The organism is Pseudomonas sp. D1-36 (assembly GCF_051132205.1).
GTDB lineage: Bacteria > Pseudomonadota > Gammaproteobacteria > Pseudomonadales > Pseudomonadaceae > Aquipseudomonas.
The window spans coordinates 1712721-1767795 of sequence record NZ_CP071674.1; the positions used below are offsets into that span (position 1 = coordinate 1712721).

Sequence of the window (55075 nt, forward strand, 5' to 3'; positions counted from 1 at the left end):
CTTTGCCACCATGGTCGAGGCCAAGCCGGTCACCGGGCGTACCCACCAGATCCGCGTGCACACCCTGCATGCCGGGCACTGCATCGCCGGCGACAGCAAATACGGCGATGACGATTTCACCAAGGAAATCCGTGACTTGGGCGGCAAGCGCCTGTTTCTCCATGCCTATATGTTGACGGTGCCGTTGCCTGACGGCGGCGAGCTGAAGCTGCAGGCTCCCGTGGATGACATGTGGGCCAAGACCGTGGAGCGGTTGAGTGCATCCTGACTACAAGCTGCTCATATTCGATTGGGATGGCACTCTGGCGAACTCCATCGGTCGGATCGTGGATGCGATGCACGTTGCGTCGGATCGCACGGGGTTTCCCCGGCGGGATGATTTCGCGGTAAAAGGCATCATCGGTCTCGGCTTGCCGGAGGCGATTCGAAGCCTGTACCCGGAAATCGATGATCAAGAGCTGATCGTTTTTCGCCAGCACTACGCCGATCACTACATTGCCCTGGAAGCCGAGCCTTCGCCGCTGTTTGACGGCGTGGTGCAAACCCTCGGGGCCTTGCGGGAGGAGGGGTATCGGCTGGCGGTTGCGACCGGCAAGGCCAGGCGTGGGCTGGATCGGGTATTGAAGGCGCATGGTTGGGAAGATTATTTCGATATCACTCGTGCCGCGGATGAAACGGCGAGCAAGCCACATCCTCTGATGCTTGAGCAGATCCTGGCTCATTGCAATGTGTCCGCTGGCCAGGCGCTGATGGTCGGCGACTCATCGTTCGACCTGCAAATGGCCCGTAACGCAGGCATGGGGTCGGTGGCTGTCAGCTATGGCGCGCAGACGATCGAGGCGCTCAAGGCCTTCGAGCCGTGCCTGGCGATCGACCATTTTGCGCGATTGCACGCTTGGTTGAGCCAGCGTGCCGATTAAGTTCTGATGGAGATGCATGCATGACGGATGAATGGAAGGCACCGGCCAAGGCGAGCGCCGAGAGCGGTGACGATAAAAGCTGGAAGCTGCTGGAGAAGACGTTGCTGGCTAGCGTCCAGGAGCAGCGCCGGTCCCGTCGCTGGGGGATTTTCTTCAAGCTGCTGACGTTCATCTATCTCTTTGTCGCGCTAATGCTGTTTACGCCGCTGATGAGCATAGAGAAGGGGGCCGTGAGCGGCTCGGCTTATACGGCGCTGATCGACATCGAAGGCATGATCGCCGACAAGGAACCTGCAAGCGCGGACAATATTGTCGGCAGCCTGCGGGCGGCGTTCGAGGATCCAAAGGTCAAGGGTGTGGTGTTGCGCATCAACAGCCCGGGCGGTAGCCCGGTTCAGTCGGGTTACGTCTATGACGAAATCGTTCGGTTGCGCGGGTTGCATCCAGACATCAAGGTCTACGCGGTGATCGCCGATCTCGGTGCGTCCGGGGCCTACTACATCGCCAGTGCGGCGGACCAGATCTACGCCGACAAGGCCAGCCTGGTAGGCTCCATTGGTGTAACGGCGGCCGGCTACGGGTTTGTCGGCACCATGGAGAAGCTGGGCGTGGAGCGGCGGGTCTACACCTCAGGCGAGCATAAATCGTTTCTTGATCCGTTCCAGCCGCAAAAGCCGGAGGAAACCGCATTCTGGCAAGGCGTGCTGGACACCACTCACAAGCAATTCATCGCCAGCGTCAAGAAGGGTCGGGGCGAGCGTTTGAAAGACAAGGAGCATCCGGAGCTTTTTTCCGGGCTGGTCTGGTCTGGCGAGCAGGCTCTGCCGCTGGGCTTGATCGATGGCCTGGGCAGTGCCAGCTCCGTGGCTCGGGATGTAATCGGCCAGAAAGACCTGGTGGATTTCACTATCGAAGAATCGCCGTTCGATCGCTTCTCCAAGAAGTTGGGGGCGAGCATCGCTGAGCACTTGGCGATGTGGATGGGCTTCCAGGGGCCGGCGTTGCGCTAGGCTCTGGCGGGGCCCCTCGCCACAAATGGGTTGTCTGGGGTTTCAGGGAACCTGCACGCCCTCAGCCAGCAACATATCCACAAGGCGAATCAGCGGTAGGCCGATCAGGCTTGTGGCGTCCGGGCCTTCGGTGCTCTGGAACAGGCTCACGCCCAGGCCCTCGGCCTTGAAGCTGCCGGCGCAGTCGTACGGCTGCTCGGCGCGCAGATAGCGCTCTACGCGAGCTTGATCCAATGCCCGCATATTCACGGTGAAGGGTACGCAGTCGACCTGGCATCTGCCGGTCTGGCTGTTAAGCAGGGCCAGGCCGGTCAGGAATGTCACTCTGGCGCCGCTGGCGGCCATCAGTTGCTCGCGGGCATTTTCGAATGTGTGAGGCTTGCCCAGAATGCGGTCGCCGAGCACGGCGACCTGATCCGAGCCGATGATCAGGTGGCCTGGGTGGCTATCGGCGAGTGCCAGGGCTTTCTCCCGGGCCAGGCGCTTTACCAGTTGGGCCGCAGGTTCGTCGGCGTGACGGTTTTCGTCGATGTCCGGCGAACTGCAGACGAATGGCAGCCCCAGGCGGGCCAGCAGTTCCCGGCGGTAAACCGAGCTTGAAGCGAGTAATAAGGGCAGCATGGCTATCTCCGATGGGCAGGGAAGGATTCTAGCCAGGCACGCAAGTGACGGACAGGGCTGAATTTCCTTTGACATGGCCCGGTGCATCCCTATAATGCTGCGCCTATGTTGAATGACCCGATTCCACCTCACGTTGACCCGCGCAAATTGGCTGATCGTGGCACCACCCTCCAAGGTGAACTGCTGCTGGCCGATTTGAAGAGACTCTGCGACCCGCTTTCCGACGATGTCGGTACGGTCCAGGCCAAATTCGTTTTTGAACGAGATGAACGTAAATCTGTGGTAATCCACAGCTTTATCGACACTGAAGTCAAAATGGTTTGCCAGCGTTGTCTTGAGCTGGTCACCCTGCCGATCCACAGCGAATGCAGTTACGCGGTGGTGAAGGAGGGTGCGAATACCCAGTCGTTGCCGAAAGGTTATGACGTGCTGGAACTGGGCGAAGATCCTTTGGATCTGCAGTCACTGATCGAGGAGGAGCTTTTGCTCGCCTTGCCCATTGTGCCTGCTCATCATCCGGAAGAATGCCAGCAGCCGGCGGGAGCAGATGAGCCCGAACCGAGCGAGGACGAGGTAACGCGGTCCAACCCGTTCAGTGTATTGGCGCAGTTAAAGCGTGACCCAAACGTTTAGGAGTTAATCAATTATGGCTGTTCAGCAGAACAAAAAATCCCGCTCTGCCCGTGACATGCGCCGTTCGCACGACGCTCTCGAGGCTAGCACCCTGTCTGTAGAAAAAACCACTGGTGAAGTTCACCTGCGTCACCACGTATCGCCAGAAGGCGTATACCGTGGCCGTAAAGTGATCGACAAGGGCGCTGACGAGTAATCACTTGTCCGCTCAAGTCATCGCGATTGACGCAATGGGCGGGGACTTCGGTCCCCGCAGCATTGTCCAGGCCAGCCTTGCTTGCCTGCGTGCCACGCCCTCGCTGCACCTGACCCTCGTCGGTCAACCCTCCCTTCTAGAAGAACTGCTCGGCGGCCAATCGGCTGCGGATCGCGCGCGCCTGTCGATCATGCCCGCGTCCGAAGTCATCGCCATGGACGAAAAGCCAGCCCAGGCCCTGCGCGGCAAGCCTGACGCGTCGATGCGGGTGGCCCTGGAGTTGTTGCGCGATGGCATGGTCCAGGCGTGCGTCAGTGCAGGCAATACCGGGGCGCTGATGGCGCTGTCGCGCTACGTGCTCAAAACGTTGCCGGGCATCGATCGTCCGGCAATGGTGGCGGCGATCCCGACCCAGCGCGGGTTCTGCCAATTGCTTGATCTGGGCGCGAACGTCGATTGCAGCGCCGAGCACCTGCTGCAATTCGCCGTGATGGGTTCGGTTGCGGCGCAGACCCTTGGCATTGCGCGTCCTCGCGTGGCGCTGCTGAACATTGGCACCGAAGAGATCAAGGGCAACCAGCAGGTCAAGCTGGCGGCGACTTTGTTACAAAATGCACCGGGCATCAATTACATCGGATTCGTCGAAGGCGATGGCTTGTATCGCGGCGAGGCCGATGTGGTGGTGTGTGACGGCTTTGTTGGCAATATTCTGCTCAAGTCCAGCGAGGGATTGGCCACCATGATCGGGCAGCGCATCGAGGCGTTGTTCAAGCAGAGTTTGGCCTCGCGGGTGGTGGGTGCGCTCGCGCTGCCGTTGATGCGCCGGTTGCAGGCGGACCTGGCGCCGGCGCGGCACAACGGTGCAAGTTTCCTGGGGCTGCAAGGTATCGTGATCAAGAGCCATGGTTCGGCCGGGGTGCAGGGGTTCCAAAGCGCCATCAACCGGGCGGTGATCGAGATCCAGGAAAACCTGCCGGAACGCCTTCATGGGCGCCTCGAGGATTTGTTAACTTAGGCGTTTTCGTCCGACAATGCTTAAATGTGACCGGTCGGTTCAAGCCGTCATCCAACTGTCAGTTTCCTAGCGCCCCCAGGGGCGTCAATTTTTGACGACAAGATCATTAGGGGCTTTGTTTTCATGTCTGCTTCCCTCGCATTCGTCTTTCCAGGACAGGGCTCGCAGTCCCTCGGCATGCTGGCCGAGCTGGGCGCGCAATACCCGCTGATCCTCGAAACATTCAAAGAAGCATCCGATGCACTCGGCTACGACTTGTGGGCACTGACCCAGCAAGGGCCGGAAGAGCAACTCAATCAAACCGATAAAACCCAGCCGGCAATCCTGACGGCCTCCGTTGCGCTGTGGCGCCTATGGTTGGCCGAGGGCGGCGCGCGCCCGGCGTTTGTCGCCGGCCACAGCCTGGGCGAATACAGCGCCCTGGTGGCTGCGGGTAGCCTGAGTCTCGGCGACGCGGTGAAGCTGGTGGAACGTCGTGGCCAATTGATGCAGGAAGCCGTTCCGGCCGGGCAGGGCGGCATGGCCGCGATCCTCGGCCTGGAAGACGCCGACGTGTTGGCAGCGTGTGCCGAAGCGGCTCAGGGTGACGTGGTCAGTGCGGTCAACTTCAACTCCCCGGGCCAGGTGGTCATCGCGGGGGCCAAGGCCGCCGTCGAGCGCGCCATTGAGGGTTGCAAGGCCCGTGGTGCCAAGCGCGCCATGCCGTTACCGGTCAGTGTGCCGTCGCATTGCGAGCTGATGCGTCCAGCCGCCGAGCGTTTTGCCGAGTCCATCGCCGCCATCGACTGGCAGGCTCCGCAGATTCCCGTGGTGCAGAACGTCAGCGCCAACGTCGCAGCAGACCTGGAAACCCTCAAGCGGGACCTGCTGGAGCAGCTCTACAAGCCGGTTCGTTGGGTTGAATCGGTCCAGATGCTGGCAGCCAAGGGTGCGACCGAACTGGTCGAGTGCGGTCCTGGCAAAGTGCTGGCAGGCCTGAACAAGCGCTGCGCCGAAGGCGTGTCCACTTCCAACCTCAACACCCCAGACGCTTTCGCTGCCGCTCGCGCAGCGCAAGCCTGAACAGGAGAAGCTTGCATGAGTCTGCAAGGTAAAGTTGCACTGGTGACCGGTGCAAGCCGCGGCATCGGCCAGGCCATCGCCCTGGAACTGGGTCGCCAAGGCGCCATCGTTGTCGGCACCGCGACGTCCGCTTCGGGCGCCGAGCGTATCGCCGCCACCTTGAAGGAAAACGGCATCCAGGGCACCGGTCTTGAGCTCAACGTGACCAGCGATGAGTCTGTTGCGGCGGTATTGTCCAGCATTCAGGAGCAGTTCGGCGCGCCGGCGATCCTGGTCAACAATGCCGGTATCACCCGCGATAACCTGATGATGCGCATGAAAGATGACGAGTGGTTCGACGTGGTCGATACCAACTTGAACAGCCTGTACCGGCTGTCCAAGGGCGTCCTGCGTGGCATGACCAAGGCTCGTTGGGGCCGAATTATCAGTATCGGCTCGGTTGTGGGTGCCATGGGCAACGCAGGCCAAGTAAACTATGCTGCAGCGAAGGCCGGTCTGGAAGGTTTCAGCCGTGCGCTGGCACGAGAAGTCGGTTCGCGCTCGATTACGGTAAACTCGGTCGCACCGGGTTTCATCGACACCGACATGACCCGTGAACTGCCGGAAGCGCAGCGTGAAGCCTTGTTGACACAGATTCCGCTGGGTCGTCTGGGGCAAGCTCAAGAAATCGCGTCCGTGGTCGCTTTTCTTGCTTCGGACGGTGCGGCATACGTGACTGGGGCTACAATCCCGGTGAACGGCGGGATGTACATGAGTTAAATGTGACGGATTGCTTCAAAAAAATGTCATACGAGCTGTCTAAAATCCGTTATAAAGCTGCAATCTATTTATAGGCGGCGGGCCCCAGGTTCGAGGAGTGAAGCTTTCGGTTGAAAAACCGAAAAGTCTTTCTATACACTTACCCACCGGCCAGCTGCCTGAATTTGTCCATTAGGAGTGAAAACAAGGTATGAGCACCATCGAAGAGCGCGTCAAGAAAATCGTTGCCGAGCAACTGGGCGTTAAAGAAGAAGAAGTTGTGAACACCGCTTCCTTCGTTGAAGACCTGGGTGCCGACTCCCTTGACACCGTTGAGCTGGTGATGGCTCTGGAAGAGGAATTCGAGACCGAGATTCCTGACGAAGAAGCTGAAAAGATCACTACTGTACAAGCTGCTATCGACTACGTTACCAGCCACCAGGCGTAATCGTATTCAGTCGTCGCTAGCTGTCATGGAAAAACCGCACTGCCATCACGGCGTGCGGTTTTTTCTTTAGGCCTGATGCAAAGTCGTCATTTGAAAAAGGAGAGTGCTGTGTCGCGTAGACGCGTCGTAGTCACCGGTATGGGTATGTTGTCGCCACTGGGCACGGATGTGCCGAGCAGCTGGCAGGGCATTCTGGCTGGCCGTAGTGGCATTGGTCTGATCGAACACACCGACCTTTCTGCCTATTCCACCCGTTTTGGCGGCTCGGTAAAGGGCTTCAATGTCGAGGAATACCTGTCGGTCAAGGAAGCTCGCAAGCTTGACCTGTTCATTCAATACGGTTTGGCTGCCGGTTTTCAGGCAGTGCGTAACGCCGGCCTGGAAGTCACCGACGCCAACCGCGAGCGCATCGGCGTGGCAATGGGTTCAGGTATTGGTGGCTTGACCAATATCGAAGAAACCAGCCGCACGCTGCATGATTCGGGGCCGCGACGGATTTCTCCGTTCTTCGTGCCGGGCTCGATCATCAATATGATTTCCGGTTTCCTGTCCATCCACCTCGGTGCACAGGGGCCTAACTATGCCATCGCCACGGCGTGCACCACCGGCACCCACTGCATCGGCATGGCCGCGCGCAACATCATGTACGACGAAGCCGACGTGATGATCGCCGGCGGCGCCGAAATGGCGGCCTGCGGTCTGGGCATGGGCGGTTTCGGCGCCTCCCGCGCGCTGTCGACCCGCAACGATGAGCCTGCACGGGCCAGCCGGCCTTGGGACAAGGGCCGCGACGGCTTCGTGCTGTCCGATGGCGCCGGTGCGCTGGTGCTCGAAGAATTGGAGCACGCCAAGGCTCGCGGTGCGACCATTTATGCCGAGCTGATCGGCTTCGGTACCAGCGGCGATGCGTACCACATGACGTCGCCACCGGCCGATGGCGCTGGTGCTGCCCGCTGCATTGCCAATGCCTTGCGTGATGCGAAGATCAATGGCGAGCAGGTCCAGTACATCAACGCCCACGGCACTTCGACCCCGGCGGGTGACCTGGCTGAAGCCCAGGCGATCAAGACGGTGTTTGGCGAGCACGCCTACAAGCTGGCCGTCAGTTCCACCAAGTCCATGACCGGTCACTTGTTGGGTGCGGCGGGGGCGGTGGAAGCCATCTTCAGCGTACTGGCGATCAATAGCCAGACCGCGCCGCCGACCATCAACCTCGATGAGCCGGACGAAGGTTGCGACCTTGACTTCGTGCCGCATACGGCCCGCAGCATGGACATCGATGTGGTGTTGTCCAACTCCTTCGGCTTTGGCGGAACCAACGGATCGCTGGTGTTCCGCCGGTTCGCCGGTTGATGGAAAGCTGGGTCGACGGTCAGCCGGCAGACGTCCTGTCGCTGAAAGATCGCGGCCTGGCTTATGGCGATGGGCTGTTCGAGACCATCGCCGTGCGCAATGGCGTACCTGTACTGCTGGAACGCCACCTGCAGCGTCTGGAGGCCGGTTGCCAGCGTCTGGCGTTCAACGTCGACTTGAGTGTGCTGGGTGCTGAGCTGAGCGCCTATGCCCAGCGCCTGGGCAATGGCGTGATGAAACTCATCGTGACCCGGGGCAACAGCCTGCGTGGTTATGCGGCCGATCCGTCGAGTCCGGCCAGGCGTATTCTGCAAGGAAGCCTGCCGGCTGCTTATCCCGCCACCCATGCCGAACAAGGCATCCAAATGTTCCCCTGCACCGTGCGTTTGTCCGAACAGCCCTTGCTCGCCGGCCTCAAGCACCTCAATCGCCTGGAGCAAGTGCTGGCCCGCGCCGAGTGGCGCGACATCGAGCATGCCGAGGGATTGATGCTTGATACGTCCGGACGGGTGATCGAAGGCGTCTTCAGCAACCTGTTCCTGGTGCGCGATGGCGTTCTGTTCACAGCGGACCTGAGCCGTTGTGGCGTGGCCGGTGTGATGCGCGCCGAATTATTGTTTCAAGCCAAGTCCCAAGGCATCGCCACGCAAATCACCGACATCAGCCTCGAACAGCTGCACCAGGCCGATGAAGTCATGGTCTGCAACAGCGTTTATGGCGTGTGGCCGGTACGCGGGTGCGGTTCGGCGCGCTGGCCCGTTGGCCCGCTCACCCGTAAACTGCAGGCCCTTGCCCGTGCGCTATTGGATGCTTGATTCGTGAGACGTAAATTCTTGTTGTTGCTGGAGACCGGACTGGTTCTGGCAGGGCTGTTGTTGGGCGCTTCGGCCTGGAAAATTCATTCGGCGCTGCAGCAGCCGTTGAACATCACCCAGGAAGAGTTGCTGGATGTGCCCAATGGGACCACGCCGACCGGAACCCTCAATCGTCTCGAAGCCGATGGCCTGATCAAGGATGCGTTCTGGCTGCGCGTCTATTGGCGTTTCAATCTTGCCGGCCAGCCGTTGCACACTGGTGAATACCGGATGGTGCCGGGCATGACGATGGAAGGCCTGATCGGCGTCTGGAAGCGCGGTGAAGTGGTGCAGTACAGCGTGACGCTGGTGGAGGGCTGGAACTTTCGCCAGGTGCGCGCGGCGTTGGCCAAGGATGAAAAGCTCGAGCAGACGCTCGCCGGCCTCAGTGATAGCCAGGTCATGGATCGCCTTGGCCATTCCGGCGTATTTCCGGAGGGTCGGTTCTTTCCGGACACCTACCGATTCGTGCGCGGTACATCGGATGCCGACCTGCTGAAGAAAGCCTACGAGCGGCTCGATGATGTGCTTGCCAAGGAATGGGCGCAACGGGCTGCCGACGTGCCCTACACCCAACCCTATCAAGCATTGATCATGGCTTCGCTGATAGAAAAGGAAACCGGTGTGCCCCAGGAACGGGGTCAGATTGCCGGGGTGTTCGTGCGGCGCCTGCGCCTGGGCATGCTGCTGCAGACCGATCCCACTGTGATCTACGGCCTGGGGGAGCGCTACACCGGCAAGCTCACCCGATCCCATCTGAAAGAACCCAATCCCTACAACACCTACCTGGTGCCGGGCCTGCCGCCTACGCCTATCGCGATGGTCGGGCGCGAGGCGATTCACGCAGCATTGAACCCGGCCGACGGCAACAGCCTTTACTTTGTTGCGCGGGGCGACGGCAGCCATGTGTTTTCCGATGATCTGGAGTCGCACAACAATGCGGTGCGTGAATACCAGCTCAAACGTCGCGCCGACTACCGCTCCAGCCCGGCCCCGGCCACACCTGAAGATTCGGCGCCGATTCCCGCCGCGTCACCTGATACCGCGCCGCAAGACGGGCCCCAGGTGCCGCCTCAGGATCCGGCCCCCGAACCGGATGCCAGTGAGCCACCGAACCCGCAATGACTTTGACTAAGGATCGCCCCGTGACTGGTTTGTTTATCACGCTGGAAGGCCCGGAAGGCGCCGGCAAGAGCACCAACCGCGAATACCTCGCCGGACGCCTCCAGGCCGCCGGCATCGAGGTGGTCTTGACCCGCGAGCCGGGCGGTACGCCGCTGGCCGAGCGGATTCGCGAGGTGTTGCTGGCGCCCCTTGAAGAAGTCATGAACCCTGATGCTGAGTTGTTGTTGGTGTTCGCTGCCAGGGCGCAGCACCTGGCCGAAGTGATTCGACCGGCGCTGGCCCGAGGAGCCGTGGTGCTTTGTGACCGCTTCACCGATTCGACTTACGCCTACCAGGGCGGTGGCCGAGGCTTGTCCGTCGAGCGTATCGCTGCGCTGGAAACGTTCGTCCAGGGCGACCTGCGGCCGGACCTGACCCTGGTTTTCGACCTGCCGGTGGAAATCGGCCTGGCGCGGGCCAGCGCTCGTGGCAGGCTGGATCGCTTCGAGCTTGAAGGGGCAACGTTCTTCAATGCCGTGCGCGACGCCTTCATCGAGCGCGCCAAGGCCGATCCGACGCGTTACCTGTTGATCGATGCCGCGCAGCCGTTGACCCAGGTCCAGCAATCGCTGGATGCGGTGTTGCCCGGGTTGCTGGAGCGTGCCCGTGGCTGAAGCCTATCCCTGGCAGGACGGTCTCTGGCAGCAACTGGCCGGCCGCACGCAGCATGCCCACGCGTACCTGTTGCATGGCCCGGCCGGTATTGGCAAGCGGGCGTTGGCCGAGCGCCTGATGGCGAGCCTTTTGTGCCAGGCCCCGACGGCCACGAATGCCTGCGGGGAATGCAAATCGTGCCTGCTGCTCAAGGCTGGCAGTCATCCGGACAATTACGTGCTGGAACCTGAAGAAGCGGACAAAGCGATCAAGGTCGACCAGGTCCGTGACTTGGTCAGCTTCGTGGTCCAGACCTCGCAAATGGGCGGGCGCAAAGTCGTGCTGGTCGAGCCGGTTGAGTCAATGAACATCAACGCCGCCAACGCTTTGCTCAAGAGCCTCGAAGAGCCTTCCGGCGATACCGTCCTGTTGCTGGTCAGTCATCAGCCGAGCCGTTTGCTGCCGACCATCAAGAGCCGCTGCGTGCAGCAGGCCTGCCCGCTGCCCAGCCAGGCGATGAGTTTGCAATGGCTCGCCCAGGCCATGCCTGACAGCACCGATGAGGAACGTGGCGAACTGCTGACCCTGGCCGCCGGTTCGCCGCTGGCGGCCGTCAGCCTGCAGGCCCAAAGCGTGCGCGAGCAGCGGGCGTTGGTGGTGGACGGCGTGAAGAAGCTGCTCAAGCAGCAACAATCTCCAACGCAACTGGCCGAAGGCTGGAACGCCATTCCCCTGTTGCTGTTGTTTGACTGGTTCTGCGATTGGTCGAGCCTGATCCTGCGTTATCAGCTTACCGAGGACGAAGCCGGCCTCGGATTGACCGACATGCGTAAAGTCATCCAATACCTGGCGCAAAAAAGCAGCCAGGACAAAATCTTGAACATCCAGGACTGGATTCTTGCCCAACGTCAGAAGGTGTTGAGCAAGGCCAACCTCAATCGCGTATTGCTGTTGGAGGCGCTGTTGGTGCAATGGGCGAGTTTGCCTGGTCGTACCTGACAGAGGCACTAGACTCAGCTCAATCGCAGCGGAGACCAGCATGAACGAACCTGTCAGTCCCGGACCACGCAACGGCATTCTGTCCCTGACCATCAAGGACAAGTCGGTGCTCTACGCGGCCTACATGCCGTTTATTAAAAACGGCGGCCTGTTCATTCCCACCAACAAGAATTATCGCCTGGGCGACGAGGTGTTCATGCTGTTGAGCCTGATGGACGAACCGGAAAAAATCCCGGTCGCCGGCAAGGTGATCTGGATGACTCCCAAAGGCGCCCAGGGCAACCGGGCCGCCGGCGTTGGCGTGCAGTTCAACGAAGGCGACAACTCGGCTCGCAACCAGATCGAAACCCACCTGGCCGGAACGCTCAAGTCCGACCGTCCCACCCATACGATGTAGCCTGGCCCTTATGCTCGTAGACTCTCATTGCCACCTCGATCGCCTTGACCTCGCCGCCCATGGCGGATCCCTCGACGCCGCGTTGGATGCGGCGCGCCAGCGAGGGGTGGGGCATTTCCTCTGCATCGGTGTCAGCGCCGACAACGCCGCCGACGTCAAGCGCCTGGCTGAACGATACGAAGACGTCGATTGTTCGGTGGGCATCCACCCACTGGATGTGCAGCCCGATGCCACGCCGGCCCTGGATTGGCTGTTGCACGAACTCGATCATCCGCGAGTCGTGGCTATCGGCGAGACCGGGCTCGACTATCACTACGAGCCGGAGGCCGCCGAAGTCCAGCAGGCGTCGTTCCGGTTGCACTTGGAGGCCGCCAGGCAGACCGGTAAGCCGGTGATCATCCATACCCGTGGCGCGCGGGCCGATACCTTGGCATTGCTGCGGGACGCGGCGCTGCCCCACGCCGGTGTGCTTCATTGCTTCACCGAGGATTGGGATATGGCCAAGGCTGCCCTGGACATGGGTTATTACATTTCCTTGTCCGGCATCGTCACGTTCCGTAATGCCGACGCCCTGCGCGACGTCGCAAGCAAAGTGCCAGCCGATCGTTTGTTGGTGGAAACCGACTCGCCTTATCTGGCGCCCATCCCTTATCGTGGCAAGCCCAACCTTCCGCAGTATGTCCGGGAGGTTGCCGAATACCTGGCGATGCTGCGGGGGGAACCGTACGACCGGTTCGCGGAGCAAACCACCGAAAATTTCAAGCGGCTGTTCCCGTTGGCTCGGGTCCGTACGGCAAGAGCCTGAAATCGAGGCAAAAAAAACCCGGGTTCTGGGGGGTGAATCCGGGTTAAGACCATTAGGAGTAAAACAAAGGCACGCGGTCCGTTGGTACCTTTATCGGCGCGTCACTTGGGGGAGATGTCGTGCCGACAGTTCAAGTATTGATCAGTCTGGCGATGAGTCCAGTTTGACCGAGGTCGTTTTTAAACAAATTTGGAATACGTTCGCTTCGGATAAGTTCTCATTGCCGGCAAAGCCTGCCCAGGCGGGTCCGCGCTTACCAACTGAGGAGCTGGGGTCGCACCGTTTTGTGAAGAACTGTGGCCGTGCGCGGATGATCCGTGCATTTTTGCGTAAGTTAGGCATAATACCCGGCTTCGAATTTTGACCCTTCAGACCTTTTTCTTATGCACAAAGAACCTCGTAAGGTCCGTGAGTTTCGTCGCCGCGAGCAGGAAATTCTCGACACCGCGCTCAAGTTGTTCCTCGATCAGGGTGAAGACAGCGTCACCGTCGAGATGATTGCGGATGCCGTGGGTATCGGCAAAGGCACGATTTACAAACACTTCAAGTCCAAGGCAGAGATCTACCTGCGGCTGATGCTCGATTACGAGCGGGATTTGAACGAGCTGTTGCATTCGGCCGATGTCGACAAGGACAAGGAAGCGCTGTCCCGAGCGTACTTCGAGTTCCGCATGCGCGACCCGCAGCGTTACCGCTTGTTCGATCGCCTGGAAGAAAAGGTGGTCAAGGGCAACCAGGTGCCGGAAATGGTCGAGGAGCTGCACAAGATCCGCGCCTCGAACTTCGATCGCCTGACCTTGCTGATCAAGGGCCGGATCAGCGAAGGCAAGCTTGAAGACGTCCCGCCGTATTTCCACTACTGCGCTGCCTGGGCGCTGGTGCACGGCGCGGTGGCGCTGTACCACTCGCCGTTCTGGAGCAATGTGCTGGAAGACCAGGAAGGCTTCTTCCAATTCCTGATGGATATCGGTGTGCGCATGGGAAACAAGCGCAAGCGCGACACGGATACGCCGAGCAGTTGAGGCATTCAGCTGCTTAATTGCGCCATGTCCGCTTACATGGCGCAGTGCCCCAGGAATATACTCGGGCTTGGGTCTTGCGAAAACTTGATTTCTAGGTCAATTTTCACGGGCTCGATTCTTCTTTCGCCGGAGTGATCCATGATCGTTGACCGTCAAGGCAGGCGTTTTCGCAATTTGCGGATCAGCCTGACTTCAGCCTGCAATTACGCCTGTACCTACTGCGTGCCTGATGGCAAGCGGCTGGTGGCTGCGCAGGATGAACTGTCGGCCGAGGCCATGGCGCGAGGCGTGGCGTATCTGATCGAAGCGGCTGGAATCGAGCGGTTGCGCATCACGGGTGGCGAGCCGCTGGTCAGCCCCAAGCTTGAGAGCTTCATGACAGCGGTAGGGCAGATGGGCCTTGAGGACATCAGCCTGACCACCAACGGCCAGTTGCTGGCCAGGAAGCTGCCCCTGCTAATGAATGCCGGTATCCGCCGGATCAACGTTTCCCTCGACACCCTGGACGCCGCTGCCTTTCGCAGCATAGCCCGCGGAGGAGACCTGGCGACTGTGCTCGATGGCATGGAGCAGGCCCGGGCGGCGGGCCTGAAGATCAAGGTCAACATGGTGCCGCTGCGCGGGCAGAACCTCGATCAGGTGATGCCGTTGCTTGAATACTGCCTGGAACGTGGCTATGAGTTGCGCTTCATCGAGTTGATGCGCATGGGGCACCTGGCCAAGGATTCCAATGCGTTCCTTCAGCAATTCGTCAGCCTTCAGCAACTGCTGGGCCTGATTGGCGACCAATACGAATATTTGCAAGCCGACGCTCCCGTCGATGCCACGGCTGTGCGCTATGAAATTCCCGGGCTCGGGCACTTTGGCGTGATCGCCAACGAAAGCGTGCCGTTCTGCCGAACCTGTTCGCGACTGCGGTTGTCGTCCACTGGCTGGCTGCACGGCTGCCTGTCGTCGAGCAACCGTCATTACGTCGGCGATCTGCTGGACAAGCCCCGACACCAGGCGTTGCCGGCGCTCCAGCGCTTGCTGGTCAAGGCGTTGGGAGACAAGCAGGAAGTAGCGTTCTCGGGTGGCGCGACCATCATGAAGATCATTGGCGGCTGACTGGCTTCTCGTGGCGAGGTAGCTTGCTCCCGCTCGGCTGCGAAGCAGTCGCAACGTGCAAAGGGGCCGCTACGCCGAAGCGTCGGACCGGCCCAGCGGGAGCAAGCTCCCTCGCCACAGGTATTCCAAGGCGCATACCCTGCAAGCTGGCGCAAAAGCTGCATCCCACGGCCATTCGCCGGTTTTCCGTCACCGGTTTTTGGAGGATAGGATGCGTAGCCTGTTTTTGCTGCTGACCGTTTTGACGCTTGGTGGCTGCATGAATGTCAGCGATATGGGGGAGGGCGTTCGTTATCACATGAGCGATGCCGGCCTGCTGGACCATAGCGACAGCCGCCGTGTAAACAACCTGCGCATCCAGCCGGATTCCTTCATCTACATCGCTCAGGGCGCTTTTGCTCCGCCAGGTAGCGCCTATCCGCGACCCAACGTCGTCGCTGAAGAAGCCTTCAATGGATTCATCGAATATTTCCCGATGGTTCGTCGCGCCCGGGTCCCGGAAGGCCTCGATCAGGCGATGGGTGAAGCGCGTGCCGCCGGTGCCCACTATTTGCTCTACACCCGATTTGCCAAGGCGGACAACCGCATCGGCAACACCGACGAATGGCTGGATGAAGAGGCGGTGGATCGCCTGGGTGTCGACACCAGTGTGATTCAAATCATGTTGATCGAGACCAGCACCCAGTATTTGATTGATACTGCACGCATCAAGAGTCGTGGCGGTTTGCTGACGTTGCACGACAAGCAGCCACAAGACCTCATCGCCGCGCCGTTGCGTGAGTACGCCCGCAGCTTGTTGGGGATGAGCAACGAATAAACAGAAGGGGGCACCATGAGCGGACCGCAAAAAGCCAATGACCTGCTGGGGCAGATCCCCAAGACCAAAGGCCTGCCGCCGGTCCACTTGTGGAACCCTGACTTCTGCGGCGACATCGACATGCGAATCGCCCGGGATGGCACTTGGTACTACCTGGGCACCCCCATCGGACGCAAGCCGATGGTCAAGCTGTTCTCCACCATCATTCGCCGCGACGGCGATGATTACTTTCTGATTACCCCTGTGGAAAAAGTCGGCATCAAGGTCGATGACGCGCCGTTCGTGGCCGTGACCCTGGAGGTCGAAGGAGAGGGGGAAGGGCAGTTGTTGCGCTTTACCACCAATGTCGAGGAAGTCACCGAAGCCGGCCCGGAACATCCGATGCGGGTGATGATCGATCCCCAGACCCGGGAACCGGCGCCTTACATTCATGTGCGCAGCAATCTTGAAGCGCTGATTCATCGCAATGTGTTCTATCAATTGGTGGAGCTTGCGGTCAGCCGTGAGATAGATGGGCAGCGCTGGTTGGGCGTCTGGAGTGGTGGCGAGTTTTTCCCCATCGGCCTGGAGCCCTGATTTTTCTGTAGGAGCGAGCTTGTTCGCTTTCACAAGGCGCCAAAAATTCAAATTGACACCCAATCGTATGATGATTAGCGTGGGCACCTAACAAGAAATGCCCACGGGGTGCTCATGTCCAGCAGTTTTCACGCGTCGACCGTCGATTGGCTGGGGGGCTGGATCGCCGCCGGCCAGGTCAAGCCTGGGCAAACCATCAAGGTCGAGGCGGATCTGGGCGAGCAACTGGGCGTCAGCCGCACGGTGATTCGCGAAGCCATCAAAACCTTGGTGGCCAAAGGCATGCTGGAAGTCGGGCCGAAGGTCGGCACGCGGGTGTTGCCGGTGCGCCGCTGGAACCTCTTTGATCCACAAGTGGTGGGCTGGCTGTCGCGCAGCGGCTTGCCGGAGAATTTTGTCGACGATCTGCTGGACCTGCGCCGCACCATCGAACCGATGGCCGTGCGTTGGGCCTGTGAACGGGCGACGGCCGACCAGGTGCAGGCGATCCGCCTGGCCTATCATGCGCTTGAGCGGGCGGTGGACAGCGGTGCGGATTACAACCGCGCCGACCAGTTCTTCCACGAATGCATCCTCGCGGCCAGCCACAATCAATTCATCGAACAAATGGTCCCAGCCCTCGGAGCGTTGTTGGCGGTTTCGTTCGAGGTGTCGGCCGCCGACCCGGACGAACTGCGCCGCACGCTGCCGATCCACAAGGACATCGCCGAAGCCATCGCCGCTCGGGACGCGACGCGAGGCGTCTGGGCCTGCATGACGCTGATCGATAACGCAGACCTGGCCATCAAGCGTTTTTACCCCAATGTCATGGCCGGTCGAACAGACAACGCCGGGAAACTCGGGAACAGGAGGTTTTAAATGAAGTGGACGGCTGTGACGGAGCATCGGGCGAAGCTGGGCGAGGGGCCTTTTTGGGACGAGCCGACCCAGGCGCTGTATTGGGTCGATATTGCCGGCAAGCAGGCGTTGCGGCTGATTGGCAAGAACGTGCAGATCTGGCAGATGCCTGAGCACGTCTCTGCATTCATCCCGACCCAGAGCGGCGATGCCTTGGTGACGTTGAGCAGTGGCGTTTACCGGTTGGACCTGGACTCCCCAGGCCTGGAACCGCGCCTGAAGTTGCTGTGCATGGCCGATCCCCAGCCGGGCAATCGCGCCAACGAAGCCCGCTGCGATGCGTTGGGCCAGCTCTGGCTGGGCACCATGCAGAACAACATCGGGGAAGATGGCGAAGACTTGCCCATCGAGCAGCGCTCCGGTGGGCTGTTTCGTGTCGGCGGCGATGGCCGCGTGATGCCGCTGTTGCGTGGCTTGGGCATCCCCAACACATTGTTGTGGAGCCCTGATGGCACGACCGTCTATTTCGGCGAGAGCCTGGACGGGACCCTTTATCGGCACTTTATTTATCCCGATGGAAAACTCGCGCCCGCCGAAGTCTGGTTCGGACCCCATTCCCGTGGCGGGCCGGATGGTTCGGCGATGGATGCGCGGGGCTATATCTGGAACGCCCGTTGGGACGGCAGTTGCCTGCTGCGGTTGCATCCGGAGGGTCACGTCGATCAGGTGATCGAATTGCCGGTCAGTCGCCCTACCAGTTGTGTATTCGGTGGTGAAGACCTACGGACTTTGTATATCACCAGTGCGCAAAGTCCCCTCAATCACCCATTGGACGGGGCGGTGCTATCGATGCGCGTCGATGTGCCGGGCGTGGCTTGTACGCGGTTCGCGGGGTAAATCCCAAAATATGGGATGTAAATATATATATTGAGATTATTCGGCGGTCGGGTTTATAGTCGGCTCCATCAGCAATACGCACTCACACTTAAAAAAACAAAACAGGTGAAGTGATGCATCGTTTTTTCCCGGAACGCCTCGGCGGTGTTCGCGAATCAGTGTTGAGCCCACAGCTTTTGAACCGGCCATCGTTGGGTGTCCGGTTTTTGTCGTGTGTTTGCACTGGAGGCCCCGTCCATGGCTGAAGCGCTTTGCTTGCCGCCGGTGCCTGAGCCCGTGAAGGGCGAACGCCTGAAAGACAAGGTCGTGCTGTTGACCGGCGCTGCCCAGGGCATCGGCGAAGCCATTGTCGCCGCGTTCGCTTCGCAACAGGCCCGGCTGGTCATCAGCGATATCCAGGGGGAAAAGGTCGAAACCGTCGCCGCCCATTGGCGTCGACAGGGTGCGGATGTCCAAGCGCTGAAGGTTGATGTCTCGAACCAACAGGATTTGCACGTCATGGCCCGCCGGGCGGTCGAGTTGCATGGTCGCATCGACGTGCTGGTGAACTGCGCAGGCATCAACGTGTTCCGCGATCCGCTGGAAATGACCGAAGAGGACTGGCGCCGTTGCTTCGCCATCGACCTGGATGGCGCTTGGCACGGTTGCAAGGCGGTGTTGCCACAGATGATCGAACAGGGCGTGGGCAGCATCATCAACATCGCGTCGACCCATTCGTCCCACATTATTCCCGGTTGTTTCCCATACCCCGTAGCCAAACATGGCCTGCTGGGCCTGACCCGTGCCCTGGGCATCGAGTACGCACCCAAGGGCGTGCGGGTGAATGCCATTGCGCCGGGCTACATCGAGACTCAACTGAACGTCGACTACTGGAACGGCTTTGCCGATCCCCAGGCCGAACGCCAGCGCGCGCTGGACCTGCACCCGCCACGGCGCATCGGGCAGCCGATCGAAGTGGCAATGACGGCCGTATTCCTGGCCAGTGACGAAGCACCGTTCATCAATGCCTCATGCATCACCATCGATGGTGGGCGTTCGGTCATGTACCACGACTGAACATTCTTGGATTGCGGAGGGAAACTTCGCCTGTAATCCAATCATCATACGATATGACTATTTACACCTATGCTTGTGCAGTAACACGATTTGACCGGCCAGCCTGCGCAATTCCACCCATGTGGAGCAGATCCCTGGACGTTTGGCTTTCAATAAAAAAAACAAGGAGTCAGCTATGAAATATCGTCGTGGGATCCGTTCCCTGTGTCGTGCCGCCCTGGCGGTGACCGCGGTCAGCCTTAGCAGCAGCCTGCTGGCAGCGGATCCGGTAAAAATCGGTTTTCTGGTCAAGCAGGCGGAGGAGCCCTGGTTCCAGACCGAGTGGGCTTTCGCCGAGAAGGCGAGCAAGGACAAAGGCTTCGAGTTGATCAAAATCGCCGTGCCCGATGGCGAAAAAACCCTTTCGGCCATCGACAGCCTTGCCGCCAACGGTGCCAAGGGCTTCGTGATCTGCCCGCCGGACGTGTCTCTCGGCCCAGCCATCATGGCCAAGGCCAAGCTTAACGATCTCAAGGTGATCGCCGTCGACGACCGTTTCGTCGACGCCAAAGGCAAGTTCATGGAGGACGTGCCATACCTGGGCATGGCGGCCTTCGAGGTGGGCCAGAAGCAGGGCGCCGCGATGGCCGCCGAGGCGAAAAAGCGTAACTGGGACTGGAAAGACACCTACGCGGTGATCAACACCTTCAACGAACTGGACACCGGCAAGAAGCGCACCGACGGTTCGGTCGATGCCTTGAAGAAAGCCGGGATGCCGGAAGACCACATTCTGTTTGCGGCGCTCAAGACCCTCGACGTCCCCGGCAGCATGGACTCCACCAACTCGGCGCTGGTGAAGCTGCCAAGCGCTGCGAAAAACCTGATCATCGGCGGTATGAACGACAACACCGTGCTGGGCGGCGTGCGCGCCACCGAAGCAGCCGGCTTCAAGGCGGCCAACGTGATCGGCATCGGCATCAACGGCACCGACGCCATCGGCGAGTTGAAGAAACCGGACAGCGGCTTCTTCGGTTCGATGTTGCCGAGCCCGCACATCGAAGGCTACAAGACCGCCGAAATGATGTACGAGTGGATCACCACCGGCAAGGAACCGCCGAAGTACACCGCCATGGACGAGGTGACGCTGATCACCCGGGAGAACTTCAAGCAAGAGCTGGAAAAGATCGGCCTGTGGAACTGACGGCCGGTTGATTCAAAAGCGGCCCTGGCCACATGAGTGGCAGGGTCGCTTGATCTCTGTGAGTTCGAGGTGGTTATGCAAGCGCAAACAGCGACACGGCAACACAACATCGGCGGCAGCTTGCGATTCAACGGGATCGGCAAGTCCTTTCCTGGCGTGCAGGCGCTGGCCAATATCAGTTTCGTTGCTCATCCGGGGCAGGTGCATGCCTTGATGGGCGAGAACGGCGCGGGCAAGTCCACGTTGCTGAAAATCCTCGGGGGCGCCTACATCCCGAGCAGCGGCGACTTGCAGATCGGCGAGCAGACGATGGCCTTCAAAGGCACCGCCGACAGTATCGCCAGCGGTGTGGCGGTGATTCACCAGGAATTGCACCTGGTGCCGGAAATGACCGTCGCGGAGAACCTGTTCCTCGGTCATTTGCCGGCGCGTTTCGGCCTCGTCAATCGCGGCGTACTGCGTCAGCAGGCGTTGACATTGCTCAAAGGCCTGGCGGACGAAATCGACCCGCAGGAAAAAGTCGGTCGTCTGTCCCTTGGCCAGCGCCAGTTGGTGGAAATCGCCAAGGCCTTGTCCCGTGGCGCCCACGTCATTGCCTTCGACGAACCGACCAGCAGCCTGTCGGCCCGGGAAATCGACCGTTTGATGACGATCATTGCCCGCCTTCGAGACGAGGGCAAAGTGGTGCTGTACGTCAGCCACCGCATGGAGGAGGTGTTCCGCATCTGTGACGCGGTGACGGTCTTCAAGGACGGTCGTTATGTCCGCACCTTCGAGAACATGAGCGAGCTGACCCACGATCAGTTGGTCACGTGCATGGTCGGTCGCGATATCCAAGACATTTATGACTACCGCCCCCGGGAGCGCGGCGATGTGGCGTTGCAGGTGAAAGGCCTGCTCGGGCCGGGCTTGCGCGAACCGGTGAGTTTCCATGTACACAAGGGCGAGATCCTCGGCTTGTTCGGGCTGGTCGGCGCCGGTCGTACCGAGCTGCTGCGTTTGCTCAGTGGCCTGGAACGTCAGAGCGAGGGCAGCCTGGTCCTGCACGGCAAGGAATTGAAACTGCGTTCCCCCCGGGATGCCATCGCCGCTGGTGTGCTGCTCTGTCCGGAAGATCGCAAGAAGGAGGGCATCATTCCGTTGGGCAGCGTGGCCGAGAACATCAACATCAGCGCCCGTCCGGCTCATTCCGCGCTCGGCTGCCTGTTGCGTGGCGAGTGGGAGCGGGGCAATGCCGACAAGCAGATCAAGTCGCTCAAAGTGAAGACCCCGGCGGCGAGCCAGAAAATCATGTACTTGTCCGGCGGTAACCAGCAGAAAGCAATCCTGGGACGCTGGCTTTCCATGCCGATGAAAGTCCTGCTGCTTGACGAGCCGACGCGAGGCATCGACATCGGCGCCAAGGCCGAGATCTACCAGATTATCCACAACCTGGCGGCCGATGGCATCGCGGTGATTGTGGTGTCCAGTGACTTGATGGAAGTGATGGGCATTTCCGACCGGATCCTGGTGCTGTGCGAAGGGGCCATGCGCGGCGAGTTGCCGCGTGACCAGGCCGACGAATCCAACCTGCTGCAACTGGCGCTGCCGCGCCAACGCGTTGCCGACGCGGCGAACTGAGAGGTAAATCATGACCATCCAAAACAATGCACTGCCAACGGCGCGCAAACCCCTGGACCTGCGCCGCTTCCTCGACGACTGGGTCATGCTGCTGGCGGCCATCGGCATCTTCGTGCTCTGCACCCTGATGATCGACAACTTCCTGTCGCCGCTGAACATGCGCGGCCTGGGCCTGGCGATTTCCACCACCGGCATCGCGGCATGCACCATGCTGTATTGCCTGGCGTCCGGGCATTTCGACCTGTCGGTGGGTTCGGTGATTGCCTGCGCCGGCGTCGTCGCGGCCGTCGTGATGCGTGACACCAATAGCGTATTTCTCGGCGTGAGCGCGGCGTTGGTGATGGGGCTGATTGTCGGCCTGATCAACGGCATCGTCATCGCGAAACTGCGGGTCAATGCGCTGATTACCACGCTGGCGACCATGCAGATCGTACGCGGCCTGGCCTACATCTTTGCCAACGGCAAGGCGGTGGGGGTGTCGGAAGAATCGTTTTTCGTCTTTGGTAACGGCCAGATGTTCGGTGTGCCGGTGCCGATCCTGATCACCATTGCCTGCTTTCTGTTCTTCGGCTGGCTGCTGAACTACACCACTTATGGGCGCAACACCATGGCCATCGGCGGCAACCAGGAAGCGGCATTGCTGGCAGGCGTTAACGTTGATCGCACCAAGATCATCATCTTCGCCGTGCACGGTGTGATTGGTGCGCTGGCAGGCGTCATCCTGGCGTCGCGCATGACCTCGGGCCAGCCGATGATCGGCCAGGGTTTCGAACTGACCGTGATCTCTGCTTGTGTTCTGGGTGGCGTTTCGTTGAGCGGCGGCATCGGCATGATTCGCCATGTCATCGCCGGCGTGCTGATCCTGGCGATCATCGAGAACGCGATGAACCTGAAGAACATCGATACGTTCTACCAGTACGTCATCCGCGGCTCGATCCTGCTGTTGGCGGTGGTGATTGACAGGTTGAAACAGCGTTGAAGATTATTGGAGGCTGACCTGCCGCCATCGTCGGATCGCCGCCCGGAGCAGGCTCGCTCCCACACTGGCTCTGCACTGTTCCGAAGTCCTGAGCCAGGCGAAAAACCGGTGGGAGCGAGCCTGCTCGCGAAGGCGTCGGTACATCCGACACTTCCTTAGCTGACCCACCGCATTCGCGAGCAGGCCCGCTTCCACAGTTTTCGCTCTACCCCGCCTTGCGCAACGCCTCGACCAGTTCCTGCTTGCGCATTTTCGAGCGTCCGGGAATATTTTTTGCCCGGGCTTCTTTCATCAAGCTGTCCACGGTCTGGGCCTCATGGGAGGCTTTGCTGGTGCGCGGCTGGCCTTCGCGGCTCTTGGCGGCGCGCCGGGCCGACTCCTTGCGGTCGGATTGCTTGGCTTCGGCGGGTTTCTTCTTGCCGGATCCACCAGAGCGTTCGCCGCCTCCCGATTGCTTGTTCACCGTGGCCCAGGCCCGAGCCTCGGCCTCGCCTTCCGACACACCTTTTTGCTCATAGCTGTCTTCGATGTGCTCGGCCTTGCGCTTCTGCTCATCGGTGTACTTGTCTTTGCTTCCACGAGGCATGGGAACGGTCCTCCTCAATGGCTGGGTAGAAGTTATTGGCTGGAGGCCCCACCACCTTCAGAGCCTGAACCTCCGGTTGTGGTTTTCGAACCCACGCCAGTATCGGCATTGTCGGGCGCAGTGGAGTCAGGTGTGTTCATCCCGCCTTGGCGGCCCGTGTCGTTGCCTTGGACCCTCGGATCGGTGCCTGTAGCAGGCGGCTGGCCATTGTTCAAGGTGCCGCCCGTGCCATCGGTGTTCAGTTTGGGCAAACCTTGGGTGGCCGGCGAGTTGGGTGCCTGAACCGGGTCGGTCGGTCCGGTGCCACTGGTCGTGGCCGCGAAAGCCGCCGAAGACAGCAGCGTGGCGAATGTGAGTGCAGTCAGCCTTGAATAGATCATGGTGTCGCCTCCATTTTTTGAAATGCTTGCCAGATTTTTGGCCGCGCTGGAGTGGGGTTGGTGCCGCAGGGGCGACGAACGGCGCTATTGGGGTGTCTTTAGAAGATGTGACGAGCGCCGCAGAGCGGCTTAGTATGATGCTTTCAATTGGCGACAAGGCCTGTTCATGTCCATCGAGATCCGTCCCGCGCAGCCCAGCGATGCGCCGCAAATCCTTGCTTTCATCACTGAGCTGGCCGATTACGAAAAAGCTCGCCACGAAGTCATCGCCAGCGTGGCCGACATCGAGCGCAGCCTGTTCAGCGAAGGCGCCACCGCCCACGGCTTGATCTGCCTGCGCGATGGCGTGCCGATCGGTTTTGCGGTGTTTTTCTTCAGCTATTCCACTTGGTTGGGCAGTAATTGCCTGTACTTGGAAGACTTGTACATCACGCCTGAACAGCGCGGTGGCGGGGCGGGCAAAACCTTATTGCGACATCTGGCGAAGATCGCCTGCGACAACGATTGTGGTCGCTTCGAGTGGAGCGTGCTGGACTGGAACACCCCGGCCATCGACTTCTACAAATCCCTCGGCGCGCAACCGCAGGAAGAGTGGGTGCGCTACCGGATGGATGGCAAGGTGCTCCGGGACTTCGCTAACGGCAACTGACGTTCATGAGTACGCGTCGGACGCCCACTGGGTAAACCCGGGTCGCTGTTGGAGTCGCGTGCAATAAGCGGCTACGGCTGGATAGTCCGGACGCTCCATGGGCGTCTGCCGCCAGCGGTGTACGGATAGGCCAATGAGTACGTCTGCAAGGGAAAAGTCCGCACCGGCTACGTAGGCGCCGGTGTGGTCCAGCTGTTGTTCCAGCAAGCCCATCTTCTCATTCCAGCCTTTGACGCCGGCGGCGATGAGTTGTGGGTCCTGGAAATCCGGGTGCTTGCGCACCAGTCCGTAAAACGCATCGCCCCACGACGGATTGAGCTCGGTGGCTTGCCAATCCATCCACTGCTCTACACGCGCCCGTGCGGCAGGCTCGACAGGCAGCAGGTCGCTGCGCCCGTGCTTGCCCACCAGATAGCGGCAAATGGTGTTCGACTCCCAGAGCACGCCGCTCTCGTCGACAATCACCGGCACCTGGGCGTTGGGATTCAATGCCAGGAACGCCGGGTCATGGGTCGACGCGAAGCCGATGCCCCAGTCTTCGCGCTCGTAGGAGATTTCCAGTTCCTGGCAAGTCCACAAGACCTTTCTGACGTTAATCGAGGAAGTGCGGCCGAGGATCTTCAACAATTGTCCCATCACTTTTTCCCTGAGTTGTTTGGCGTCCGGTCAGAAACGTAGCAGGGTCTTGGGTGGATGGCGATGCCTTCACGATAGAATTGATATCCCAATATGTGGGAGAGATATTTATATATTGAGATTTTCCTGCGTCCGGGTTTATAGTCCGCGTCACTCACTGCCCAATAAACAAAACAGGTGAAGCGGATGCAGGCGCAATTGATCGCGCTCGATTGGGGAACGACCTCATTACGGGCTTACAAACTAGCCGCGGGAGGCGAGGTGCTCGAGCAGCGTTCGCTGTCGTCGGGGATCATGCAGTTGCCGTCCGGGCCGCGGACGATAGCGGGCCAGGTCTGCATCGACGGTTTTGAGCTGGCCTTCGATGAAGCCTGCGGCGATTGGCTCGATGCGCAGCCAGGCTTGCCCGTCATCGCCTGCGGCATGGTGGGCAGCGCCCAAGGTTGGCGGGAAGCGCCTTACTGCGACACGCCGGCAAACGTCGCCAATCTCGGACATTCCCTACAAATTATCCGGAGCCTTCGCGGTGTTGATGTTCACATCGTGCCAGGGGTAATCCAACGCTCCCGACTGCCCAATGTGATGCGCGGCGAAGAAACCCAGGTGCTCGGTGCGTTGCCTGGCTTGCCCAACGAAGCGGTGCTGATCGGCTTGCCGGGCAGCCATTCGAAATGGGTGGAAGCGGCCGAGGGCTGCATCGTCCATTTCGACACCTTCATGACCGGCGAGATCTTCGCCGTGCTCAGCGACCACAGCATTCTCGGCCGCACCCAGCAGCGCGGCGCGGCGTTCGATGGCGTGGCTTTCGATCGCGGCGTGCAGGTGGCGCTGTCGTCGGATGGGCAGATTGGCCCGCTGTCCACCGTGTTCAGCGCCCGCAGCCTGGGCCTGACCGGCGAGCTCGGCGCGAGCGCCCAGGCCGATTACCTGTCGGGTGTGCTGATCGGCCATGAGTTGACGGCCCTGGCCGCCGTGCAACGTCAACGGCGCAACAGCGTTCACCTGCCGACGGTCGTGCTGATTGGTAATTCTCAACTCTGCGCCCGTTACCAGCGGGCCCTCGACGCCTGCGGTTTCGCCCGCGTGATCCTGGCCGAACAGGCCACCGAACGCGGTTTGTGGCAACTGGCCTTGGCGGCCGGGCTGCTCGGACCCACCGCGTCGCGTTAAACCTGACTGGAGACCTGACATGCTCAAACAAGCATTGGCGCACAACGGGCTGATCGCGATTCTTCGCGGCCTGCGCCCCGAGGAGGCGGCATCTATCGGCGAAGTCCTGTATAGCGAGGGATTTCGAGTCATCGAAGTGCCGCTCAATTCCCCCGAACCGTACGAAAGTATCCGCATCCTGCGCAGTACCTTGCCCGCCGATTGCCTGATCGGCGCGGGTACCGTGCTGACCCCGGAGCAGGTGGAGCAGGTCAAGGCGGCCGGTGGCCAGGTGATCGTCATGCCTCACAGTGACCCGAAGGTCTTGCGGGCGGCAAAAGCGGCGGGGCTGTACCTGTCGCCCGGCGTCGCCACGCCGACCGAAGCTTTCGCCGCGCTGGCCGAGGGCGCTCATGTGCTGAAGATGTTCCCCGCCGAGCAAATGGGCCCGGCGGTGGTCAAGGCCTGGCTCGCGGTTTTACCGGCCGGGACCGTGCTGGTGCCGGTGGGCGGGATTACGCCGGACAACATGGCGGTGTTCGTCGAAGCCGGCGTCAAGGGTTTCGGCCTGGGTTCCGGGTTGTTCAAGCCGGGCCTGACAGCAGATCAAGTGGCGGTGCGCGCCAAGGCCTATGTGGCCGCATGGAATGCCTTGAACTGAAGACTTTTCCAGCGCTCCGAGCGCTGCATCTGACAAGAGAGACAACAAGATGAAAATCACCAAGCTGACCACGTTTATCGTTCCGCCGCGCTGGTGCTTCCTCAAGGTCGAGACCGATGAGGGCGTGACCGGTTGGGGCGAACCCGTGGTCGAAGGCCGTGCCCACACAGTGGCGGCTGCGGTTGAAGAATTGTCCGACTACCTGATCGGCAAAGACCCACGCAACATCGAAGACATCTGGACCGTGCTCTATCGCGGTGGCTTCTACCGCGGCGGGGCCGTCCACATGAGCGCCCTGGCCGGTATCGACCAAGCGTTGTGGGACATCAAGGGCAAGGCCCTGGGTGTGTCGGTCAGCGATCTGTTGGGCGGCCAGGTGCGGGACAAGATCCGTGTCTATTCATGGATCGGCGGCGACCGGCCGGCGGACACCGCCCGAGCGGCGAAAGAGGCGGTGGGACGCGGCTTCACGGCGGTGAAGATGAACGGCACCGAAGAACTGCAGTTCCTCGATACCTTCGAAAAAGTCGACCTGGCCCTGGCCAACGTGGCAGCGGTGCGCGACGCGGTCGGGCCGAACGTCGGCATTGGCGTGGATTTCCACGGCCGTGTGCACAAGCCAATGGCCAAGGTTCTGATGAAGGAGCTCGACCCCTTCAAGCTGATGTTCATTGAAGAACCGGTGCTCAGCGAAAACTACGAAGCCCTCAAGGAACTGGCGCCGCTGACCAGTACCCCGATTGCCCTGGGCGAGCGGTTGTTCTCGCGATGGGATTTCAAGCGGGTGCTCAGCGAAGGCTATGTGGACATCATCCAGCCGGATGCGTCCCACGCCGGCGGCATCACCGAAACCCGCAAGATCGCCAACATGGCCGAGGCCTACGATGTGGCGCTGGCACTGCATTGCCCGTTGGGTCCAATCGCCCTGGCGGCGTGCCTGCAACTGGACGCGGCTTGCTACAACGCGTTTATCCAGGAGCAGAGCCTGGGCATCCATTACAACGAAAGCAATGACTTGCTGGACTACATCAAGGACCCGCGAGTGTTCGACTATGACCAAGGCTTCGTAAAAATTCCGAACGGTCCTGGCCTGGGTATCGAGATCAATGAGGAATACGTCATCGAGCGCGCGGCCATTGGCCATCGCTGGCGCAACCCGATCTGGCGCCATGCCGATGGCAGTTTTGCCGAATGGTGAGTCACGCCTGACCCTGTGGGAGCAAGCTCGCTCCCACAATTTGATCTTCGCAAGCAGGGAGATCTTCTTCGATGCGCCCGTTTCCTCAATAAACATAAAAAGAGGCACCTCACATGCAAGCGCACACCCTGAGCGCGCAGGCGTCGTCGGTGACGCCCAGCCGCAAGCGTTTTTTCATCATGGTGTTGCTGTTCATCACGGTGGTGATCAACTACCTGGACCGCAGCAATCTCTCGATCGCGGCCCCCGCATTGACCAGCGACCTGGGCATCGACCCGATCCACGTCGGGCTGATTTTCTCGGCGTTCGGCTGGACCTACGCCGCCATGCAGATCCCCGGCGGCTGGCTGGTGGACCGGGTGCCGCCGCGCATCCTGTATAGCGTGGCATTGTTGCTGTGGTCGGCGGCCACGGTGATGCTCGGTTTTGCCGCCAGTTTCATCGCGCTGTTCGTGCTGCGCATGGCCGTCGGTGCCCTGGAAGCGCCGGCTTATCCGATCAACAGCCGCGTGGTCACCACCTGGTTTCCCGAGCGCGAGCGGGCCACGGCCATTGGTTTCTATACCTCCGGGCAGTTCGTTGGGCTCGCATTTTTGACACCGGTGCTGGCGTGGCTGCAACACGCGTTTGGTTGGCACATGGTGTTTGTCGCCACGGGCGCGGTGGGCATTCTCTGGGCGGTGATCTGGTATGCGGTATATCGCGAGCCTCGGGATTTCAAGGGCGCCAATGCCGCGGAAATCGAGTTGATCCGTGAGGGTGGGGGGCTGGTGGACATCCAGGCCGATACCGCCAAGGCCAAGGCCAAATTCAGCTGGAGCGACCTGGGCATCGTCCTGACCCAACGCAAGTTATGGGGTATCTACCTGGGGCAGTTCTGCCTCAACTCCACGCTGTGGTTTTTCCTGACGTGGTTCCCGACCTACCTGGTGAAGTATCGCGGCATGGACTTCATCAAGTCCGGCTTGCTGGCGTCGTTGCCGTTCCTTGCGGCATTCGTCGGCGTGCTGTGTTCCGGCTTCTTCTCGGACTGGCTGATCCGCCGAGGCGCCACGGTGGGTTTTGCGCGCAAGCTGCCGATCATTGGCGGGCTGCTGATTTCCACCTCGATCATCGGCGCCAACTTCGTGGAGTCGACGCCCCTGGTGATCGCCTTCCTGGCCCTGGCGTTCTTCGGCAATGGCCTGGCGTCGATCACGTGGTCACTGGTTTCCACCTTGGCACCGGCGCGGTTGCTCGGTTTGACCGGCGGGGTGTTCAATCTCATCGGTAATCTGGCGGCCATCGCCACGCCGATTGTCATCGGCTTCCTTGCCAGCGGTGATTCGTTTGCCCCGGCCATTACCTATATCGCCGTATTGGCATTGGCCGGGGCGCTGTCCTACATCCTGCTGGTCGGGAAGGTCGAGCGCATCGAGTTGTAGTCCGACGGGGCGGGCGACCATAATGCCGCCCGTTCCCCGCACTGTTGAAGGCCGGATATGCAGCAAGACGATCCAAAAATCATCAAGGATGCCGCTCCTACTGGCACGCAGACCTTGCTGCGCGGCCTGGGCGTGGTCCAGGCGGTCGCCAGCGGTGCTCGCGACTTGAAGGAAATCGCCCGGCTGATCGGCACCACCCGCAGCACCACCCACCGCCTGGCCAGTTGCCTGGTGGACGAACGTTACCTGCGCGTGGTGCCGCAAGTGGGTTACCTGCTGGGGCCGAAGTTGATCGAGCTGGGTTTCCAGGCTCGGGAAGAGTTGCCACTGGTGAGCCTGGCGGGGCCGTACCTGGACGAGTTGTCGGCGCTCACCGGGGACACCGTTCACCTGGCGATTCGCGAGGGCGATGAAGTCTTGTATCTGCTGAAGAATCCGGGGCGTAACGGGCCGGAAATGCGTTCGCGCGTGGGCCATCGCATGCCGTTGGCGCGGACAGGGATCGGCAAGGCGCTGATGCTCGATGATGCCCAGGAACAATGGAAGCGGCTGTACGAAATCAGCCTGCCGGCGGGTGGGAAGAATCAATTCTGGCCCCAGCACCAGGAGCAATCCTGGGAACAGTTCCAGCAACGGATGGTGGAGTATGTGGCGGGGGGCTATGCCTTCGACCTGGAGGACAACGAACCGTCGATCCGCTGTGTGGCGGCGCCGATCCGTGACGCCGGCAAGCGCATCGTCGCCGGTATCAGCATCGCCAGCACGGTGCCGTACATGCCTTTGGAAAAGATGGCCGAGCTGATTCCCCTGGTCAAAGGGGTCACAGCCCGGCTGTCGGCGGAACTGGGTGCCAAGGTTTGACGAGCGTCAGGCCTTGAGCGTCGCCATGTCGATAACGAAGCGGTACTTCACATCCCCGGCGATCATGCGGCTGTAGGCCTCGTTGATCTGGCGGATGTCGAGCATTTCAATGTCGCAGCTGATGTTGTGTTTTGCGCAGAAATCCAGCATTTCCTGGGTTTCGGCGATGCCGCCAATCAGCGAGCCGGCCAACACTCGGCGACCCAGGATCAGCTTTGCCGCGTGTACGGGTGGGTCGACCGGCTCGACCAGGCCGACGATGATGTGCACGCCGTTGAAATGCAGCGTATCGAGGTAGGGATTGAGGTCGTGCTGCACCGGAATGGTGTCCAGCAGGAAGTTGAAACGTCCGGCGGCGGCCGCCATCTGTTCGGCGTCGGTGGACACGATCACATGGTCCGCGCCTTGGCGACGGGCTTCTTCTGCCTTGCTCGCCGAGCGGGTGAACAACGTCACTTCCGCGCCCATGGCCTTGGCGAACTTGATGCCCATGTGGCCCAGGCCACCCATCCCCAGCACGCCGACCTTGTCTCCGGCCTTCACGCCATAATGCTTGAGGGGAGAGTAGGTGGTGATGCCTGCGCAGAGCAGCGGCGCGGCGCTGGCCGGGTCGAGTGTCTGAGGGACGCGCAGTACAAAATGCTGGCTGACCACGATGCTGTCGGAATAGCCACCCATGGTGTGGCCGCCGCTCACGTGGTCCGGGCTGGCGTAGGTCTGGGTCATGCCTTCCAGGCAGTATTGTTCCAGATCGGCACGGCAAGCTTCGCATTCGCGGCAGGAGTCGACCATGCAGCCTACGCCTACCAGGTCGCCGACCTTGTGATGGGTGACATTCGCCCCCACGGCGGTGACTTTGCCGATGATTTCGTGGCCGGGCATCAGCGGATAGACGGCGATGCCCCATTCGTTCCGGGCCTGATGGATGTCGGAGTGGCAGACGCCGCAGTAGAGAATTTCGATCGCCACATCGTCCGCGCGCGGGCTGCGGCGCTCGAACTTCATGGGGGCGAGGGGCGTGGTGGCCGATTGGGCGGCATAGCCGATGGCTGTGTACATGATGGACCTCGCTATCATTGAACGGTGAGGGGTTCATTCTGGGAGGCAGGGCGGCCGGTGGCGATGGCGATTCCTACGCCTGTCATGCCTAATCCTACGGCGTTGGCCAGGATTCGATTCCATGTGGCGCCAGACCTGCGATGATGTTTTCATCCCTTTCTTCGTGAAGTTTTCGCTCATGCTGCTGACCCGTCATCTCGATGCCAACGCCACGCTGGTTTCGCTGATAGAACCTTTGGCGACCCACGACGGTTTTGTTCCTACGCGACTGCCAGGGGTGCACGCGCTTCGCGCCAGCCAGGACGTCGCTCGTGGCCCGCAGCTCTACGAACCGAGCCTGGTGATCATTGCCCAGGGCAGCAAACTGGCGTACCTGGGGCCCCGCACAATGGAATATGGCGCGGGGCATTATCTGATCCAGGCCCTGCCGGTGCCGTTCGAATGCGAAACCTACGCCATGCCCAATGCTCCGCTGTATGGAGTTTCCGTCGCGATCGATCGGGCGATGCTGGGCGACCTGGTGCTGGCCATGGGGTTGATGCCGGGGCGGAATCTGCCGCCTCAGACGCCGGAGTCCATGACTTGCGCAGTGCTCGATGACGCCATGCGTGGGTGTGTCGAGCGCTTGTTGCGCTGCTTGCACGACCCGTTGGAATGCCAGGTCATGGGCCAGGCGCGGCTGCGGGAGCTGCTGTTCGTCGCGTTGCGCGGACCCCAGGCCGATGTGCTGCGGGCGTTGGTGGAGCAACAGGGCCAGTTCGCCCGGATTGCCGCTGCCCTGGGCCATTTGCATGCGCACTTCACCGAGCCGTTGAACGTCGAGATCCTGGCCAGTCGCGCGAACATGAGTGCTTCGACCTTTCACGAGCATTTCAAGCGCAGCACGTTGCTATCGCCGGTGCAGTACCTCAAGCGATTGCGCCTACTCAAGGCCCAGCGGCTGCTGCTCTGCGAGGGCATGAGCGTGGCCCAGGTCGCGCACCAGGTGGGGTATCAGAGCCCGTCGCAATTCAGCCGGGAGTACAAGCGTTACTTCGAGCGCAACCCAGGGGACGAACGCGCCGCCTGAATTGTGCAGGGAACCCTGTGGGAGCGAGTTTCCCGGAATCGCGGGCAACAAAAAGGCCCCCATTGCGGGAGCCTCGATGTTCAGCGTTCCGGCTTACATGTTCGGGTAAGTCGGTCCGCCGGCGCCTTCCGGCGTGACCCAGGTGATGTTCTGTGCAGGGTCCTTGATGTCGCAGGTCTTGCAGTGAACGCAGTTCTGGGCGTTGATCTGGAAGCGCTTCTCGCCATCTTCCTTGGTAATCACTTCATAAACGCCGGCCGGGCAGTAGCGCTGGGCCGGTTCGTCGTACAGCGGCAGGTTCTTGCTGATCGGGATGCTCGGGTCGGTCAGCTTCAGGTGGCAAGGCTGCTCTTCTTCATGGTTGGTACCGGAGATGAACACCGAGCTGAGCTTGTCGAAGCTGATCTTGCCGTCCGGCTTCGGGTAGTCGATCTTCTTGCATTCGGCCGCAGGTTTCAGGCAAGCATAATCTGGCTTGGTGTCGCGCAGCGTGAATGGAATCTTGCCGCCGAAAATGTTCTGGTCGAGCCAGTTGAAACCGCCGCCGATGATCGCACCGTACTTGTGGATCGCCGCGCCGAAGTTGCGGCTGGCGAACAGCTCTTCATACAGCCAGCTGTTCTTGAAACTGTCGACATAGGCCGTCAGTTCATCGCCGCCTTCGGACTCGGCGAACAGGCGATCAGCCACGGCTTCGGCAGCGAGCATGCCGGATTTCATCGCGGTGTGACTGCCCTTGATCTTGGCGAAGTTCAGGGTGCCGAGGTCGCAACCGATCAGCGCGCCGCCCTTGAAGACCATCTTGGGCAGCGAGTTCAGGCCGCCCTTGGCGATGGCGCGAGCGCCGTAACTGACGCGCTTGCCGCCTTCCAGATACTGCTTGAGCACAGGGTGATGCTTGAGGCGCTGGAACTCGTCGAATGGTGACAGGAAGGTGTTGCTGTAGGACAGGTCGACGATCAAGCCGACGACCACCTGGTTGTTTTCCAGGTGATAAAGGAAAGAGCCGCCGGTATTTTCGGTGCCCATGATGTCCAGCGGCCAGCCGGCGGTGTGCACCACCAAGCCTGGTTGATGCTTGGCCGGGTCGATTTCCCAGATTTCCTTCAGGCCGATGCCGTAGTGCTGGGTGTCGGCTTCGCTGTCCAGGTTGAAGCGCTTGATCAATTGCTTGCCAATGTGGCCACGGCAGCCTTCGGCGAACAGCGTGTACTTGCCGCGCAACTCCATTCCAGGGGTGTAGAGGCCTTCTTTCGGATTGCCTTCGCGGTCGACGCCAAGGTCGCCGGTGATGATCCCGCGGACGACGCCGTTTTCGTCGAACAACGCTTCCTGGGCGGCGAATCCCGGGTAGATTTCCACGCCCAGGTTCTCGGCCTGCTGGGCCAGCCAACGGCAAAGATTGCCAAGGGAAATAATATAGTTGCCTTCGTTGTGCATGGTCTTGGGCACAAAGAAGTCAGGGATTTTGCTCGCGGTCTCGGCGTTTCTCAGGACATAAATGTCATCGCGCTTGACCGGCGTGTTCAACGGAGCGCCGAGCTCTTTCCAATCCGGAAACAGTTCGTTCAGGGCGCGCGGTTCGAACACTGCGCCGGAGAGGATGTGCGCGCCGACTTCGGAGCCTTTTTCGACCACGCAGACGCTGATTTCCTTACCGGCTTCGGCGGCCTTCTGTTTCAGTCGGCAAGCGGCAGACAGGCCAGCGGGGCCGGCACCGACGATGACCACGTCGAATTCCATGTATTCGCGTTCCACAGGCTATCTCCTACTCAAGGCTCAACAGTTTTTTCTAATTGGAGGTTTGGCGTTGCATCCGTTGTTTCCTTCGCGAAGCGACGAAAGCGACAATGGATGACCCGCGCTTCTCTCTTAAGCGGCGCATTATATCTACACCACTCTCAGGGTCCAATACAAACGTTTGTTTGAAATTGCCGCAGCCCAGATAAATCACTGACGTACGGCTTATGACTGACCATTTTGCCGTATTGACCGGAATAGACGTTCCGGTCAAGATACGGGCGGTTTTGCGCTCGCCGTAGGCTGACTGTTGGTTCCAAGAGCACCTCTAAAGACAGGGCGAAGGCAGCACAAAGTGACGAGTTGCGCGGTTCGGACGCGCAGTTTACACGCCGCGATAATGAATGACTCATCGGTCATCACTGACGAATGGTCTTCACTCCCGTGAGCAAAGGTCATGTGTGGTTCATGCCGGCGTTTTTAGAGGTGCCCTTGCGCCCATGATCATCAACCGCCAGGTTCGCCCAGGCGACTTTCTTTTCACCGGAGAGTAACGAGGAATCCATGAAGGTTCTTGTAGCTGTCAAACGAGTGGTCGACTATAACGTCAAGGTTCGCGTCAAGGCGGACAACTCCGGCGTCGACCTCGCCAACGTCAAGATGTCGATGAACCCTTTCTGCGAAATCGCCGTAGAAGAAGCCGTACGCCTGAAAGAAAAAGGCGTGGCGACTGAGATCGTCGTCGTTTCCATCGGCCCGACCACCGCCCAGGAACAACTGCGCACCGCGCTCGCGCTGGGTGCCGATCGCGCCATCCTCGTCGAATCCGCCGAAGACCTGACTTCCCTGGCCGTTGCCAAGCTGTTGAAAGCCGTAGTTGACAAGGAACAGCCACAGCTGGTGATCCTCGGCAAGCAGGCCATCGACAGCGACAACAACCAGACCGGCCAGATGCTCGCTGCGTTGAGCGGCTACGGCCAGGGCACCTTCGCGTCGAAAGTCGAAGTGTCGGGCGACAGCGTTGCCGTGACTCGCGAAATCGACGGCGGCGCGCAGACAGTTTCCCTGAAACTGCCGGCCATCGTCACCACCGACCTGCGTTTGAACGAGCCGCGTTACGCGTCCCTGCCAAACATCATGAAAGCCAAGAAGAAGCCGCTTGAAGTGCTGACTCCTGACGCTTTGGGCGTTTCCACCGCCTCCACGAACAAGACCCTGAAAGTCGAAGCGCCGGCTGCACGCAGCGCCGGCATCAAGGTCAAGTCGGTGGCTGAACTGGTCGAGAAACTGAAAAACGAAGCGAAGGTAATCTGATATGACTATCTTGGTAATCGCCGAACACGATAACAAGGCGCTGGCTCCGGCCACGCTGAACACCGTTGCTGCCGCCGCCAAAATCGGTGGCGATGTCCACGTCCTGGTGGCCGGGCAGGGCGCTGGCGCCGTTGCCGAAGCCGCCGCCAAGATCGCTGGCGTGAGCAAAGTCCTGAACGCCGATAATGCTGCCTATGCGCACCAACTGCCGGAAAACGTTGCTCCATTGGTAGCTGAGCTGGGCAGTGGCTACAGCCACATCCTGGCGGCCGCGACATCGAACGGCAAGAACATCCTGCCTCGCGTAGCTGCTGCATTGGACGTCGACCAGATCTCCGAAATCATTTCGGTAGAAAGCGCCGACACCTTCAAGCGTCCGATCTACGCTGGCAACGCCATCGCCACCGTGCAATCGACCGCTGCGATCAAGGTCATCACCGTTCGCGCCACCGGTTTCGACCCGGTTGCCGCCGAAGGTGGTTCGGCTGCCGTTGAAGCCGTGGGCGCTGCCCACGACAAGGGCATTTCCAGCTTCGTCAACGAAGAGCTGGCCAAGTCCGATCGTCCTGAGCTGACCGCCGCCAAGATCGTCGTTTCCGGCGGCCGCGGCATGCAGAACGGTGACAACTTCAAGCACTTGTACGCCTTGGCCGACAAGCTGGGCGCTGCCGTTGGCGCATCCCGCGCAGCGGTCGACGCCGGTTTCGTTCCCAACGACATGCAGGTCGGCCAGACCGGCAAGATCGTTGCACCACAGTTGTACATCGCGGTCGGTATCTCCGGCGCGATCCAACACTTGGCCGGCATGAAGGACTCCAAGGTGATCGTTGCGATCAACAAGGACGAAGAAGCGCCAATCTTCCAAGTGGCCGACTACGGCCTGGTGGCGGACCTGTTCGAAGCCATCCCTGAGCTGGAGAAGCTGGTCTAATCCGGCATCTTCACTTATAAAGAGCCCGGCCTTTTGGCCGGGTTTTTTATTTCTGTTTCCGGAGCGCTTAGTGCCATGGATCTTCGCCGTTTGGCTTGCTCGTCGTTGTTCTGGGCGTTGGCGTGCGCGCCAGGGCTGTCTGCCGCCGCTGGCAAATGCGAGCGCCTGATCGCTACTGGCAGCCCCGATGCGCCGCCTTATCTTTGGCAAGATCCCCAGGATCCCAAGCATTTGATCGGTGCCGGGGCCGACCTGCTGGCGCAGGTGGCGCAGGCGCTGGGGATCAAGATCGAATTGCTCTACGCCGGCAAACGCGCCCAGGCCTTGGACGAAGTGCGCAGCGGACGCATGGACCTGCTCACCGATGCCCCGCTGACCACGACTGGGTTGCAAGCCTTGGATTACGTGCACCCGCCACTGCTGGAGAACGATTACCTGGTCTGGACACGCAAGGATTCGACGCTGGTGGTCGAGCGACCGGAGGATCTTCACGGGCATAACGGCGCCTTGTCGGAAAAGGCTCGCATGACACAAGGATTTGGCCTTTTCGCTGAGCAGAATCTAACCGTGACCCGTACGCCCAACCTGACCCAGGCCTTTCAGAAACTGCTCCTGGGTGAAGTGGAATATGTACTGGCGGGGCGCTACTCGGGCCTGGCGATGGCGCAGACGCTAGGGATGGCTAATGACTTGCAAGCCGCGCCGCAAGCGGTGGACAAGCCGGGCTTGTTCCTCGCGCTTTCCCATAACTCCGCCTGCAATGACCCATGGTTACGCGGACAGCTGGCGCAAAAGATGACAGAATTGGCCGCGTCTGGCCTGGCGGAGGCTGTGTTGCAGCGCAATCTGGAGCGTTGGAGAGCACAGTTGAAGTCCCCCGTCAGCGCCCCCAAACAGTAGGGAATATTAGTGACTATTCGACCTCTTTTCGCTGCCCTGGCCGTTCTGGCTCTGGCGGGTTGCGCAGCCGATCCAGCGCCGAATGAACAGATCCGCCTGACTGAACAGGCCATTGAGCAAGCGCGTGCGGTGGGTGCCACCACCGACGAAGTACCCGAATTGAAACTGGCTGAAGAAAAATTCACGCGCGCCAAATCCAACATGGCCGATGAATCCTATAAAAAGGCGCGCATGCGCGCTGAACAGGCCGAGTTGGATGCACGCCTGGCCGAAGCGAAGGTGCTGACGCTCAAGAGCCAGGAGCAATTGAACGTGCTCGACACTCGCATCAAGCGCTTGCGCAAACAGCTGAGGGAGGATGCCCAATGAAGCACTCCCAAGTATTGGGCGGCCTGGTCCTCGCGGGGCTGGCCAGTCTGTACGGTTGCGCCGGACAGCGCAGCGAGGTGGCGCTGGAAAAGGCCAGCGATGACTTCCAGAAGGTCAAGGAAGATGCCAACGTGCTGCGTGCGGCGCCCCGGGACGTGATCCGGGCCGGCGAATCCCTGGCCCGCGCCGATCGCTTGTCCAGCTACTGGGGTAGCGGTGAGGACGTGCAGCATTACGCCTACTTGAGTCAGCGCTACAGTCAGATTGCCCGTGAGCACAGCAACCAGGTGCTCAACGAAGAGCGCGCGACGAAGCTCGAGCTGGAGCGCCAGCGCCTGCAGCTGGCCCTGCGCGAATCCAAGCTGCTGAGTGTCCAGCAGCAGGGCAAGTGGCTTGAAGAGCAGATCATGGCGATGGCGACCACCCAGACCGATCGCGGCCTGGTGATGACCCTCGGGGATGTGCTGTTCGATACCGGCGAAGCCGAGTTGAAAAACTCGGCCAATCGCGTGGTGCTCAAGATCGTGCAGTTCCTGCAACTCAATCCCAAGCGCGTGGTGCGCATCGAGGGCTACACGGACAGCACCGGCGGCAAGCAGGAAAACCTCAAGCTGTCCCGCGACCGCGCTCAGGCCGTGGCGGACGTGCTGGTGGACCTTGGCATTGACGAAAAGCGCATCCAGGTCGAGGGCTACGGCGATCAATACCCGGTGGACGTCAACGCAACCGAGCGTGGCCGGGCGCAGAACCGTCGCGTTGAAATCGTATTCTCCGATGACAAGGGCCAGCTCGGCGCCGCCCGTTGAGGACGGCGTCACTGGAAAACCCGGCCCCTTCGAGGCGCCGGGTTTTTTTTCGCCTGATGTTTGGGATGAGTACAGTTGGGGCTGTCAACCCACTGTACTGTCGAGTAATCTGGCAACTGTCCCAGTACACTTCTAAACTGTGCCGGTAGAATTTCCGACAAGAATAAAACGCCTGCGAAATCGAGTACTGCGTCATGACCAACCTCCTGCTCTATCAACGTATTGCGCAACAGTTGGCGGAAGACATCCGGCGTGGGGTGTATCAGCCGGGTGAACGCGTGCCTTCGGTGCGCAAGATGAGTTCGCAGCTCAACGTCAGCCATGCCACCGTCCTCCAGGCCTATGCGAACCTTGAAGACCAGGGGCTGATTCGCGCGCGGCCGCAATCGGGCTATTACGTGCACCAGACGCCGGCGTTGACCGCGCCGACGCCGGACATTGCCCGGGTCGAGCGCCCCGGATTGGTGACGCGCAGCAGCATTATCCAACAGGTGTTGGTCGAGTCGCGCCGCGAAGGGGTGTTTCCGCTGGGCGCGGCGGTGCCGAGCGTTGATTATCTGCCCGTGCGGGCGTTGCATCAGCAGTTAGCCAAGGTCACGCGTTTCCACAGCCCGCGGGCGTTCAGCTACATGTTCAGTCCCGGCTTCGAGCCGTTGCGCCGCCAAGTCGCGATCCGCATGCGTGACGCCGGCGTGGTGGTGGATCCTTCCGAGGTCGTCATCACCCATGGCTGCGTCGACGCCCTGCAGATGTCCTTGCGCGTGCTGACGCGTCCCGGGGATTTGATCGCCGCCGAGTCGCCCACTTACTACGGGCTGCTGCAACTGGCGGATCTGCTGGGCCTGAAGGTCATCGAGATCCCCAGCGACCCGGTCACTGGCATGAGCCTTGAAGCCTTGCAATTGGCGGCCAACCAATGGTCGATCAAGGCGCTGGTCCTGACCACGCGCCTGAGCAATCCCCTGGGTGGCACGATGCCCGAAGAGCGGCAAAAACAACTGCTGCGCCTGGCATCGGATTTCGATATCCAGATCGTCGAGGACGATATCTATGGCGAACTGATGTTCGAACAGGGCCGGACCAAGGCATTGAAGGCCTACGATCGCTTGGATCGGGTGATCTACTGTTCGAGTTTCTCCAAGACCCTTTCGCCCGGCGTTCGGATTGGCTGGATGATCGCCGGCAAGTTCCAGCAGGAGATCCAGCGACTCCAGACGTTCAGCACCCATTCGGCGTGCAGCGTCACTCAGATGGGGATCGCGGCTTACCTGGAGAATGGCGGCTATGACCGGCACTTGCGCTATATTCGCCAGGAGTACCGCAAGAACCTCAGCGCTTTTCAATTGGCGGTGCAACAGCACTTTCCGGAAGGCACGCAGATGAGTCGTCCCACCGGTGGGTTCATTCTTTGGGTCAGCCTGCCGGGGCGGGTCAACACCCAGGAACTGCACGTCCGCGCGCTGCAACAGGGCATCAGCATCGCCCCCGGGCTGATTTTCAGTAATACCGAGCAATTCAACCACTGCATCCGCCTGAATTGCGGCATACCCTGGAATCGCGAGGCAGAGCGTGCGTTGATGACCCTGGGGTTGCTGGCGACCCAGTTGTGCCAGGAGACCGGCAGCGGGTTTTTATAGAAATCAGCGGCTTGGCCCGATGTGCTTGTCAGCGCCTCAATATCGGGCGAGCATGGACATCTCTGCCGTAGGTGTCGTCGTGTCTATGAAAGCCATTGTTCCTGCTGCGTGGGTTTTGATCGGCCTGTTGAGTGTCCTCGACATGGGGAGTGCCATGGCAGCTTCGGCCCAAGAGAAACCGGCCGCCAGCGCCGCCAAGCCCACCGCGAAGAAAACCGCCGAGATAAAGAAGACTGTCAAAAAGACGCCCGCCAAAACGGCCGCCGCAAAGAAAAAGCGCGCCCCCATTGCCTCCAAGAGCAAATCGGCCCGCGAAGTCGCCAAGACCCCTTTACCACCGGCCAGGCTGGACCTGAGCCTGCCACACGATATGGTCGATCAGTTGCAGCCACCCGGCAAGGTGCCCCTGCCCAAGCGTGAGCCACTTTTGCCGTCCATGTTTGGGGAAAAGCCGGGCCCGTTCCAGCTCAACGGCCGTCTGTTGAGCAACGAGATGCAGCTGCCCTTGCGCAATCAGGAGCGCAACGAAGTGGAAGGCGCGGCACTGGAATTCGAATTCAAGCAATAAGGCCATGCAATGCTGCTGTTCGTCGCTGACTGCCGGGTCACTCCACCCACTACGAAAAAAACCCCCGGACGGCGATTTCAAACGGCTGTTTTAGCCGTTACCCTGTGTCCTGATACCAATCATTACTTGTCGTGAGGATCCTGTCGTCATGAAGTGCCGTGAAGGCTGTGGCGCCTGTTGCATCGCCCCTTCCATCAGCTCTCCCATCCCTGGCATGCCCCAAGGCAAGCCGGCGGGAGAACGTTGCGTGCAGTTGTCGGCCGGTAATCTCTGCCTGATCTTCGGCCAGCCTGAACGCCCGGCGGTGTGTTCGGCGTTTGAGGCGGACCTTGAGGTCTGCGGCAATAGCAGCGAAGAAGCCATTCGATTGATTGGCTGGTGGGAGCAGGTCACGGCAGCGTAGTGGGGCAACGATCGGAAACGACATGAACGAACTTGGACGATAAGGAAAATAATTATGGGTTCGCTGCATCGTATGGCTGTGTTGTGTGGATTGACCGTCCTGTTGGCAACAGCTACCGCCCAGGCAGAAGACTGGCAAGTCGCCAAAGAAAAGGAAGGTATCCAGGTGTCGCTGAGTGAGGTCGCTGGCTCGAAGTACAAGGCCTATCGCGGCGTGACCGTCATGAAAACCACCATGGCCAAACTGCGGGCCCTGCAGGAAGACGTTGCGGATGCGTGTGGATGGATCCATGAATGCAAAAGCCAGAAGTTGCTCAAGCACGAGGGCGACAAGAGCTGGACGTACACCCAATTCAATACGCCGTGGCCGGTCACGGCCCGCGACTCCGTGCTGGAAGTCACTACCGTTGAAGGAGCTGATGGCAGCCTCACTCGCAAACTCAAGGGCGTGCCTACCTATCTGCCGGAAGAGAAAGGCTTTGTGCGCGTGACGCAGGTCGAAGGCTTCTGGAAGTTCACCCCCAAGGCGGCGAACCAGATCGAAGTGACTTACCAAGTCCACACCGAGCCGGGGGGTGATGTACCGTCCTGGCTGGCTAACAAGTTCGTGGTGGACGCGCCGTTCAATACGCTGAAAGCGCTGAAAGAGCGTGCCGAAAAATAATCGGTAGGCCGCGATGAAGAAACCGCCCCACGAGGCGGTTTTTTCATTGGTGCCGTCAGCGAACTCAGCGGAACGATTGTTTCGCCATCAATGTCGAGATAGACGTAAGCCCGGCCATGTATTGATCGAGGAGACACCGATGCAGAAGTGGGAAATCACTTTCGTTGATGATCACGGCGAAGCCGTCGCCGAGCAGTTCGATTACGACCAGGAGCCCACAATGGAACAGGCCGCCCAATTGATCCGCCAGAGACTGCTCCCCGTACCCGCCAAGCTTGATCTCAACGATCTGGAAGGTCGCACGCAAGACCCTACGCTCAAAAGCCTCAAGACCCAAAACAGCATTGAAATCATCAGTATTAAACCGATTTCATGAAATTCATTGTTCGGTCCCGCTTGGCAGTGGCGATGACTTGAAGCTACTCTGCAACCGAGATCAGCGAAAGGATCGCCAAGGTCCGGTCTTGTCAGCTACATGCTTGTGTCCCGACGGCCAGTTGATGCCGTACTGCTTGTAACCAGCGGTTGCACGCACGGGAAGACGGAAAGTCTATCCATCGGTCTGAGGAGGACGTTTCATGAGCACAGCCTATCAAGAAGACATCAGCACCAGTGTGCTGCGCCGCATGAAAGAAGGCGGTTTCGATTTCTCCCAATTTCATCCCATCGAGTTCTATGCCATTTTCCCCGACGAGGAACGGGCGCGCAGGGCGGCAGGCCAATTCAGGGGGGAATCGCTGAATGCGCAGATCAGCGCGCGGGACGATGGAGCCTGGTCGCTCGAACTGAGCCGGGTGATGTACGCCACTTATGATGACATCGGCGATTTCGAGTTGAACTTCGAGGCCGTGGTCGAGCCCTTGGGTGGCGTTATCGAAGGGTGGGGCGTCAAGCAGGAGATCCGTCGCCTGCAGGCCTGAATGTTTTATGCATCCAGCAACGGCTGACCTTTGTGTCGGCCGTTTTCATGTTGGGTGCTGATCGATTTTCTGTCGTCATCGCGAGCAAGCTTGCTCCCACAATCGGTCTGCGATCCGCCACAACGCCCAGTGGTAACGGGCTTTGCGGCGAAGGAACGCGCCTACGGCTTCAACGGCTGCTTGCGTCCTGCCATGTGCTTCAAATACCCCACCAACAGGTCAAGCTCAGAATCCGGCAACACCGCTGCGGAGAATCCCGGCATTTTACCCTGTGGCCAGTGGCGCAAGCTTTGAGGGTCACGGATGTAACGTTTGAGGAAATCTTTCGAAAAGTATTCCGTAGGGTTGAAGGGAATGTTCAGGTCCGGTCCGAACTGTGCATCACCCGCGCCGTTGAGTCGATGGCAAGCCAAACAGTTTTTCTGAAACAACTCGAAGCCTTTGTTGACCGGATCGTTTTTGGCCAGGCTGGGCGAGGGCAGCAGGGCGGGGAAGCGGTCGGCCACTGGTGACAGGCGCTTGATGCTTGCCAGCGCATACGGCCATTGCTCGGGGCTGATATGGCCCGCTTGAGGATCGGTCCAGATCAGATAGAAAGGACCGGCGCTTTGCTTGCCTTCCCCCAACGCCGGCCAGGGTTTGGTCGGGTCCTCGATCGCCAGCCACGCGCGGGCGCCGTGTGCATTGAGTAATGGCGCCGCTGGCAGTTCAGCTGCGAAACCGTCCAGGGCTACGGCTTGCAGATGATCGTTCGGTTGCACCCCGGTCAATAGCGAGGTCAACGGCACGGCGCGATAGCTCATGGGTTTCTTGTAGGAAACGTCTTCGTTGATCTGAACCGTTTGAACGTCGGGATGCTTGAGTAGCTCTTCAGTCTGCCAGGTGCGGGTACCCGCGCCCAGCTCCAGCGTGAGCTGCGCCGCGTACAGAGGGCCGCTGATCAGCAGTGCCCCGAGGACAATAAGTGCTTTCAAGTGAATCGCCGTCCATGTCGAGAGGGAGGCGCAAAGGTTGGCACAGCCACCGTTGCCGGAACAATCAACCCTCTCACATTTATTTAGCGAAACGACTGTAATAAAGCGGACATCGCGCGTCTGGGTCAGCCGATCACTTTAGTGATGTTCGGCAAGATCAACAGCAGCGTCGTGGCGAAGAGAATGAGTCCGGCTTGACGAACTTTCGTATGTTTGAACATGGCTGACCCGCCTTTTTGTTATTTCCTGAGGCCAGCCTGCATTACTCCGTGACGGCTGGCGTTGCACTTCCTGTCTGACAAGCGCCTCGGCAAAACCCGACGACTTACTTGTACAAGGTTTACATTAGGGGCCGCAGCTGGCTTCGCTTAGACCCAATTAGTATCAGTTTATGGGTCCAGGTTATCAAAACAGCATGAGGCCTATTGCCAGCTGCTTGCGGGCCCTTTTGCTAGACAGCTTGCTTACCTGAAACGGTTAATCCGATAGCTCGCTACCGTTCGTCTGAGCGTGCCTGTCAATGTCGTTGAGCACTGAGGTCATTGAATCCGCCGCCGCTGGGCTTAAGGTTAGAGGTGTTTGTAAAAGCCGATCGCGGTTTGAGGATGTCATGACCGAAGCTATGATTTTTGACGCATTACGCACGCCTCGCGGTAAGGGAAAAGCTGACGGCGCCCTGCACACCGTCAAGCCGGTGAACCTGGTCGGTGGCCTGTTGACGGCGTTGCGCCACCGCATGAGCCTGGACACCAGCCAGGTGGACGACATTGTGCTCGGCTGCGTGACGCCGATCGGCGATCAAGGTGCCGACATCGCGAAGACCGCCGCCCTGGTGGCTGACTGGGATGTCAGCGTGCCCGGCGTTCAGCTCAACCGCTTTTGCGCTTCGGGTTTGGAAGCGGTGAACCTGGCCGCGATGAAGGTTCGTTCCGGTTTCGAAGACCTCGTAGTGGCGGGGGGCGTCGAGTCCATGTCCCGTGTGCCTATGGGCAGCGATGGCGGCGCATGGGCGCTGGACCCGCAATCCAATCTGCACGGCCATTTCGTTCCCCAGGGCATCGGCGCCGACTTGATTGCCACCCTCGAAGGTTTCAGTCGCGAGGACATCGATGCCTTTGCGTTGCAATCCCAGCAAAAAGCCGCGCGAGCACGGGAGAACGGCTCGTTCGATAAATCCCTGGTGGCAGTACGGGACCAGAATGGCATCGTGCTGCTCGACCATGACGAATTCATCCGCGCTGACTCGACGCTCGAAGGCCTGGGCAAACTGCGGCCAAGCTTCGAAGCGATGGGCCAGATGGGCTTCGACGCCACGGCATTGCGCGTCTATAGCCATGTGGAGCGGATCAATCATGTGCACACGCCGGGCAATAGCTCGGGCATCGTCGATGGCGCCGCGCTGATGCTCATTGGCTCCCCGGCCAAAGGTCGCGAGCTGGGCTTGCAACCCCGGGCGCGGATTGTTGCCACTGCCGTCACCAGCAGCGAGCCGACCATCATGCTCACCGGTCCGGCCCCTGCCACTCGCAAGGTATTGGCCAAGGCTGGCCTGCGGGTCGAGGACATCGACCTGTTCGAAGTCAACGAAGCCTTTGCCTCGGTAGTGCTCAAGTTCATCAAGGACATGGCCATCGATCCCGCCAAGGTCAACGTCAACGGCGGCTCGATCGCCATGGGCCATCCGTTGGGCGCCACCGGTTGCGCAATCCTTGGCACGCTGCTCGATGAGTTGGAGGCGCGTCACCTGCGCTATGGCCTCGCGACACTGTGTGTCGGCGGCGGCATGGGCATCGCCACCCTTATCGAACGCCTCTGAGCCCCGATTTTGAAGGAACACTTTTCATGACCCATGCCATTCGTTTCGAAACCGGCCCGGACCGGATCGTCGTGCTGACCCTGGACATGCCGGGGCAGGCGGCCAACACCATGAACGCGATATACCGCGAGGCCATGGGCGCCTGCGTTGCTCGCCTGACCGCCGAAAAAGACTCGATCGCCGGCGTGATCATCACTTCGGCCAAAAAGACGTTTTTTGCAGGCGGCGACCTGAACGAGTTGGTCCAAGTCGACAAATCCCAGGCCCAGGCCTTTTACGAAACGGTGTCCGAGATCAAGGCGCAGCTGCGCGCATTGGAGACCCTCGGCAAACCGGTGGTCGCCGCTATCAACGGTGCGGCCCTGGGCGGCGGCTGGGAAATCTGCCTGGCCTGCCATCATCGGGTGGCGCTGGACCATCCCTCGGTGTTGATCGGCCTGCCGGAAGTCACCCTTGGCCTGTTGCCGGGCGGCGGCGGTGTGGTGCGGATGGTGCGCTTGCTGGGCTTGGAGAAGGCATTGCCGTATTTGCTCGAAGGCACCAGGGTTCGTCCGCAACAAGCGCTGCAGGCTGGTTTGATCGATGAGCTGGCGACGGATCGCGACGAGCTGCTGGACAAGGCCCGGGCCTGGATTCTCGCTAACCCGAGCGTGGCCCAGCCGTGGGACATGAAGGGCTATCGGATCCCTGGGGGCACGCCGTCCGCCCCGGCGGTCGCCCAGATGCTGGCGATCGCGCCTTCGATTCTGCGCAGCAAGACCCAGGGCTGCCTGCCCGCACCGGAAAAAATCCTCTGTGCGGCGGTGGAAGGCGCGCAGGTAGGCTTCGATGCGGCGCAGTTGATCGAAACCCGATACTTCACCGAGCTGACGACTGGCCAGGTGGCGAAAAACCTGATCGGTACGTTCTGGTTCCAACTCAACGAGATCAAGGCCGGAGGTTCCCGCCCGCAGGGTTTTGCGCCTTTTCTGACGAAAAAAGTCGCTGTGCTCGGCGCCGGGATGATGGGCGCGGGTATCGCCTATGTCAGTGCTGCGGCCGGCATCGACGTGGTACTCAAGGACATTGACCTGGACGCAGCGCAAAAGGGTAAGTGCCGCGCGGCGTTGCTGCTGGACAAGAAAGTCGTCCATGGCCTACTCACCGCGCAACAGCGCGACGCCATCCTGGCGAGGATCCAGCCGACCGACAGCGATGCGGACCTGGTCGGCTGCGACCTGGTCATCGAGGCCGTATTCGAAGACCGCGTCCTTAAAGCCAGCGTGACGGCCGCAGCCCAAGCAGTGGCCGGGCCGGACGCGGTGATTGCGTCCAATACTTCGACCTTGCCCATCACCGGCCTGGCGATGGCGGTGCCGGACGAGGGCAAATTCATCGGGCTGCATTTCTTCAGTCCAGTGGAAAAAATGCCCTTGGTCGAGATCATCAAGGGTGCCCGCACCTCTGACGAAACGCTTGCCTGTGGCTTCGATTTCGTCCGGCAAATCGACAAGACGCCGATTGTCGTCAACGACAGTCGTGGGTTTTTCACTTCGCGGGTGTTCGGCACCTTTACCCACGAAGGCATCGCGATGCTCGGCGAAGGCGTGAGCGCGCCGATGATCGAAACCGAGGCACGCAAGGCCGGGATGCCAGTCGGGCCGCTGGCTGTCTCCGACGAAGTTTCACTCAGCCTGATGAGGCATATCCGCACGCAGACTGCCAAAGACTTGCGAGCAGAGGGGAAAGCTCCGACTGAGCACGCCGCATTCGCTGTGATCGATCTGCTGCTCGAAGAATACAAACGGCCAGGTAAAGCGGCCGGAGCCGGTTTCTATGAGTACCCAACCCAAGGGCAGAAATATCTCTGGCCGGGGCTCAAGGCGCGTTTCGACAAACCCGCGGGGCAGATTCCAGCCCAGGATATCCGTGATCGCCTGCTGTTCATCCAGGCCCTGGAAACCGTTCGTTGCGTCGAGGAAGGCGTTGTCACCTCGACGGCGGACGCCAATATTGGCTCGGTCTTCGGCATCGGATTCGCGGTCTGGACGGGCGGGGCGTTGCAGTTTATCAACCAGTACGGTTTGCAGGCGTTTATCGCCCGCAGCCAGTACTTGGCCGAGCAATACGGCGAACGTTTTTCACCCCCGGCACTGTTGCTGGAAAAGGCCGCCGCTCAAGCACTGTTCTGACTATGCGCGGGGGGCTTGCCTTGGGACGGTGTTTCAGGGCAGGCTCTGGGGTGTGCAATATTCCCATCATCGTGTCAGGTATTTTTTATGTCGCTACGCATCTGCATTCTGGAAACCGATATCCTGCGTCCAGAACTGGTCGACCAGTATCAGGGTTACGGGCAGATGTTCCAGCGCCTGTTTTCGCAGCAGCCCATTGCGGCAGAATTTGTCGTGTACAACGTGGTGGAAGGGCAGTATCCAAGCGTCGATGAACAATTCGACGCTTATCTGGTGACCGGCAGCAAGGCGGACTCCTTCGGGACCGATCCGTGGATACAGACGCTCAAGACTTATCTCCTGGACCGCTACCAGCGTGGCGACAAGCTGCTAGGCGTCTGCTTCGGCCATCAATTGCTGGCACTGCTGTTGGGCGGCAAGACCGAGCGCGCCAGCCAGGGTTGGGGGGTGGGCACCCATCGCTACAAACTCGCGGCCAAGGCCCCCTGGATGAGCCCGGTGAAGGAGGAGCTGACCTTGTTGATCAGCCATCAGGATCAAGTCACCGAGCTCCCGGAAAATGCCACCGTCATAGCCTCGAGCGATTTCTGCCCGTACGCGGCTTATCACATCAATGATCAAGTCCTGTGCTTCCAGGGCCATCCGGAATTCATCCACGACTATTCCCGGGCCTTGTTGGAGATTCGCCAGCAACACCTCGGTGAGAAGATCTACAGCCAGGGCGTGGCGAGCCTGGAACAGGAACATCACGGTACGACGGTAGCGGAGTGGATGATGCGTTTCGTCGCCCATAAACCCCAAGCCGATGCCGCCCAGGGCTGACTACTCGGGCATGCCACCGTTGATCAGCGGTTCACTGCTGATCAACGGTGTGAAGCTGCTCGCGAAGAAGGCTACGCAAATCCCGTCGAAAAATCCTACAACCACCCCGACCGCTTGAAACTTGCCCACAACGCGGTACATCCAACCCCGATGAACCCGAGCACCAGGAAATATCCATAGTGCCAGGTCAGCTCCGGCATGTTTTCGAAGTTCATCCCGTAGATGCCGGCCACCGCCGTCGGAAACGCCAGGATTGCCGCCCAGGCGGCGAACTTGCGTTGCACCACGCTCTGGCGCGAGGCTTCGAGCAGCACGCCGATTTCAATCGTCTGGCTGGCGATGTCCGCCAGGGTCGCCAAGTCTTCCATCTGCCGTGTGACGTGGATCTGCACGTCGCGGAAATAGGGGCTCATGTTCTTGTCGATGAAGGGGAAATCCAGGCGCTGCAGTTCTTCGCTGATCTCCACCATCGGCGCCGCATAGCGACGCAGGCGCAGCACGTCGCGGCGCAAACTGTGCAGGTTCTGGATGTCCCGCTCATTCAGGGCGCTGCATAGCACGTTGCGCTCCAGTTCATCGATCTCGGCATGAATGGCTTCGCCCACCGGCAGGTAATTTTCAATGACGAAATCGAGGATTGCGTAAAGAACGAAATCCTCCCCGTGCTCCAGCAGGATAGGACGTGCCTCACAGCGTTGTCGGACATGGGCGTAAGACGCCGAGTGACCGTTGCGGGCGGTAATGATGTAGCCCTTGCCGGCGAAGATATGGGTTTCGATGAACTGCAGCTTGCCGTCCTTGCGCACCGGCGAATACGTGACGATGAACAGCGCATCGCCGAACGTTTCCAGCTTGGGCCGGCTGTGCTTCTCCATCGCGTCTTCAATCGCCAGCTCATGCAGGTTGAACTGGCGCTGCAGGTTGGTCAGTTCCTGGGTGCTGGGCTCTTCGAGGCCGATCCACACGAAGTGTCCGGGCTTCGCCGCCCAGGCGCTGCCTTCATCGAGGGTGATATTGGTGACTTTCTTACCGGCGCTGTAAACCGCAGCAGCAACAACTCTACCCATGATGTGGTTCGCTTCTTCTTGGAAATTGGCAGTGGGGGCAGCGTCCAGCTTAGCGCGCCACGCTGATTGAGAGTCAGCGAAATTCGCGAAGTTCGCGTAAAAGAAAACCCGCCGTAGGGGCGGGTTTCTTGTTCACATGGGCTGCAACTGCCGGTCCATCGTCTCGATGCACTCGCGCATCTGCTCACGACATTGAGCGATAAGGCGAGGCATGTCGTCCATGCTCAGGCCCGCCGTGGGAATTGCCGGCAGGGAGCGTATGAGAATGTCACCACTGCGCCAGCGATTGAGCTGCATATGCTTGATATAAGTGCTCACACAGACTGGGATGATCGGCACTCCGGCAGCAATCGCCATCTGGAACGCGCCTTTCTTGAACGGCAGCAATTCAGCGCCCAAGTTGCGTGTGCCTTCCGGAAACACCCAGATCGAGGTGTCTTCATGCTGGAGGGTGTGGGTGGTGGTCAGCATCGACTTGCGGGCCTTGATTGCATTGCCCCGATCAATCAACACGTTGCCCGCCAGCCAGAACAATTGACCGAACAGCGGTACCCATTTCAGGCTCTTCTTGCCGATGCACACGGTACGACGCGGTACCACATTGCCGAAGACAAACAGATCATAGTTGGATTGATGATTGGCGATGATCACGCTGCTCTGGGCTTTATTCGCCAGTGTGTCGACTTCGGCCTTGACCCGCAGGCGCAGGATCCACATCGCGGGTACCGCATACAGCCTGGCGCACAGACGGCTGTTGTCAGGGTTGAACGGGCGACACACACCCAGAATCACCCCCAACACACCCGCCAGGATAAAGTGCAGGCCCATCAAAGACATACGCAGTGCAAACAACATCAACAGGCCCCACAGGGACAAAAGGTGGCGCAGTGTACGGATGTGCACTGTTTTCAGCAATTGCCCCTACAGAGGTAGGAGATGGGCGATGTTTAAGCTGATGTTTCGAAATGGCGCGTAAGAAGCGGCTTAGAGCGGTCGCCGGGTTTTAAGCCGCACGTGTCGGAACCTCACTTAAGCCAGGGTTCAGCCCATGTATTCCTGGTCCAGCAATATCGCGGTGTCCAACGCATCCAGCAGCGACTTGCGAACCTTAAGCTTGGTGTTTTTGTGGGCAGTCATATTGATCTTTTTCAACTGACGCGCCGCTTCCAACGCCGTAGCTTGCAATTCGTCCGCCGACACCACCTTATCGAGGAAGCCCGCATCCACGGCGCTCTGGGGATTGAACATCTCGCCATTGATGACCGAGCGGTGGAATGCCGACTTGCGCAACCGATCCCGGGCCAGCTCGATACCGGCATGGTGCATGGTCATGCCGATCTGCACCTCGTTCAGGCCGATCGTGAACGGCCCTTCGACACCAATGCGGTAATCCGCCGACAACAACAGGAATGCTCCCTTGGCGACCGCATGCCCCGGGCAAGCGACAATGACAGGGAAGGGGTGCGACAACAGGCGGCGAGCCAGGGTCGAACCGGACGCCACCAGGCTCACCGCTTCCTTGGGACCTGCGGTCATTACTTTCAAATCGTACCCGCCCGACAGAATCCCCGGCTGCCCGGTAATGATCACCACCGCGCGATCGGCCACTGCCTGGTCCAACGCAGCGTTGAACGCGGCAATCACATCAGGCGAAATGGCATTGACCTTTCCGTTGTTCAAGGTCAGGGTCGCGATACCGTCTTCGAGATGGTAGGCAATCAGGTCGCTCATGACGCTATTCCTTGTAAGAGAAGTCAGCAGACGTTACCCACCGTCGCAGGCCAGGTAAAGCGCCGTGACTGACTCACCGGTCAGCCCCGCCCCTTTCAAACGGCCTCGCCCGCCCGATGGGCCGCGCTTGCTTCTATAAGCGGGCCTGCGGACAAAGCCGAAGTTTGGCCGGTTTGCCATGCCCCGACCCGTTTGAAATGCTGGCCTGCCTTAAGCACATGAAAATTCTGAAAAAAACCTTTGCCATCGCCAAGGCTTTCGACTACATTAGCGCGCCTCGACAGACTGAACAGTTTGCCGAGACACGGTGAAGTGTCCGAGTGGCTTAAGGAGCACGCCTGGAAAGTGTGTATACAGGAAACTGTATCGAGAGTTCGAATCTCTCCTTCACCGCCACATTCTACAAACACAAACCCCTGATTTTCCTAGAGAAAGTCGGGGGTTTGTGGTTTTTGGCGTCTGGAAAAGGGGCGGTATGGGAACAATGTGGGACCAGCCCACGTTTCTGTTCGGGCTGCCACTGCCTGATCTCGAACACTTTCCGAGGAAAGCTGTTTCAACGACCAATCAAAAACGACGACTCGGCCGCCAGGATGTCTACCGCCAACACAGACTCAACGGCCAGGACTTCCCATGACCCACCCCCGAATTGGCTTCGCCTGCCAATACCGGCACCCTGATCGCGGCCTCTCGGCGGCCGCGCTAAAGACAATCGAAGCCCCCTTCAATCCGCGCACCACAACGTTGCGCTGGATGGACAGCGTCTCCCCACAGGTCGCCCGCGACAAGCTGTTGGAAATCATCACGCACAATCTCGACGCGCAGTTACGCCTTATCGCCTACGTCGCCGAGCTTCCCCCGACCCTGCGCATGCTTCGGCTGAGTAGCGATCTATTGCCGTTCTACAGTCATCCGAAGGTGAGCGCGTTCTATCAGGACCCTGCCATCCAAGCCCAACTGGAAGAGCGCTTTGGCGCGATCGGGGACCTGGCGCGTTCAGCGGATATCCGGCTGTCCTTTCACCCTGGGCAATACTGCGTGCTCGGTTCGGATAAACCGCCGGTGGTGGAGAACAGCCTCGCCGAGTTCGAGTACCACGCCGACATGATCCGGATGATGGGCTTTGGTCGGCATTTCCAGGATTTCAAATGCAACGTGCACATTGCCGGGCGGCTGGGGGGCGAGGGGATACGTTCGGTCTGGCCACGGTTGTCGGAGGCGGCGCGCAATTGCATTACCTTCGAAAACGAGGAAAAGACCTACGGCCTGGATGATTGTCTGGAACTTGCCGACCTCGCACCCATCGTGCTGGATATTCATCACTGTTGGATCAACGAGAACGATTACATCGCGCCGGATTCCCCACGAGTCGATCGCGTCATCGACAGTTGGCGCGGCGTGCGGCCCACCATGCATTACTCCCAACCCCCGGAGCGGCTTCAGGCGTTGGGTTTCGATGCCGACGATAAGCTTGAGATGGATGCCTTGTTGAGGGTCGTGTCCAAGCGTGACCTGTACGGCCACAGCGCGCAGATGTGGAATCGCTGGACGAACCAGTACGCCCTCAGGTTTCTGGACCGGTTCGACATTATGTTGGAGGCGAAGGACAAGAATCTGGCAGCGCAGGGTTTCTACGAGGACGTTGTACGGCGTTGATGGCGGTATCCACGTGATAGCTCAGCGCCAAACAGCATCAGGCAACCCCACTGCAGTATCGAGCAAAGACCTCTCCCCGTATGCCGTTAAGGTTCTATTGAAATTTAATGGCTGTGGGAGAACATCATGACCCGGTGGATGAGTTTGGCTTGGCAAGCCCAAGTGCTTGCACTTTCTTTTATATTCTCAGCGGGCAACGGCTGGGCTTCGGACAATGTTCAACGTACCAATACGGATCTGGTTCGCCAGGCTTTCGCGAATTGGCAGGAGGGCAAGGGCACGGTCTTCGACCTGCTGGCGCCGGATGCCAAATGGACCGTGGCCGGCACAAGCCCGGTGTCAGGCGTCTACACCAGCAAGGCTGAGTTGGCCCAAGCCGTGCGCCCGATCACTGCTCGGCTGGCTACGCCGATTGTGCCAACGGTGCAAAGCATCATTGCCGAGAACGACGTCGTGGTTGTTCTTTGGAACGGCACAGCCACGGCACTTGATCACAAGCCCTATTACAACACTTACCTGTGGCACATGACGCTCAAGGATGGGCAAATCACACAGGTGACGGCGTTGTTGGATACTTACGCATTGGATGAGCTCATGCGTCGGGTGACGCCGCAATAACGCTTACATGGTCCCGCGTCGTCAGGATGATCCGCACCGCCATGACCACCCCAACCAGTACAGCCGCAAGTCCTGATGCCTCTAGAAGCGTCGGAAGTCGGTGGTGAAACCATAGGCCAAGCAGCGTGGCGAACACCGATTCCAAGGCGATCAATTGCCCGGAAAGCACCATGGGCAAACGCTGGGACGCGGCGTTCCAAGCCCAGGCACCGACTAAGGACGACATCAGCGCAATCACGAAACCCCAGAGATATAAACGGCCCGCAACGGAAACGCTGAACCCCAGGCTCGGCAGTTTGAGCAGGTCGAACGCTTGTACCGCCGGTAACAAGCACAAGGTGCCCAGTCCGGCACCGACCATCATGAGGCCAGTCCACGCACCGGATGCGTGGGGTGGCAGCGCGAGCAAGGCGCGTTGGTTCAACCCGCTGAATGCGAGCCATAAGAGCACGGCTGCGATTGAGAACATTAATCCCATCAGCCACGATCCTGCGCCCGCAGCGGGATGATGGAGAGCCCCGAGATTCGACACCAGCAGCCCAACCGTCAAGAAAACCAAGGGGATCGCCAGTTTGCGCCACGGGAGGGTCTTGGCCGTGGCGTTGCCCAGCAGCGCCAGCAACACGGGCACCATACCAATGAAGGCCGGCGTCAGCACCGGCCCGCCGAAGATGATGCCGGCGGCGATGCACGCGCTATAGCCGAGGTAGCCGATCACGCCCAGGCTTGCGGCCACAAGCATCTGATCACACCGCAGGTGCCGAAGCTGGGCCCGGTAGAGCAGCACGACACCCAGGCCCAGGGCACCGGCAACCAGGAACCGTACGACCAACAAGTCGTAGATCGTGTAGGCACCGGTGACGTAAGGCGCAATGAAGTTCAAGGCCCAGCTCAGCGTCGCGATGATTGCGAGGGCCAAGCCCGCGATGAGGTTTGATTGAGCCTGGATCATCAGGCGTGCGCCCCGATACATCGGCCATTGCAGAGTGTCTGCGAACCCCTTATAAAATCTCGCGCTGACATCGCGTCCCTCTCGACCGTCGTTGGCCCTGGATAACAGACCTGCATGGAGCATCATCGTGAGCGAATCACCGCACCCCCTCAACCCCCGACTCAACATTTGCTCGCGCAAGACGTCCCGCGTGCTGCGACAGGCCTGGAGCATCAGCCTCCTGGCCCTGCTCAGCGGTTGCGGAGCGCTGTCGGATGTCCGTTCTTTCTCCACCCCTTACTCAACGCCTGACGGTGGCGAGACCGCGCGTTTGCGGGTGATCAGCGACGGCATGGTCAGGGCCGTACCCAAGTCTGACTGCGTGGACTTCCGCCAGCCAGGCGCCGGGGTCATGGTGGCGTTCCGGGATGGCTATGCCAATCGCAACGGCGAAAGCCTGGGCATG

Annotated in this window: 61 protein-coding genes and 1 tRNA gene (2 of these 62 only partly in view); 51 read left to right on the forward strand and 11 right to left on the reverse strand. The window is 60.1% G+C overall.

The window, feature by feature from the left end; translation table 11 throughout:
- The 3 genes in view from rluC to J3P76_RS07780 are tightly spaced (at most 20 nt apart) and all read left to right on the forward strand, a layout consistent with a single transcriptional unit that may run on beyond the window.
- Positions 1-268: the 3' portion of a 23S rRNA pseudouridine(955/2504/2580) synthase RluC gene (gene rluC / locus J3P76_RS07770; RefSeq protein WP_434607114.1), read on the forward strand. Its footprint begins 689 nt before the window's first position; 268 of the gene's 957 nt are visible here — the last part of the coding sequence; the start codon falls outside the window, past its left edge; it ends in the stop codon at positions 266-268.
- The gene (locus J3P76_RS07775) at positions 258-920 is read left to right on the forward strand and encodes an HAD-IA family hydrolase (RefSeq protein ID WP_434701715.1); all 663 of its coding nucleotides are present in this window, start codon (positions 258-260) and stop codon (positions 918-920) included. Before rluC ends, J3P76_RS07775 begins: the two co-directional genes overlap by 11 nt.
- Before the next feature lie 20 nt (positions 921-940).
- A complete protein-coding gene (locus J3P76_RS07780; protein WP_434560018.1) occupies positions 941-1930 on the forward strand; it encodes a S49 family peptidase in 990 nt (329 codons plus the stop codon).
- Positions 1931-1972: 42 nt separating this feature from the next.
- Here the strand turns inward: J3P76_RS07780 and J3P76_RS07785 are convergent, their stop codons facing one another.
- Positions 1973-2551: a Maf family protein gene (locus tag J3P76_RS07785; protein WP_420767182.1), complete on the reverse strand. Its 579-nt coding sequence runs from the start codon at positions 2549-2551 to the stop codon at positions 1973-1975.
- A 105-nt stretch (positions 2552-2656) separates the two neighbouring features.
- On the opposite strand from J3P76_RS07785, the gene J3P76_RS07790 reads away from it, so the two are divergent.
- From J3P76_RS07790 to araH, 23 genes are all read left to right on the forward strand, one after another.
- A complete protein-coding gene (locus J3P76_RS07790) occupies positions 2657-3184 on the forward strand; it encodes a YceD family protein (protein WP_003204262.1) in 528 nt (175 codons plus the stop codon).
- Between the two features lie 13 nt (positions 3185-3197).
- Positions 3198-3380 (forward strand): 50S ribosomal protein L32, encoded by a 183-nt coding sequence (gene rpmF / locus J3P76_RS07795; protein ID WP_003179396.1) that lies wholly within the window; start codon positions 3198-3200, stop codon positions 3378-3380.
- Positions 3381-3384: 4 nt separating this feature from the next.
- Positions 3385-4395: a phosphate acyltransferase PlsX gene (gene plsX, locus J3P76_RS07800; RefSeq protein WP_434701716.1), complete on the forward strand. Its 1011-nt coding sequence runs from the start codon at positions 3385-3387 to the stop codon at positions 4393-4395.
- A gap of 123 nt (positions 4396-4518) precedes the next feature.
- Positions 4519-5457, forward strand: a complete 939-nt coding sequence (fabD, locus tag J3P76_RS07805) for an ACP S-malonyltransferase (RefSeq protein ID WP_420767184.1) — start codon at positions 4519-4521, stop codon at positions 5455-5457.
- Between the two features lie 15 nt (positions 5458-5472).
- Entirely contained in the window at positions 5473-6216 is a 744-nt protein-coding gene (gene fabG / locus J3P76_RS07810; RefSeq protein ID WP_420767185.1) for a 3-oxoacyl-ACP reductase FabG, read from the forward strand.
- Positions 6217-6406: 190 nt separating this feature from the next.
- Positions 6407-6643 carry an acyl carrier protein gene (gene acpP, locus J3P76_RS07815; RefSeq protein ID WP_003175607.1) on the forward strand — a complete coding sequence of 79 codons (237 nt, stop codon included), beginning with the start codon at positions 6407-6409 and terminating at the stop codon, positions 6641-6643.
- Positions 6644-6751: 108 nt separating this feature from the next.
- On the forward strand, positions 6752-7996 hold the full coding sequence (gene fabF / locus J3P76_RS07820) for a beta-ketoacyl-ACP synthase II (protein ID WP_109754384.1): 1245 nt from the start codon (positions 6752-6754) through the stop codon (positions 7994-7996).
- Complete coding sequence (pabC, locus tag J3P76_RS07825) at positions 7996-8811, forward strand: aminodeoxychorismate lyase (protein WP_434607106.1); 816 nt, start codon at positions 7996-7998, stop codon at positions 8809-8811. The genes fabF and pabC overlap by 1 nt, the downstream gene beginning before the upstream one ends.
- A 3-nt stretch (positions 8812-8814) precedes the next feature.
- Complete coding sequence (mltG, locus tag J3P76_RS07830) at positions 8815-9975, forward strand: endolytic transglycosylase MltG (protein ID WP_434560010.1); 1161 nt, start codon at positions 8815-8817, stop codon at positions 9973-9975.
- A 20-nt stretch (positions 9976-9995) separates the two neighbouring features.
- Entirely contained in the window at positions 9996-10628 is a 633-nt protein-coding gene (tmk, locus tag J3P76_RS07835) for a dTMP kinase (RefSeq protein ID WP_434607102.1), read from the forward strand.
- Positions 10621-11607 carry a DNA polymerase III subunit delta' gene (locus tag J3P76_RS07840; RefSeq protein WP_434607099.1) on the forward strand — a complete coding sequence of 329 codons (987 nt, stop codon included), beginning with the start codon at positions 10621-10623 and terminating at the stop codon, positions 11605-11607. The genes tmk and J3P76_RS07840 overlap by 8 nt, the downstream gene beginning before the upstream one ends.
- Positions 11608-11647: 40 nt before the next feature.
- On the forward strand, positions 11648-12004 hold the full coding sequence (locus tag J3P76_RS07845; protein ID WP_186611513.1) for a PilZ domain-containing protein: 357 nt from the start codon (positions 11648-11650) through the stop codon (positions 12002-12004).
- Between the two features lie 10 nt (positions 12005-12014).
- Complete coding sequence (locus J3P76_RS07850; protein WP_434607096.1) at positions 12015-12809, forward strand: TatD family hydrolase; 795 nt, start codon at positions 12015-12017, stop codon at positions 12807-12809.
- A 383-nt stretch (positions 12810-13192) separates the two neighbouring features.
- Positions 13193-13831, forward strand: coding sequence for a TetR/AcrR family transcriptional regulator (locus J3P76_RS07855; RefSeq protein ID WP_039593659.1), 639 nt, complete (start codon positions 13193-13195; stop codon positions 13829-13831).
- A 138-nt stretch (positions 13832-13969) separates the two neighbouring features.
- Positions 13970-14938 carry a GTP 3',8-cyclase MoaA gene (locus J3P76_RS07860; protein WP_420767192.1) on the forward strand — a complete coding sequence of 323 codons (969 nt, stop codon included), beginning with the start codon at positions 13970-13972 and terminating at the stop codon, positions 14936-14938.
- A gap of 211 nt (positions 14939-15149) precedes the next feature.
- Positions 15150-15755: a DUF4823 domain-containing protein gene (locus J3P76_RS07865; RefSeq protein ID WP_039593661.1), complete on the forward strand. Its 606-nt coding sequence runs from the start codon at positions 15150-15152 to the stop codon at positions 15753-15755.
- Positions 15756-15770: 15 nt separating this feature from the next.
- Complete coding sequence (locus J3P76_RS07870; RefSeq protein WP_434607092.1) at positions 15771-16331, forward strand: DUF1285 domain-containing protein; 561 nt, start codon at positions 15771-15773, stop codon at positions 16329-16331.
- Between the two features lie 114 nt (positions 16332-16445).
- Complete coding sequence (locus tag J3P76_RS07875) at positions 16446-17189, forward strand: FadR/GntR family transcriptional regulator (protein ID WP_434560002.1); 744 nt, start codon at positions 16446-16448, stop codon at positions 17187-17189.
- Positions 17190-18065, forward strand: a complete 876-nt coding sequence (locus tag J3P76_RS07880) for an SMP-30/gluconolactonase/LRE family protein (protein WP_434560000.1) — start codon at positions 17190-17192, stop codon at positions 18063-18065. It begins immediately after the preceding gene.
- 237 nt (positions 18066-18302) lie between these two features.
- Entirely contained in the window at positions 18303-19121 is an 819-nt protein-coding gene (locus J3P76_RS07885; RefSeq protein ID WP_434607089.1) for an SDR family oxidoreductase, read from the forward strand.
- 175 nt (positions 19122-19296) lie between these two features.
- Entirely contained in the window at positions 19297-20301 is a 1005-nt protein-coding gene (locus tag J3P76_RS07890; protein ID WP_420767197.1) for a substrate-binding domain-containing protein, read from the forward strand.
- A gap of 75 nt (positions 20302-20376) precedes the next feature.
- Positions 20377-21921: an L-arabinose ABC transporter ATP-binding protein AraG gene (gene araG / locus J3P76_RS07895; protein WP_420767198.1), complete on the forward strand. Its 1545-nt coding sequence runs from the start codon at positions 20377-20379 to the stop codon at positions 21919-21921.
- A 10-nt stretch (positions 21922-21931) separates the two neighbouring features.
- The gene (gene araH / locus J3P76_RS07900; RefSeq protein ID WP_420767199.1) at positions 21932-22900 is read left to right on the forward strand and encodes an L-arabinose ABC transporter permease AraH; all 969 of its coding nucleotides are present in this window, start codon (positions 21932-21934) and stop codon (positions 22898-22900) included.
- Between the two features lie 205 nt (positions 22901-23105).
- Here the strand turns inward: araH and J3P76_RS07905 are convergent, their stop codons facing one another.
- Together J3P76_RS07905 and J3P76_RS07910 are read right to left on the reverse strand one after the other, a co-directional pair.
- The gene (locus J3P76_RS07905) at positions 23106-23486 is read right to left on the reverse strand and encodes a Rho termination factor N-terminal domain-containing protein (protein ID WP_434559996.1); all 381 of its coding nucleotides are present in this window, start codon (positions 23484-23486) and stop codon (positions 23106-23108) included.
- Positions 23487-23518: 32 nt separating this feature from the next.
- Positions 23519-23866 (reverse strand): hypothetical protein, encoded by a 348-nt coding sequence (locus tag J3P76_RS07910; protein ID WP_434559994.1) that lies wholly within the window; start codon positions 23864-23866, stop codon positions 23519-23521.
- A 166-nt stretch (positions 23867-24032) separates the two neighbouring features.
- Here J3P76_RS07910 and J3P76_RS07915 point away from each other — a divergent pair, with 166 nt between their 5' ends.
- Entirely contained in the window at positions 24033-24515 is a 483-nt protein-coding gene (locus J3P76_RS07915) for a GNAT family N-acetyltransferase (protein ID WP_030137727.1), read from the forward strand.
- A 3-nt stretch (positions 24516-24518) separates the two neighbouring features.
- On the opposite strand, the gene J3P76_RS07920 is transcribed toward J3P76_RS07915, so the two are convergent.
- Positions 24519-25151, reverse strand: a complete 633-nt coding sequence (locus J3P76_RS07920; RefSeq protein WP_420767202.1) for a glutathione S-transferase family protein — start codon at positions 25149-25151, stop codon at positions 24519-24521.
- A gap of 186 nt (positions 25152-25337) precedes the next feature.
- Here J3P76_RS07920 and J3P76_RS07925 point away from each other — a divergent pair, with 186 nt between their 5' ends.
- From J3P76_RS07925 to J3P76_RS07945, 5 genes are all read left to right on the forward strand, one after another.
- Positions 25338-26321 (forward strand): 2-dehydro-3-deoxygalactonokinase, encoded by a 984-nt coding sequence (locus J3P76_RS07925; RefSeq protein WP_420767203.1) that lies wholly within the window; start codon positions 25338-25340, stop codon positions 26319-26321.
- Positions 26322-26340: 19 nt separating this feature from the next.
- Positions 26341-26961, forward strand: coding sequence for a 2-dehydro-3-deoxy-6-phosphogalactonate aldolase (locus J3P76_RS07930; protein WP_434607083.1), 621 nt, complete (start codon positions 26341-26343; stop codon positions 26959-26961).
- A 49-nt stretch (positions 26962-27010) separates the two neighbouring features.
- Complete coding sequence (gene dgoD / locus J3P76_RS07935) at positions 27011-28159, forward strand: galactonate dehydratase (protein ID WP_420767205.1); 1149 nt, start codon at positions 27011-27013, stop codon at positions 28157-28159.
- Positions 28160-28272: 113 nt separating this feature from the next.
- On the forward strand, positions 28273-29583 hold the full coding sequence (locus J3P76_RS07940) for an MFS transporter (protein WP_420767206.1): 1311 nt from the start codon (positions 28273-28275) through the stop codon (positions 29581-29583).
- Between the two features lie 57 nt (positions 29584-29640).
- On the forward strand, positions 29641-30444 hold the full coding sequence (locus J3P76_RS07945) for an IclR family transcriptional regulator (RefSeq protein ID WP_420767207.1): 804 nt from the start codon (positions 29641-29643) through the stop codon (positions 30442-30444).
- A 6-nt stretch (positions 30445-30450) separates the two neighbouring features.
- Here the strand turns inward: J3P76_RS07945 and J3P76_RS07950 are convergent, their stop codons facing one another.
- Positions 30451-31503 carry an NAD(P)-dependent alcohol dehydrogenase gene (locus J3P76_RS07950; protein WP_434559984.1) on the reverse strand — a complete coding sequence of 351 codons (1053 nt, stop codon included), beginning with the start codon at positions 31501-31503 and terminating at the stop codon, positions 30451-30453.
- Between the two features lie 178 nt (positions 31504-31681).
- On the opposite strand from J3P76_RS07950, the gene J3P76_RS07955 reads away from it, so the two are divergent.
- Positions 31682-32572: an AraC family transcriptional regulator gene (locus J3P76_RS07955; RefSeq protein ID WP_420767269.1), complete on the forward strand. Its 891-nt coding sequence runs from the start codon at positions 31682-31684 to the stop codon at positions 32570-32572.
- A 93-nt stretch (positions 32573-32665) separates the two neighbouring features.
- Here the strand turns inward: J3P76_RS07955 and J3P76_RS07960 are convergent, their stop codons facing one another.
- Positions 32666-34330 (reverse strand): electron transfer flavoprotein-ubiquinone oxidoreductase, encoded by a 1665-nt coding sequence (locus J3P76_RS07960; protein ID WP_434607078.1) that lies wholly within the window; start codon positions 34328-34330, stop codon positions 32666-32668.
- A gap of 546 nt (positions 34331-34876) precedes the next feature.
- Here J3P76_RS07960 and J3P76_RS07965 point away from each other — a divergent pair.
- The 11 genes from J3P76_RS07965 (at position 34877) to J3P76_RS08015 (ending at position 42823) form a co-directional block, all read left to right on the forward strand.
- Positions 34877-35626: an electron transfer flavoprotein subunit beta/FixA family protein gene (locus J3P76_RS07965; protein ID WP_007908338.1), complete on the forward strand. Its 750-nt coding sequence runs from the start codon at positions 34877-34879 to the stop codon at positions 35624-35626.
- Position 35627: 1 nt separating this feature from the next.
- On the forward strand, positions 35628-36557 hold the full coding sequence (locus tag J3P76_RS07970) for an electron transfer flavoprotein subunit alpha/FixB family protein (RefSeq protein WP_420767210.1): 930 nt from the start codon (positions 35628-35630) through the stop codon (positions 36555-36557).
- 75 nt (positions 36558-36632) lie between these two features.
- Positions 36633-37457, forward strand: coding sequence for a substrate-binding periplasmic protein (locus J3P76_RS07975; protein ID WP_420767211.1), 825 nt, complete (start codon positions 36633-36635; stop codon positions 37455-37457).
- A gap of 9 nt (positions 37458-37466) precedes the next feature.
- Positions 37467-37826, forward strand: a complete 360-nt coding sequence (locus tag J3P76_RS07980) for a DUF4398 domain-containing protein (RefSeq protein ID WP_420767212.1) — start codon at positions 37467-37469, stop codon at positions 37824-37826.
- Positions 37823-38632 carry an OmpA family protein gene (locus J3P76_RS07985; RefSeq protein WP_434607074.1) on the forward strand — a complete coding sequence of 270 codons (810 nt, stop codon included), beginning with the start codon at positions 37823-37825 and terminating at the stop codon, positions 38630-38632. Before J3P76_RS07980 ends, J3P76_RS07985 begins: the two co-directional genes overlap by 4 nt.
- Before the next feature lie 194 nt (positions 38633-38826).
- Positions 38827-40269 carry a PLP-dependent aminotransferase family protein gene (locus J3P76_RS07990; RefSeq protein ID WP_434701717.1) on the forward strand — a complete coding sequence of 481 codons (1443 nt, stop codon included), beginning with the start codon at positions 38827-38829 and terminating at the stop codon, positions 40267-40269.
- An 85-nt stretch (positions 40270-40354) separates the two neighbouring features.
- Positions 40355-40837 carry a translation initiation factor 2 gene (locus J3P76_RS07995; protein WP_434559976.1) on the forward strand — a complete coding sequence of 161 codons (483 nt, stop codon included), beginning with the start codon at positions 40355-40357 and terminating at the stop codon, positions 40835-40837.
- A gap of 148 nt (positions 40838-40985) precedes the next feature.
- Entirely contained in the window at positions 40986-41240 is a 255-nt protein-coding gene (locus tag J3P76_RS08000; RefSeq protein ID WP_420767216.1) for a YkgJ family cysteine cluster protein, read from the forward strand.
- Positions 41241-41294: 54 nt separating this feature from the next.
- Positions 41295-41903 carry an START domain-containing protein gene (locus J3P76_RS08005; protein ID WP_420767217.1) on the forward strand — a complete coding sequence of 203 codons (609 nt, stop codon included), beginning with the start codon at positions 41295-41297 and terminating at the stop codon, positions 41901-41903.
- Positions 41904-42042: 139 nt separating this feature from the next.
- Positions 42043-42279 (forward strand): hypothetical protein, encoded by a 237-nt coding sequence (locus J3P76_RS08010; RefSeq protein ID WP_420767218.1) that lies wholly within the window; start codon positions 42043-42045, stop codon positions 42277-42279.
- A 202-nt stretch (positions 42280-42481) separates the two neighbouring features.
- Positions 42482-42823: a ribonuclease E inhibitor RraB gene (locus J3P76_RS08015; RefSeq protein ID WP_420767219.1), complete on the forward strand. Its 342-nt coding sequence runs from the start codon at positions 42482-42484 to the stop codon at positions 42821-42823.
- Positions 42824-42984: 161 nt separating this feature from the next.
- Here J3P76_RS08015 and J3P76_RS08020 read toward each other — a convergent pair whose 3' ends face one another.
- Positions 42985-43797, reverse strand: a complete 813-nt coding sequence (locus J3P76_RS08020) for a c-type cytochrome (protein WP_434607069.1) — start codon at positions 43795-43797, stop codon at positions 42985-42987.
- A gap of 610 nt (positions 43798-44407) precedes the next feature.
- Here J3P76_RS08020 and J3P76_RS08025 point away from each other — a divergent pair.
- From J3P76_RS08025 to J3P76_RS08035, 3 genes are all read left to right on the forward strand, one after another.
- Complete coding sequence (locus J3P76_RS08025) at positions 44408-45613, forward strand: acetyl-CoA C-acetyltransferase (protein WP_434701718.1); 1206 nt, start codon at positions 44408-44410, stop codon at positions 45611-45613.
- Positions 45614-45639: 26 nt separating this feature from the next.
- On the forward strand, positions 45640-47784 hold the full coding sequence (locus tag J3P76_RS08030; RefSeq protein ID WP_434701719.1) for a 3-hydroxyacyl-CoA dehydrogenase NAD-binding domain-containing protein: 2145 nt from the start codon (positions 45640-45642) through the stop codon (positions 47782-47784).
- A gap of 87 nt (positions 47785-47871) precedes the next feature.
- Positions 47872-48606, forward strand: coding sequence for an amidotransferase (locus tag J3P76_RS08035; protein ID WP_434607063.1), 735 nt, complete (start codon positions 47872-47874; stop codon positions 48604-48606).
- A gap of 95 nt (positions 48607-48701) precedes the next feature.
- On the opposite strand, the gene J3P76_RS08040 is transcribed toward J3P76_RS08035, so the two are convergent.
- The 3 genes from J3P76_RS08040 to J3P76_RS08050 all read right to left on the reverse strand — a co-directional run bounded on the left by J3P76_RS08040 (position 48702) and on the right by J3P76_RS08050 (position 51404).
- Positions 48702-49673 (reverse strand): magnesium and cobalt transport protein CorA, encoded by a 972-nt coding sequence (locus J3P76_RS08040; protein ID WP_420767224.1) that lies wholly within the window; start codon positions 49671-49673, stop codon positions 48702-48704.
- A 132-nt stretch (positions 49674-49805) separates the two neighbouring features.
- Entirely contained in the window at positions 49806-50528 is a 723-nt protein-coding gene (locus tag J3P76_RS08045) for a 1-acylglycerol-3-phosphate O-acyltransferase (protein WP_420767225.1), read from the reverse strand.
- A 186-nt stretch (positions 50529-50714) separates the two neighbouring features.
- Positions 50715-51404 carry a crotonase/enoyl-CoA hydratase family protein gene (locus J3P76_RS08050; protein ID WP_420767226.1) on the reverse strand — a complete coding sequence of 230 codons (690 nt, stop codon included), beginning with the start codon at positions 51402-51404 and terminating at the stop codon, positions 50715-50717.
- 306 nt (positions 51405-51710) lie between these two features.
- Between J3P76_RS08050 and J3P76_RS08055 the strand changes: the two genes are divergently transcribed.
- The 3 genes from J3P76_RS08055 (at position 51711) to J3P76_RS08065 (ending at position 53678) form a co-directional block, all read left to right on the forward strand.
- Positions 51711-51800: transfer RNA gene (locus J3P76_RS08055), tRNA-Ser, on the forward strand.
- A 237-nt stretch (positions 51801-52037) separates the two neighbouring features.
- Positions 52038-53060: a UV damage endonuclease UvsE gene (locus J3P76_RS08060; RefSeq protein WP_434559960.1), complete on the forward strand. Its 1023-nt coding sequence runs from the start codon at positions 52038-52040 to the stop codon at positions 53058-53060.
- Between the two features lie 126 nt (positions 53061-53186).
- On the forward strand, positions 53187-53678 hold the full coding sequence (locus J3P76_RS08065) for a nuclear transport factor 2 family protein (RefSeq protein ID WP_434701720.1): 492 nt from the start codon (positions 53187-53189) through the stop codon (positions 53676-53678).
- On the opposite strand, the gene J3P76_RS08070 is transcribed toward J3P76_RS08065, so the two are convergent.
- Entirely contained in the window at positions 53653-54630 is a 978-nt protein-coding gene (locus J3P76_RS08070; RefSeq protein ID WP_434607056.1) for a DMT family transporter, read from the reverse strand. The genes J3P76_RS08065 and J3P76_RS08070 overlap by 26 nt on opposite strands.
- Positions 54631-54757: 127 nt before the next feature.
- Here J3P76_RS08070 and J3P76_RS08075 point away from each other — a divergent pair, with 127 nt between their 5' ends.
- Positions 54758-55075 carry the 5' portion of a hypothetical protein gene (locus tag J3P76_RS08075; RefSeq protein WP_434607054.1) on the forward strand. 264 nt of this gene lie beyond the right edge of the window, so 318 of the gene's 582 nt are visible here — the first part of the coding sequence; its start codon is at positions 54758-54760; its stop codon lies off the right edge, out of view.

What these genes read in the sequence shown, in the direction of transcription:
- J3P76_RS07780 (WP_434560018.1), top strand. Translation starts at nt 941, where the DNA reads ATGACGGATGAATGGAAGGCACCGGCCAAGGCGAGCGCCGAGAGCGGT.
- J3P76_RS07785 (WP_420767182.1), bottom strand. Translation starts at nt 2,551, where the DNA reads ATGCTGCCCTTATTACTCGCTTCAAGCTCGGTTTACCGCCGGGAACTG.
- J3P76_RS07790 (WP_003204262.1), top strand. Translation starts at nt 2,657, where the DNA reads ATGTTGAATGACCCGATTCCACCTCACGTTGACCCGCGCAAATTGGCT.
- rpmF (WP_003179396.1), top strand. Translation starts at nt 3,198, where the DNA reads ATGGCTGTTCAGCAGAACAAAAAATCCCGCTCTGCCCGTGACATGCGC.
- fabD (WP_420767184.1), top strand. Translation starts at nt 4,519, where the DNA reads ATGTCTGCTTCCCTCGCATTCGTCTTTCCAGGACAGGGCTCGCAGTCC.
- fabG (WP_420767185.1), top strand. Translation starts at nt 5,473, where the DNA reads ATGAGTCTGCAAGGTAAAGTTGCACTGGTGACCGGTGCAAGCCGCGGC.
- acpP (WP_003175607.1), top strand. Translation starts at nt 6,407, where the DNA reads ATGAGCACCATCGAAGAGCGCGTCAAGAAAATCGTTGCCGAGCAACTG.
- pabC (WP_434607106.1), top strand. Translation starts at nt 7,996, where the DNA reads ATGGAAAGCTGGGTCGACGGTCAGCCGGCAGACGTCCTGTCGCTGAAA.
- J3P76_RS07845 (WP_186611513.1), top strand. Translation starts at nt 11,648, where the DNA reads ATGAACGAACCTGTCAGTCCCGGACCACGCAACGGCATTCTGTCCCTG.
- J3P76_RS07850 (WP_434607096.1), top strand. Translation starts at nt 12,015, where the DNA reads ATGCTCGTAGACTCTCATTGCCACCTCGATCGCCTTGACCTCGCCGCC.
- J3P76_RS07855 (WP_039593659.1), top strand. Translation starts at nt 13,193, where the DNA reads ATGCACAAAGAACCTCGTAAGGTCCGTGAGTTTCGTCGCCGCGAGCAG.
- J3P76_RS07860 (WP_420767192.1), top strand. Translation starts at nt 13,970, where the DNA reads ATGATCGTTGACCGTCAAGGCAGGCGTTTTCGCAATTTGCGGATCAGC.
- J3P76_RS07865 (WP_039593661.1), top strand. Translation starts at nt 15,150, where the DNA reads ATGCGTAGCCTGTTTTTGCTGCTGACCGTTTTGACGCTTGGTGGCTGC.
- J3P76_RS07870 (WP_434607092.1), top strand. Translation starts at nt 15,771, where the DNA reads ATGAGCGGACCGCAAAAAGCCAATGACCTGCTGGGGCAGATCCCCAAG.
- J3P76_RS07875 (WP_434560002.1), top strand. Translation starts at nt 16,446, where the DNA reads ATGTCCAGCAGTTTTCACGCGTCGACCGTCGATTGGCTGGGGGGCTGG.
- J3P76_RS07880 (WP_434560000.1), top strand. Translation starts at nt 17,190, where the DNA reads ATGAAGTGGACGGCTGTGACGGAGCATCGGGCGAAGCTGGGCGAGGGG.
- J3P76_RS07885 (WP_434607089.1), top strand. Translation starts at nt 18,303, where the DNA reads ATGGCTGAAGCGCTTTGCTTGCCGCCGGTGCCTGAGCCCGTGAAGGGC.
- J3P76_RS07890 (WP_420767197.1), top strand. Translation starts at nt 19,297, where the DNA reads ATGAAATATCGTCGTGGGATCCGTTCCCTGTGTCGTGCCGCCCTGGCG.
- araG (WP_420767198.1), top strand. Translation starts at nt 20,377, where the DNA reads ATGCAAGCGCAAACAGCGACACGGCAACACAACATCGGCGGCAGCTTG.
- araH (WP_420767199.1), top strand. Translation starts at nt 21,932, where the DNA reads ATGACCATCCAAAACAATGCACTGCCAACGGCGCGCAAACCCCTGGAC.
- J3P76_RS07905 (WP_434559996.1), bottom strand. Translation starts at nt 23,486, where the DNA reads ATGCCTCGTGGAAGCAAAGACAAGTACACCGATGAGCAGAAGCGCAAG.
- J3P76_RS07910 (WP_434559994.1), bottom strand. Translation starts at nt 23,866, where the DNA reads ATGATCTATTCAAGGCTGACTGCACTCACATTCGCCACGCTGCTGTCT.
- J3P76_RS07915 (WP_030137727.1), top strand. Translation starts at nt 24,033, where the DNA reads ATGTCCATCGAGATCCGTCCCGCGCAGCCCAGCGATGCGCCGCAAATC.
- J3P76_RS07920 (WP_420767202.1), bottom strand. Translation starts at nt 25,151, where the DNA reads ATGGGACAATTGTTGAAGATCCTCGGCCGCACTTCCTCGATTAACGTC.
- J3P76_RS07925 (WP_420767203.1), top strand. Translation starts at nt 25,338, where the DNA reads ATGCAGGCGCAATTGATCGCGCTCGATTGGGGAACGACCTCATTACGG.
- J3P76_RS07930 (WP_434607083.1), top strand. Translation starts at nt 26,341, where the DNA reads ATGCTCAAACAAGCATTGGCGCACAACGGGCTGATCGCGATTCTTCGC.
- dgoD (WP_420767205.1), top strand. Translation starts at nt 27,011, where the DNA reads ATGAAAATCACCAAGCTGACCACGTTTATCGTTCCGCCGCGCTGGTGC.
- J3P76_RS07940 (WP_420767206.1), top strand. Translation starts at nt 28,273, where the DNA reads ATGCAAGCGCACACCCTGAGCGCGCAGGCGTCGTCGGTGACGCCCAGC.
- J3P76_RS07945 (WP_420767207.1), top strand. Translation starts at nt 29,641, where the DNA reads ATGCAGCAAGACGATCCAAAAATCATCAAGGATGCCGCTCCTACTGGC.
- J3P76_RS07950 (WP_434559984.1), bottom strand. Translation starts at nt 31,503, where the DNA reads ATGTACACAGCCATCGGCTATGCCGCCCAATCGGCCACCACGCCCCTC.
- J3P76_RS07955 (WP_420767269.1), top strand. Translation starts at nt 31,682, where the DNA reads ATGCTGCTGACCCGTCATCTCGATGCCAACGCCACGCTGGTTTCGCTG.
- J3P76_RS07965 (WP_007908338.1), top strand. Translation starts at nt 34,877, where the DNA reads ATGAAGGTTCTTGTAGCTGTCAAACGAGTGGTCGACTATAACGTCAAG.
- J3P76_RS07970 (WP_420767210.1), top strand. Translation starts at nt 35,628, where the DNA reads ATGACTATCTTGGTAATCGCCGAACACGATAACAAGGCGCTGGCTCCG.
- J3P76_RS07975 (WP_420767211.1), top strand. Translation starts at nt 36,633, where the DNA reads ATGGATCTTCGCCGTTTGGCTTGCTCGTCGTTGTTCTGGGCGTTGGCG.
- J3P76_RS07985 (WP_434607074.1), top strand. Translation starts at nt 37,823, where the DNA reads ATGAAGCACTCCCAAGTATTGGGCGGCCTGGTCCTCGCGGGGCTGGCC.
- J3P76_RS07990 (WP_434701717.1), top strand. Translation starts at nt 38,827, where the DNA reads ATGACCAACCTCCTGCTCTATCAACGTATTGCGCAACAGTTGGCGGAA.
- J3P76_RS07995 (WP_434559976.1), top strand. Translation starts at nt 40,355, where the DNA reads ATGAAAGCCATTGTTCCTGCTGCGTGGGTTTTGATCGGCCTGTTGAGT.
- J3P76_RS08000 (WP_420767216.1), top strand. Translation starts at nt 40,986, where the DNA reads ATGAAGTGCCGTGAAGGCTGTGGCGCCTGTTGCATCGCCCCTTCCATC.
- J3P76_RS08005 (WP_420767217.1), top strand. Translation starts at nt 41,295, where the DNA reads ATGGGTTCGCTGCATCGTATGGCTGTGTTGTGTGGATTGACCGTCCTG.
- J3P76_RS08010 (WP_420767218.1), top strand. Translation starts at nt 42,043, where the DNA reads ATGCAGAAGTGGGAAATCACTTTCGTTGATGATCACGGCGAAGCCGTC.
- J3P76_RS08015 (WP_420767219.1), top strand. Translation starts at nt 42,482, where the DNA reads ATGAGCACAGCCTATCAAGAAGACATCAGCACCAGTGTGCTGCGCCGC.
- J3P76_RS08025 (WP_434701718.1), top strand. Translation starts at nt 44,408, where the DNA reads ATGACCGAAGCTATGATTTTTGACGCATTACGCACGCCTCGCGGTAAG.
- J3P76_RS08030 (WP_434701719.1), top strand. Translation starts at nt 45,640, where the DNA reads ATGACCCATGCCATTCGTTTCGAAACCGGCCCGGACCGGATCGTCGTG.
- J3P76_RS08035 (WP_434607063.1), top strand. Translation starts at nt 47,872, where the DNA reads ATGTCGCTACGCATCTGCATTCTGGAAACCGATATCCTGCGTCCAGAA.
- J3P76_RS08040 (WP_420767224.1), bottom strand. Translation starts at nt 49,673, where the DNA reads ATGGGTAGAGTTGTTGCTGCTGCGGTTTACAGCGCCGGTAAGAAAGTC.
- J3P76_RS08045 (WP_420767225.1), bottom strand. Translation starts at nt 50,528, where the DNA reads ATGTTGTTTGCACTGCGTATGTCTTTGATGGGCCTGCACTTTATCCTG.
- J3P76_RS08050 (WP_420767226.1), bottom strand. Translation starts at nt 51,404, where the DNA reads ATGAGCGACCTGATTGCCTACCATCTCGAAGACGGTATCGCGACCCTG.
- J3P76_RS08060 (WP_434559960.1), top strand. Translation starts at nt 52,038, where the DNA reads ATGACCCACCCCCGAATTGGCTTCGCCTGCCAATACCGGCACCCTGAT.
- J3P76_RS08065 (WP_434701720.1), top strand. Translation starts at nt 53,187, where the DNA reads ATGACCCGGTGGATGAGTTTGGCTTGGCAAGCCCAAGTGCTTGCACTT.
- J3P76_RS08070 (WP_434607056.1), bottom strand. Translation starts at nt 54,630, where the DNA reads ATGATCCAGGCTCAATCAAACCTCATCGCGGGCTTGGCCCTCGCAATC.